Source organism: Pseudomonas sp. Irchel 3E20 (genome assembly GCF_900187645.1).
GTDB lineage: Bacteria > Pseudomonadota > Gammaproteobacteria > Pseudomonadales > Pseudomonadaceae > Aquipseudomonas.
On sequence record NZ_FYEE01000009.1, the window covers coordinates 57,672 to 115,342 of the forward strand.

At 63.6% G+C, this 57,671-nt stretch carries 44 protein-coding genes and 1 pseudogene (2 of these 45 cut by a window edge); 24 read left to right on the forward strand and 21 right to left on the reverse strand.

The window, feature by feature from the left end; translation table 11 throughout:
• A protein-coding gene (locus CKW13_RS16935; protein WP_095109744.1) for a YgdI/YgdR family lipoprotein crosses the window boundary here: on the forward strand, positions 1-48 show its final stretch. Its footprint begins 171 nt before the window's first position; the window shows 48 of its 219 coding nt (coding positions 172-219); the start codon falls outside the window, past its left edge; its stop codon occupies positions 46-48.
• Positions 49-303: 255 nt separating this feature from the next.
• Positions 304-579 carry a DUF1652 domain-containing protein gene (locus tag CKW13_RS16940; protein ID WP_095109745.1) on the forward strand — a complete coding sequence of 92 codons (276 nt, stop codon included), beginning with the start codon at positions 304-306 and terminating at the stop codon, positions 577-579.
• Between the two features lie 157 nt (positions 580-736).
• Here CKW13_RS16940 and CKW13_RS16945 read toward each other — a convergent pair whose 3' ends face one another.
• The gene (locus CKW13_RS16945) at positions 737-3,199 is read right to left on the reverse strand and encodes a UvrD-helicase domain-containing protein (RefSeq protein WP_095109746.1); all 2,463 of its coding nucleotides are present in this window, start codon (positions 3,197-3,199) and stop codon (positions 737-739) included.
• A 251-nt stretch (positions 3,200-3,450) separates the two neighbouring features.
• Here CKW13_RS16945 and CKW13_RS16950 point away from each other — a divergent pair, with 251 nt between their 5' ends.
• Positions 3,451-4,146, forward strand: coding sequence for a pirin family protein (locus CKW13_RS16950; protein WP_095109747.1), 696 nt, complete (start codon positions 3,451-3,453; stop codon positions 4,144-4,146).
• Positions 4,147-4,271: 125 nt separating this feature from the next.
• Here CKW13_RS16950 and pgm read toward each other — a convergent pair whose 3' ends face one another.
• From pgm to CKW13_RS16970, 4 genes are all read right to left on the reverse strand, one after another.
• On the reverse strand, positions 4,272-5,915 hold the full coding sequence (gene pgm / locus CKW13_RS16955; RefSeq protein WP_095109748.1) for a phosphoglucomutase (alpha-D-glucose-1,6-bisphosphate-dependent): 1,644 nt from the start codon (positions 5,913-5,915) through the stop codon (positions 4,272-4,274).
• Positions 5,916-6,032: 117 nt separating this feature from the next.
• Positions 6,033-7,433, reverse strand: coding sequence for a PLP-dependent aminotransferase family protein (locus CKW13_RS16960; RefSeq protein WP_095109749.1), 1,401 nt, complete (start codon positions 7,431-7,433; stop codon positions 6,033-6,035).
• A gap of 85 nt (positions 7,434-7,518) precedes the next feature.
• Positions 7,519-8,973, reverse strand: coding sequence for a hypothetical protein (locus CKW13_RS16965; protein WP_141233986.1), 1,455 nt, complete (start codon positions 8,971-8,973; stop codon positions 7,519-7,521).
• Positions 8,974-9,633: 660 nt separating this feature from the next.
• On the reverse strand, positions 9,634-10,656 hold the full coding sequence (locus tag CKW13_RS16970; protein WP_095109751.1) for a zinc-dependent alcohol dehydrogenase family protein: 1,023 nt from the start codon (positions 10,654-10,656) through the stop codon (positions 9,634-9,636).
• A gap of 269 nt (positions 10,657-10,925) precedes the next feature.
• Between CKW13_RS16970 and CKW13_RS16975 the strand changes: the two genes are divergently transcribed.
• Positions 10,926-11,840 (forward strand): LysR family transcriptional regulator, encoded by a 915-nt coding sequence (locus CKW13_RS16975; protein ID WP_095109752.1) that lies wholly within the window; start codon positions 10,926-10,928, stop codon positions 11,838-11,840.
• A gap of 77 nt (positions 11,841-11,917) precedes the next feature.
• Here the strand turns inward: CKW13_RS16975 and CKW13_RS16980 are convergent, their stop codons facing one another.
• Positions 11,918-13,168, reverse strand: coding sequence for an MFS transporter (locus CKW13_RS16980; RefSeq protein WP_095109753.1), 1,251 nt, complete (start codon positions 13,166-13,168; stop codon positions 11,918-11,920).
• 102 nt (positions 13,169-13,270) lie between these two features.
• Between CKW13_RS16980 and CKW13_RS16985 the strand changes: the two genes are divergently transcribed.
• Positions 13,271-14,239: an AraC family transcriptional regulator gene (locus tag CKW13_RS16985; RefSeq protein WP_095109754.1), complete on the forward strand. Its 969-nt coding sequence runs from the start codon at positions 13,271-13,273 to the stop codon at positions 14,237-14,239.
• A 110-nt stretch (positions 14,240-14,349) separates the two neighbouring features.
• On the opposite strand, the gene CKW13_RS16990 is transcribed toward CKW13_RS16985, so the two are convergent.
• Together CKW13_RS16990 and CKW13_RS16995 are read right to left on the reverse strand one after the other, a co-directional pair.
• Positions 14,350-15,744 (reverse strand): ATP-binding protein, encoded by a 1,395-nt coding sequence (locus tag CKW13_RS16990; RefSeq protein WP_095109755.1) that lies wholly within the window; start codon positions 15,742-15,744, stop codon positions 14,350-14,352.
• Positions 15,741-16,400 (reverse strand): response regulator transcription factor, encoded by a 660-nt coding sequence (locus tag CKW13_RS16995; protein WP_095109756.1) that lies wholly within the window; start codon positions 16,398-16,400, stop codon positions 15,741-15,743. Before CKW13_RS16995 ends, CKW13_RS16990 begins: the two co-directional genes overlap by 4 nt.
• A 132-nt stretch (positions 16,401-16,532) precedes the next feature.
• On the opposite strand from CKW13_RS16995, the gene CKW13_RS17000 reads away from it, so the two are divergent.
• From CKW13_RS17000 to CKW13_RS17015, 4 genes are all read left to right on the forward strand, one after another.
• A complete protein-coding gene (locus CKW13_RS17000; protein WP_095109757.1) occupies positions 16,533-16,856 on the forward strand; it encodes a PepSY domain-containing protein in 324 nt (107 codons plus the stop codon).
• A 93-nt stretch (positions 16,857-16,949) separates the two neighbouring features.
• The gene (locus CKW13_RS17005; protein ID WP_095109758.1) at positions 16,950-17,420 is read left to right on the forward strand and encodes a DUF2271 domain-containing protein; all 471 of its coding nucleotides are present in this window, start codon (positions 16,950-16,952) and stop codon (positions 17,418-17,420) included.
• Between the two features lie 25 nt (positions 17,421-17,445).
• Positions 17,446-19,626 (forward strand): PepSY domain-containing protein, encoded by a 2,181-nt coding sequence (locus CKW13_RS17010; protein WP_095109759.1) that lies wholly within the window; start codon positions 17,446-17,448, stop codon positions 19,624-19,626.
• Positions 19,610-20,581: an FAD:protein FMN transferase gene (locus CKW13_RS17015; RefSeq protein WP_256576609.1), complete on the forward strand. Its 972-nt coding sequence runs from the start codon at positions 19,610-19,612 to the stop codon at positions 20,579-20,581. Before CKW13_RS17010 ends, CKW13_RS17015 begins: the two co-directional genes overlap by 17 nt.
• A 105-nt stretch (positions 20,582-20,686) precedes the next feature.
• Here CKW13_RS17015 and CKW13_RS17020 read toward each other — a convergent pair.
• Positions 20,687-20,902 (reverse strand): annotated as a pseudogene (locus CKW13_RS17020) (aldehyde dehydrogenase family protein); the annotation flags it as partial.
• A gap of 260 nt (positions 20,903-21,162) precedes the next feature.
• Here CKW13_RS17020 and CKW13_RS17025 point away from each other — a divergent pair.
• From CKW13_RS17025 to CKW13_RS17070, 10 genes are all read left to right on the forward strand, one after another.
• Positions 21,163-23,211 (forward strand): mechanosensitive ion channel family protein, encoded by a 2,049-nt coding sequence (locus CKW13_RS17025; protein ID WP_095109760.1) that lies wholly within the window; start codon positions 21,163-21,165, stop codon positions 23,209-23,211.
• 289 nt (positions 23,212-23,500) lie between these two features.
• Positions 23,501-24,460 carry a MoxR family ATPase gene (locus CKW13_RS17030; RefSeq protein ID WP_003218556.1) on the forward strand — a complete coding sequence of 320 codons (960 nt, stop codon included), beginning with the start codon at positions 23,501-23,503 and terminating at the stop codon, positions 24,458-24,460.
• Positions 24,461-24,465: 5 nt separating this feature from the next.
• Positions 24,466-25,404: a DUF58 domain-containing protein gene (locus CKW13_RS17035; RefSeq protein ID WP_095109761.1), complete on the forward strand. Its 939-nt coding sequence runs from the start codon at positions 24,466-24,468 to the stop codon at positions 25,402-25,404.
• Positions 25,401-25,895, forward strand: coding sequence for a DUF4381 domain-containing protein (locus CKW13_RS17040; protein ID WP_095109762.1), 495 nt, complete (start codon positions 25,401-25,403; stop codon positions 25,893-25,895). The genes CKW13_RS17035 and CKW13_RS17040 overlap by 4 nt, the downstream gene beginning before the upstream one ends.
• Positions 25,888-26,964 (forward strand): VWA domain-containing protein, encoded by a 1,077-nt coding sequence (locus CKW13_RS17045; protein WP_095109763.1) that lies wholly within the window; start codon positions 25,888-25,890, stop codon positions 26,962-26,964. The genes CKW13_RS17040 and CKW13_RS17045 overlap by 8 nt, the downstream gene beginning before the upstream one ends.
• Positions 26,961-28,685, forward strand: a complete 1,725-nt coding sequence (locus CKW13_RS17050; RefSeq protein ID WP_095109764.1) for a VWA domain-containing protein — start codon at positions 26,961-26,963, stop codon at positions 28,683-28,685. The genes CKW13_RS17045 and CKW13_RS17050 overlap by 4 nt, the downstream gene beginning before the upstream one ends.
• Complete coding sequence (locus CKW13_RS17055) at positions 28,682-30,310, forward strand: protein BatD (RefSeq protein WP_095109765.1); 1,629 nt, start codon at positions 28,682-28,684, stop codon at positions 30,308-30,310. Before CKW13_RS17050 ends, CKW13_RS17055 begins: the two co-directional genes overlap by 4 nt.
• Before the next feature lie 118 nt (positions 30,311-30,428).
• Positions 30,429-31,673 carry an exonuclease SbcCD subunit D C-terminal domain-containing protein gene (locus CKW13_RS17060; protein ID WP_095109766.1) on the forward strand — a complete coding sequence of 415 codons (1,245 nt, stop codon included), beginning with the start codon at positions 30,429-30,431 and terminating at the stop codon, positions 31,671-31,673.
• Positions 31,670-35,311 (forward strand): AAA family ATPase, encoded by a 3,642-nt coding sequence (locus tag CKW13_RS17065; protein ID WP_095109767.1) that lies wholly within the window; start codon positions 31,670-31,672, stop codon positions 35,309-35,311. Before CKW13_RS17060 ends, CKW13_RS17065 begins: the two co-directional genes overlap by 4 nt.
• Entirely contained in the window at positions 35,308-35,910 is a 603-nt protein-coding gene (locus CKW13_RS17070) for a glutathione S-transferase (protein ID WP_095109768.1), read from the forward strand. Before CKW13_RS17065 ends, CKW13_RS17070 begins: the two co-directional genes overlap by 4 nt.
• 15 nt (positions 35,911-35,925) lie before the next feature.
• Here the strand turns inward: CKW13_RS17070 and CKW13_RS24470 are convergent, their stop codons facing one another.
• Positions 35,926-36,099, reverse strand: coding sequence for a hypothetical protein (locus tag CKW13_RS24470; protein WP_176465129.1), 174 nt, complete (start codon positions 36,097-36,099; stop codon positions 35,926-35,928).
• Positions 36,100-36,275: 176 nt separating this feature from the next.
• A complete protein-coding gene (locus CKW13_RS17075) occupies positions 36,276-36,578 on the reverse strand; it encodes a DUF5629 family protein (protein WP_095109769.1) in 303 nt (100 codons plus the stop codon).
• Positions 36,579-36,750: 172 nt separating this feature from the next.
• On the opposite strand from CKW13_RS17075, the gene CKW13_RS17080 reads away from it, so the two are divergent.
• On the forward strand, positions 36,751-41,565 hold the full coding sequence (locus CKW13_RS17080; RefSeq protein WP_095109770.1) for a hypothetical protein: 4,815 nt from the start codon (positions 36,751-36,753) through the stop codon (positions 41,563-41,565).
• Positions 41,566-41,625: 60 nt separating this feature from the next.
• Here the strand turns inward: CKW13_RS17080 and CKW13_RS17085 are convergent, their stop codons facing one another.
• The 8 genes from CKW13_RS17085 to CKW13_RS17120 form a co-directional block, all read right to left on the reverse strand.
• On the reverse strand, positions 41,626-44,001 hold the full coding sequence (locus CKW13_RS17085; protein ID WP_095109771.1) for an RND family transporter: 2,376 nt from the start codon (positions 43,999-44,001) through the stop codon (positions 41,626-41,628).
• Positions 44,002-44,036: 35 nt separating this feature from the next.
• A complete protein-coding gene (locus tag CKW13_RS17090) occupies positions 44,037-45,089 on the reverse strand; it encodes a YCF48-related protein (RefSeq protein ID WP_095109772.1) in 1,053 nt (350 codons plus the stop codon).
• A 369-nt stretch (positions 45,090-45,458) separates the two neighbouring features.
• Positions 45,459-48,116 carry an aminopeptidase N gene (gene pepN / locus CKW13_RS17095; protein ID WP_095109773.1) on the reverse strand — a complete coding sequence of 886 codons (2,658 nt, stop codon included), beginning with the start codon at positions 48,114-48,116 and terminating at the stop codon, positions 45,459-45,461.
• Positions 48,117-48,128: 12 nt separating this feature from the next.
• Positions 48,129-48,959 carry a DUF2797 domain-containing protein gene (locus CKW13_RS17100; protein ID WP_095109774.1) on the reverse strand — a complete coding sequence of 277 codons (831 nt, stop codon included), beginning with the start codon at positions 48,957-48,959 and terminating at the stop codon, positions 48,129-48,131.
• Complete coding sequence (locus tag CKW13_RS17105; RefSeq protein WP_095109775.1) at positions 48,956-49,216, reverse strand: YeaC family protein; 261 nt, start codon at positions 49,214-49,216, stop codon at positions 48,956-48,958. The genes CKW13_RS17100 and CKW13_RS17105 overlap by 4 nt, the downstream gene beginning before the upstream one ends.
• Before the next feature lie 34 nt (positions 49,217-49,250).
• Positions 49,251-50,123 carry a rhomboid family intramembrane serine protease gene (locus tag CKW13_RS17110; RefSeq protein WP_095109776.1) on the reverse strand — a complete coding sequence of 291 codons (873 nt, stop codon included), beginning with the start codon at positions 50,121-50,123 and terminating at the stop codon, positions 49,251-49,253.
• Complete coding sequence (locus CKW13_RS17115) at positions 50,120-51,094, reverse strand: metallophosphoesterase (RefSeq protein WP_176465132.1); 975 nt, start codon at positions 51,092-51,094, stop codon at positions 50,120-50,122. The genes CKW13_RS17110 and CKW13_RS17115 overlap by 4 nt, the downstream gene beginning before the upstream one ends.
• Positions 51,091-51,981 carry an NAD(+) kinase gene (locus tag CKW13_RS17120; protein WP_095109778.1) on the reverse strand — a complete coding sequence of 297 codons (891 nt, stop codon included), beginning with the start codon at positions 51,979-51,981 and terminating at the stop codon, positions 51,091-51,093. The genes CKW13_RS17115 and CKW13_RS17120 overlap by 4 nt, the downstream gene beginning before the upstream one ends.
• Positions 51,982-52,082: 101 nt before the next feature.
• Between CKW13_RS17120 and CKW13_RS17125 the strand changes: the two genes are divergently transcribed.
• Both CKW13_RS17125 and CKW13_RS17130 read left to right on the forward strand, forming a co-directional pair.
• Complete coding sequence (locus tag CKW13_RS17125) at positions 52,083-53,018, forward strand: DUF1853 family protein (RefSeq protein ID WP_095109779.1); 936 nt, start codon at positions 52,083-52,085, stop codon at positions 53,016-53,018.
• 58 nt (positions 53,019-53,076) lie between these two features.
• On the forward strand, positions 53,077-53,295 hold the full coding sequence (locus tag CKW13_RS17130) for a DUF2970 domain-containing protein (protein ID WP_095109780.1): 219 nt from the start codon (positions 53,077-53,079) through the stop codon (positions 53,293-53,295).
• Between the two features lie 6 nt (positions 53,296-53,301).
• Here CKW13_RS17130 and CKW13_RS17135 read toward each other — a convergent pair whose 3' ends face one another.
• Positions 53,302-54,384 carry an ABC transporter substrate-binding protein gene (locus tag CKW13_RS17135; protein ID WP_095109781.1) on the reverse strand — a complete coding sequence of 361 codons (1,083 nt, stop codon included), beginning with the start codon at positions 54,382-54,384 and terminating at the stop codon, positions 53,302-53,304.
• 478 nt (positions 54,385-54,862) lie between these two features.
• Between CKW13_RS17135 and CKW13_RS17140 the strand changes: the two genes are divergently transcribed.
• Both CKW13_RS17140 and CKW13_RS17145 read left to right on the forward strand, forming a co-directional pair.
• Positions 54,863-56,521, forward strand: coding sequence for a nitrite/sulfite reductase (locus CKW13_RS17140; protein WP_095109782.1), 1,659 nt, complete (start codon positions 54,863-54,865; stop codon positions 56,519-56,521).
• A complete protein-coding gene (locus tag CKW13_RS17145) occupies positions 56,505-56,999 on the forward strand; it encodes a DUF934 domain-containing protein (protein ID WP_095109783.1) in 495 nt (164 codons plus the stop codon). Before CKW13_RS17140 ends, CKW13_RS17145 begins: the two co-directional genes overlap by 17 nt.
• Positions 57,000-57,062: 63 nt before the next feature.
• Here CKW13_RS17145 and sohB read toward each other — a convergent pair whose 3' ends face one another.
• Positions 57,063-57,671, reverse strand: the 3' portion of a protein-coding gene (gene sohB / locus CKW13_RS17150; protein ID WP_095109784.1) for a protease SohB. Its footprint extends 414 nt past the window's final position; the window shows 609 of its 1,023 coding nt (coding positions 415-1,023); the start codon falls outside the window, past its right edge — the gene reads right to left on this strand; its stop codon occupies positions 57,063-57,065.

Genomic DNA, 57,671 nt, shown 5'->3' on the forward strand with positions numbered 1-57,671 from the left:
GTGCGGGTCAAGGCCGACGAAGTGGCCACCGTGCGCAAGGCTGATTGACAGCACCCACGGGGTGCTCCATTTGAACGGTCGAACGTGACATTCCCAAGGCTGGAAACCTTATTCCAGCCACCTGCCTGACAAATACATGACACGCGTCATACTTTTGCCAGGCAATTGCTAAAGGGTTTAAAAAAACCGATTAAATAGCGGCAATCTGATGCTAGGGTTAGCACTCAACGGGCACGGCCAAGCAGGCCCTGTCGTTCCTACCGCGAGCTAAAGGAAGCGCTCAATGACACAGGTGGGCACCCCATGAACAAGACGTTTTCCAACAAGGTGACCTTTCCCAACGCTTGCCAGCTGATGCGATGGCATTTTCACCCCGTGGGTTTCGAAGCCAGCATGGACGCACCCGGCAGCCTGATTGCGCGGTTGTTCGACCGCCAGAGCGGCGAAACCATGATCGCCATTGCCGGCATCCCCTGCGCGACGGTGATGAACGCCACCGATGTGGAACGGATCATCGAAGCCATCGAGGCTGAGCTTGAGTGCTTTGTACCTCCATCGAGCCTTAAGAGTTTTGGCTAAGCCACTGATTTAAAACAATACTTATCACATTGCAGGACGGCGTCGTTGTGGGGGCGGGCTCGCCCGCGATGGGCTTTCCGGTCGATAGGTATGTCGAATCAGACATCGCCATCGCGGGCAAGCCCGCTCCCACAGGGTGAGCTATCAGCCTGCCCCATCAGCCCTTTGCACCCCGCAGGTCATTGAAGAACGGCTTATCCCCCGCCACCCGGTCCGAGGCCTTGGGCTGGTGAGCAGCTCGCCCGTCAGGCCCATCGACATACCAGTAGCAGTGCTTCACCGCCCGGGTAATGCCCACGTAGGCCAGGCGCAGGGTTTCGTCCTGCTGGGCGCTGTCATAGGGCTCGGCGTCGCCGTCACGGCCCAGGCCGGCCAAGGGGTACACCTGGTTCTTGTAGGGCGAACGGGTCAAGTGCTGGCAATCGCCCAGCAGAAAAACCGCATCCGCCTGTAGGCCCTTGGCGCTGTGATAGGTCAGCTGTTTAAGGCGGCGCTGCTCGGGAGGCAAGCTAGAATCCACATTAACTACAGACTGAATATGCTCTTCAATCAATAGCTTATCGCTCACTCCTCGATACAACATCAAGATCGAATCGCCTTGGCGATAATGCTCGATCAAACGCTGGGCCAGGGCCGGGCCATCGCGCTCCAGCACGGTGACCGGCACCAAGGCCTTGGGTTCGCCGCAAGCCTTGGCCTTTTTCCCAGGGATGGTCGCAGCCGCTCGTACGATGTGCTCTGCCGCATCGATGATGTGCTGGTGGCTGCGGTAGTTGTCGCTGAGCATCACCCGGGTGGTAGCAGGCGACGGGAACTCTTTGTTGAACGCCATGAAGTACTGGGGCGAACTGCCGCGCCAACCATAGATCGACTGCCAGTCGTCCCCCACGCACAGCAGCGACGAACGTTGTGCGCCGCGCCCCACGTGCATGGCCGGGCCGCGGCTGCGGATTTCCCGCAGGCTGGCCCGCAGCCACGAGACGATCTGCGGCGAGACGTCCTGGAATTCGTCGATCATCAGGTGCGACAACGGCCGCAGGGTGGCGTCGCCGAGCAGTTTGAAGTTCTGCGGCGAATGTTCGCTAAACAGCGCGAACATGCGGTTATAGGACATGATCGGCGGCGACTGGTCGAGTAAGTGGTCTTCCAGGGCCCGCCAGTACAGGCTCAGGGCCTCGAAGAAGAAACGGTCCGGGTCGTCCTGGGCGAAGCGCATGCGGCCCACGGCCATGGGCACGTCCAGCCCCAGGTTTTCGATAAAACTGGCGGCGGCTACGAAGCAGTCGAGCAAAGGCGCGGAACTGAGCTCACCCTTGACCTTGTAGTCGAAACCCGGCCCGGCGCTGGCATCACCGCCCAGGGTGGCTAAGACACGTTTTCCTGATTGGTAGTTATCCAACCAAATCAAAGGTTTATCGCAGAAAGCTTGAAACAGGGTGCGTTTAACCGCCCACTCCGCGCGCACCGACAGACGGGCGCCGGGGCGCGTCAGTTGGGCGCTTTCCCCCGGATCGAAGCCGAGCATCACCCAGGCCTCCAACTCGCGGCAGTAGCCGTGGCAATGAAAAGTAGCGCCGTTGATCTGGAAGGTTTGGCGCTTGGCTTCGATGCCCTTGATCGGCCAGGCCTTGGCCTGGCGCCAGAGGTTTTCCACGCTGTCACACAGCTCCACATCGCGCTGGGCCGCCAGTTCGGTCACCGCCACGCGTTTTTGCACGTCCGGGTGGTCACGCTCCAGTTCCTTGAGCTGCAAGGCGTGGCGCGACAGCGGCTTGATGAGGTCGCGAAAACGCGCCTCGCTCTGGAACAGGCGATGGTAGGCGCCATTGAGGTACTGGCGCTGGGTGTCGTTGAGGCGCAGGTCGAACGGGTTGCTGTCGGCCTCCTCCTCGCCGCCGCGGGCGTTGAGGTTCTCGAACGCCTGCAAGCGCTCGAACCCCGGCAGGCTGCGCACCATGGGCAGGATGCGCGAGTGAAAGGTGCGCACCAGGTCGCGCCCCTGGGCCGGGCTCAGGGCCAGGCCCCAGAGGGCGAAGGTGGCCATCAGTTTGCGAATGAAGTCCTTGCGCGACTCACGGGTGAAGGTCACCACGGTCAGAGAATCGAGCTCGAAACCCAGGTAGTGGTGCAGCACCAGCACCCGCAGCACCAGAGACGTTGATTTGCCCGCCCCCGCGCCGGCCACTACCGAGGTGGACGGCGTGTCGCTGAAGATCATTTTCCACTGCGCGGCGCTGGGCTGGCTGTGCTCGGGCAACCGCCGCGCCACATCGGCCTTGATGCGTTTTTTCAGCTCCGCCCCCAGGGGCAGGCGCCAGTCGTCGAACAGGTGATCGTCCACGCCAGGAGCCGGGTGCTCTGTGCAGCGCGAATCGCGGATCAACAACACCTGGCGCCCCGCTTCCAGCCCTTCCTGGTGCCCCTCGCGGTAACCGTATTCCACGCCTGCGCTGTGGCCGCTGCGAAAGCCGTCCGCCTGGCCGTGCAGCCACGAAGCGCGGTGCTGGGCGTGCAAGCGGCTCAGGCCATGGCCAAAAAACCGCGCCATCAGGCGTTTGAACAGGGGCATTTGCGCCAGGGGCACGAGTTCGGGAGGAAGTTGGGGGTTGTGCTGCGACACGCTGACTCCTGGGTGTGAGGCGGTGGGGCGCTATGGTCGCGCCATTCGCTGGTGAGTTCTAGTCAAATGCTTGTGGTTCATTGGCTTAGGCGATTCATTGAAGGTGGCGACTGAGTGTTTGGCCAAAAAAAACATCGACAAACCAGATTGATTCAGCGGATTTTTTGCGCTTTTTATCGATGCTTGGCTGATGGAAGATGCCTCCCATCAACCGCGGACAGCCCTTTGGCACGCCGCTACAGGAGACGCTCATGCTGCAACTTCGACCCTTCACTTCCCTGGGCGGCGCCCACCACGGCTGGTTGGATGCCCATCATCACTTTTCGTTCGCCGAGTACTACGACCCCCAACGCATGAACTGGGGCAACCTGCGGGTGTGGAACGACGACGTGATCGCCCCTGGTAGCGGCTTCCCGACCCACCCCCACCGGGACATGGAAATCATCACCTATGTGCGTGAAGGCGCCATCAGCCACGCCGACAACCTGGGTAACAAGGGCCGCACCGAGGCTGGTGATGTGCAGGTGATGAGCGCCGGCACTGGCATCGCCCACAGCGAATACAACCTGGAAACCACGCCCACGCGGATTTTCCAGATCTGGATTGTGCCCAGCGAAGCCGGCTCGCCGCCGTCGTGGGGCGCCAAGCCTTTCCCCAAAGGCTTGCGCGAAGGGTTTGTGACCCTGGCCAGCGGCAAGGACGGCGATGACCAGAGCCTGCGCATCCGTGCCGACGCACGGCTGGTGGCCGCCAACCTCAAGGCCGGGGAAAGCGCCGAGTACAGCCTCGACGCCGGGCGCCGGGCGTACCTGGTGCCCGCCACCGGGGTAATCGAGGTCAATGGGTTACGGGCTCAAGCCCGGGATGGGGTGGCGATCGAAGACGAGCGGGTGTTGCGCGTCACCGCGCTGCAAGACAGCGAGGTCGTACTGGTCGACCTCGCCTAGCCACCGTTGTTGTAGCAAGCGGGCTTGCCCGCGCGGGGGCGCAAAGCGCCCCTCGCGTGTAGCACCTGGCCGGTTTTTTACGGCCGCTGTGCGCCCGAGCGCAAGCATGCAGAGGTGCCCTGCCCCTACGCGCTGATCGCGCCATCGACCAGGGCCTGGGCTTCTTGCACCAGTTGCTGGAGGTGGGCGTCGCCGAGGAAGCTTTCGGCGTAGATCTTGTAGATGTCTTCGGTGCCCGAGGGGCGTGCGGCAAACCAGCCGTTTTCGGTCATCACCTTCAAACCGCCAATGGCCTGATCGTTGCCCGGGGCGTGGCTGAGGATGCTTTGAATCGGCTCCCCCGCCAGTTCGGTGGACGTGACCTGCTGCGGCGACAGCTTGCCCAGCAGGGCTTTTTGCTGCGGGTTGGCCTTGGCATCGACGCGCACGGCGAAGGGCTCGCCCAACTCGTCGGTGAGGGCGCGGTAGGCCTGGCTCGGGTCGCGGCCGGTGCGGGCGGTCATTTCGGCGGCCAACAGGGCCGGGATCAAGCCATCCTTGTCGGTGCTCCAGACCCCGCCATCACGGCGCAGGAACGAGGCGCCGGCGCTTTCTTCGCCGCCAAAGCCCAGGGAGCCGTCGAACAGGCCTTCGGCAAACCACTTGAACCCCACCGGCACTTCGTAGAGGCGACGCCCCAGGCGCCGAGCCACGCGGTCGATCAAGCCGCTGCTGACCACGGTCTTGCCCACGGCCGCATCGGCGCGCCAATGCGGGCGGTTCTGGAACAGGTAGTCGATGGACACCGCCAGGTAGTTATTGGGGGCCAAGAGGCCACCACTGGGAGTGACGATGCCGTGGCGGTCGTGGTCCGGGTCACAGGCGAACGCCACGTCGTAGCGGTCCTTGAGGCCGATCAGGCCCTGCATGGCATGGCTGGAGGACGGGTCCATGCGGATCTGCCCGTCCCAGTCCACGCACATGAAGCGGAACGTCGGGTCGACGCTGGTGTTGACCACGTCCAGGTCCAGGCGATAGTGCTCGGCAATCGCCGACCAGTAGCGCACCCCGGCGCCGCCCAGCGGATCGACGCCCAGACGCAGGCCGGCGTTGCGGATGGCCTCCAGGTCGATGACGTTGGCCAGGTCTGCCACGTAGGTGTTGAGGTAGTCGTGGCGGTGCGTGGTGTCGGCCTTGAGGGCCTGGGCGTAGCTGATGCGCTTGACCCCGGCCAGCCGCGCGGCCAGCAGTTCGTTGGCCTTGGCCTCGATCCACTTGGTGATATGGGTGTCGGCCGGGCCGCCGTTGGTGGGGTTGTACTTGTAGCCACCGCTCTGCGGCGGGTTGTGGGACGGCGTGATGACGATGCCATCGGCCAGGCCCGAGACGCGGCCACGGTTGTAGCACAGGATGGCGTGGGAGACGGCCGGTGTGGGCGTGTACTCGTCGCCCTCGGCGATCATCACCGTGACGCCGTTGGCAGCGAACACTTCCAGGGCACTGGTGCCGGCCGGCGTGGACAAGGCGTGGGTGTCGATGCCGACGAACAGCGGCCCGTCGATGCCTTGGGCCTGGCGGTACAGGCAGATCGCCTGGCTGATGGCCAGCACATGCCATTCGTTGAAGCTCAGTTCAAAGGAGGTGCCGCGATGGCCGGAGGTGCCAAAGGCCACGCGTTGGGTTGGCACACTGGCATCCGGTTGGCCGGTGTAATAAGCCGTCACCAGTCGCGGGATATCGACCAACAAATGTGCTGGTGCCGGTTTGCCCGCCAAAGGACTGACTGTCATGCAAAACCTCGGGAAAAGGAGAGATCGGGGGAAAGTCGTGCAGTTTACTGGCACTTTGACCACCCGGCGACCGTATCTATCCCCTGCCCTGCAAGTTGTTTTGCCGCACCCGGCGGTTCAGTCCAGCCATTCCAGGCGCAGGGCGTCGGCCAGGCTGCCCAACGCCGCTTCCAAGTTGTGGGGGCCGCTGTAGGTGTGGCTCAGGCGCAAGCTCTGGGTGTGGAAACCGCAGATGCTGAACAACTCCCCCGGCGCCACGACAATGCGCTGTTTGAGGAGGCGCTGGAACACCCGGCGCACGTCCACCGGGCGCACCGAGCGCACCCACAGCGTGGCGCCACCGGCCGGCAGCGACCATTGCAGCGAATCGGCGAAGCGCTCTTGCAGCAGTTGCACCATTTGCTGCATACGTTCCTTGAGCATGCGCCGCAGGATCGACAGGTGCTGGTCGAGGCGGCCATTGGCGTACAGGCGGGCGATCGCCTTTTGGCGGATCGGCGACAGGCGAAAGGCCCGCAACAGGAAGTGGCGCTGCAGCTCGACGCTCAACTGGCGCGACAGCAGGTAGCCGTAAGGCGCCTCCGGGCCGATGGTTTTCTCGAAAGTGGAGAACACGATCAGGCGATCGGCGCTGACCAGGTCGCGCAGGCGCCACTGCGCCGGCTGGAAGGCCAGTTCGCCGTAGGTGTCGTTTTCCAGCACCCAGCAGCCACTGACCTCCAGCAGGTGGGCCAGGCGCCGCCGCTCGTTGACCGGCATGCGGGCGCCGGTGGGCATGTTGATGTCCGAGGACAAGAGCACCAGGCGTACGTCCTGGATGTCGAACAGGTGCACCAGGTTCGCCAGGTCGAGGCAGCCGTCGTCCTTGAGGGGCAATTCGATCACCTGCACCCCGGCGCTTTGCAGCAGGCGCAGGATCGCCCAGTCACAGGGCGACTCCACCAACACGGTGGCGCCCTTGAGGGCCAGCACGTTGATAAGGATTTCCAGTACCCCGCGCAGGTCCGCGCCGATGTAGACGTCGTCGGCGTGCCAGCAACGCAGGGGCGATGTGGTGTAACGCGCCGCCAGGGCGGTGCGCAGTTCCAGTTCGCCGCACGGTTGGGACAGGCTTTGCGACTGGCGCGGGTATTGGCGCACCAGTTCGCGCTCGAGCAGCAGCAAGGGGCTGTCCAGCGATTGCAGCAGGGCCGGTTCGTCGTTGCACAGCACCAGCATGTCGGGGCGGCGTGTGCTGACGTAGAGAATTTCCAATAAGTCGGCGCCGCTGCTGTAGGCGCTGTAGGTGGAGACGGGGAGCGCGTAATAGCCGGACTTGGCCACCGAATACACCCGCCCTTCCTTTTCCAATAGCGAATAGGCGTACTGGATCGTTGAGATCGAGACATTCAGGCGATCAGCCAAATGGCGCAGGGAAGGCAACTTGACCCGCGCATCGGTGCCAACTTCGCTGATGAGGTTGGTCAGGTAACGGTAGACCGCCTGATAGGCGAAGTCCGTCTGGCGCACGCCTCTCATGGGCAACCACCGCCAGCCCAGGGAGCACAGGTGCAAAACCATCCCTGACGAAGCCGGGCCGGTTTGCAGGCATTACACATGGGTTTCAACGCCCGATCGGCTCTTCAAGCGCCACGTCGCTACGCTCACCCAGGTGCCGGGCCACGCCAGTTTCCGGCAGCGGCGGGAGGTTGCTGTCGTGGGCAGGCAAGGTGTACAGCTTGCCCAACAACGGCAGTGGCAAACCGCTGACGTCTCCCAGCCACTGGACCACTTGGTCCATCGCCGGCTCGCCGCGCAACGCCTTATGCACCTCTGCCAGGCCCACCAACATCTGCGGGTGGCAGGCGCGCATGAACCGCTCCAGGCCCGCCGCGCCATTGACGAACGGCGCGAACAGCAGGCACACCAGTTGCACCTCGCTCAAGCCCAGGCTTTGGCTGAGTAGCAGGTCGGCCTGCAAGCGCCGATCTTCGATGCGCTCGGGAGTGCTGTAGTCGCTCAAGGTCAACTGGATCAGGTTCTCGCAGAGGTTTTTCTTGCGCATCAGCACCGTGGTCAACTGCAGGTACTGGCGCACCCCTTCTTCATAGCTCAAGCCATTGACGTAGCGCGCCTGCAAGCCATAGGCATGGGTCATCAACAGCGGGCTGGCGTAGAGGTTTTCGCAGGGGGTGTCCCAGTGCATGCCGAGGAACTCGCATAGCAGGGATTCACGCGCCCCTTCGCTCTCGCTGACCAAGTCGTGCAGGCCCAGGTAGGACACCGGGCGGCGTACCTCGAAGTGCCCAGGGGCGTGGTCGCAGGTTTCGCTCAGTTGTGGGCAGAGCTGGCGATAGTAGTCCTGGCCAAAGTCATTCAGGACCCGGAACAGGTCACCGAAGTCCAGCACTGCGCGGCTCTCGCCGCGCTGGCCAAGCTGTCGCGCCGCCACCACAAAGGCTTGCAAGTACTGGCGCTGCTCACGGGGGCTGTGGCTGCTGACCAGGGTATCGACGGCCTTGTTCCAGTACGCCACTTTGCCCAGAAAATTACCCGAGGCCAGGCGATGGCTGTCCCCCATTTCCAAGTGCCGGTCACTGGCTGCCAGGTGGCCGCTCATCAATACATTGCGCCGGTACAACTCACGGCCTTGGGGCGACAGCGGGGCCTGATGGTTGAACGCCAGTACCTCGGCGCCATCAAGCATCAGCACTTCCACCCGCGGATCGTCGTAGACGAACAATGCGCTGAAGCTGCGATGGATATTGTTCAGCGTCGCCTGCTCCTGGCCGGGATGACGCAGGGTGGCCACCCGCAGGTTGAAGGTCGCGGGCGCGCGCCCGGCGATGCTCAACTGGGCGGCCCGCAGGAAGGCCAGGGTGTAGCTGCTTTCGCGGGTGCCGGAGTGGGTCACCAGCACCTTGTGCCCACCAATGTGCTCCATCCCGCCGGCCTCGACCACCAGGCGCTGGATAAACAGCTGCAACGCGGTGCGCTCACCACGGGAGAAGAAGCCCAGCAAGCGATGCAGCACCTGCTGGTACACATAGTTCATGGCTTGATCGTGAATAGTAGTCATGGTCGATGTACCTGAATTTGCAAAATATCAGTGGCAAGCGAACAACCTCGATTTGAGTCGTGGGTTGCCGCTAAAGTTAAAGTGTGCGCCCAGGTGGAGGGCATTCAGTTACCAAATATTAACACTGCACCAAACTAGCAGCCTTACCAGGAAGGAACTAAAGTTGCCTAAGAATATTCCTACAACAACCTACAACCAATGATTACATTGTTTTTTAGACAGCACTTATACCGCACACTCAAGCCAACTAACCGGCCCACCATGATTTCCTTAAACCTCGGCCGCAACCCTTGCCCTGCAGGCTCTTCACGAACTAGAGCAGTGCTGCGCCGATATAAAACAAGCTCGTCAGTCATGACTCATTCCTTGAGATGAAAGTGATAATTCAATTATCAAGGCTTACTTAATGAATGGAAGATACAGATTTACGCGAAAAACCAGTTCAGATACTCAGACCAGCATATCTGCATGAAAAAGTTGTCGTTAATAGATCGTCAAAGGCCCGCCCACTCGTTCGCCCTTCAAGACTAACGACAATGCGCGGATGCGCGGATCAAATAATAAGGATGGGGCGCAACGTCAGCTAACTACGCGGCCCCAAACTGCGAGCAAAAAAAACGCCAGCGCCGCAGGTTCGGGCGCTGGCGCTGGGAACCACCTTCAGCGTGCGACGATGTGCAGCGCCACCCGTTCGCGGCAAGGGCACTCGTCCATGTAGCGGTGGGCCTTCACGAACTCGTCGAAGGCGAACACGGTGGTCTTGAGCGGCACCAGCACGCGGTCGGCGGTGAGCTGGTTGATGTCGCGTAAGGCTCGTTGCAGCGCCACCTGGTCCTGGGCAATGCCCAGTTCCGGCTTGCCGGTAAAGTTACCGATGCAGTGCACAAAAAACTGGATGTTCTTCTGGAACGCCGCGCAGGCCGGGAACGGTGTCTGGTTACCGCCCTGCAACCCATAGAGCACCAGGCTGCCACGGGGCGCCAAGACGTCGCCCAACATCGACATCTGCGGCCCGCCGAGGCCATCGAACACAACGTCGACGCCGCGGTTGTCGGTGAACTTGTTGACCTGCATGAGCAGGTCCTGCTCTTCGGTGACGATGACCTTCTCGGCCCCCAGGCTCAGCAGGTATTCGCGCTCTTCGGCGGTCTTGGTCGCGGCAATCACCCGCACGCCCAGGGCCTTGCCCAGTTGTACGAAGGAGGGCCCGGCACAGTGGCTGGCGTCGGTGACCAGGGCGAACTGCCCCGGTTTGACCCGCGCCAGGTCAACGTAGGCAAAGTAAGCGATCAACAGCGGCGTGTAGTGCACGCTGGCTTGGATGGGGCTCAACACATCGGGGTAACGGGTCAAGGCGCTGCGCGGCAGCACGATCACTTCGCCGTACACCGGGTAATCATTGGGGCTTTCGGCCGGAAAACTGGCGACCTTGTCACCCACCGCCAAGTCCTCGACGCCCTCGCCGACCGCCGTCACCACCCCGGCCATTTCATGGCCCAGGCCCGAAGGCAAACGGGCGTGGGAAGACGCCAGGTTCTGCCGCCAGAGAACGTCGTACCAACTGATGCCGATCGCTTCGACACGCACCTGCACTTCACCCGGTGCGGGCAACGCGGGCGCATGCTCTTCGCATTTGAGCACGTCGGCTGCGCCAAACTTGTGAAAACGGATCGTGCGGGACATCGCAAACCTCGTCAAAAGTAACCTCTAATGCCCTGAACTTTATCCGGGCTTTCTGGCCAAGACTACCCGTGGCTATTAATAGTCGACATGTCTGTCATCGATTCCGCGACGCATACAGACCAGAAAACAGAACCATCAACGTAGGAAAAATGAATTAGCCGGTGCAGAGTAGCAGCCTTTGCCCGTAAGATTCACGCCGACCGTTGTTCTCAACGGGCAGCTCTCGTCAAGCGTACCGCCACGCTTGGCCGATTTTGCCAGGACACCCGATGAACCGTAACGACCTGCGTCGAGTCGACCTTAACCTGTTGATTGTGTTCGAAACACTGATGCACGAGCGCAGTGTGACCCGAGCTGCGGAAAAACTGTTCCTCGGCCAACCGGCCATCAGCGCGGCCCTCTCGCGCCTGCGCGGGCTGTTCGACGACCCGCTGTTCGTGCGCACTGGGCGCAGCATGGAACCCACCGCCCGAGCAGTGGAAATCTTCGCCCTGCTCTCCCCGGCCCTGGACTCGATTTCCACCGCTGTCAGCCGCGCCGCCGAGTTCGACCCGGCCACCAGCACCGCGGTATTTCGCATTGGCCTATCGGACGATGTGGAGTTCGCCCTGCTGCCCATGCTGCTCAAGCGCCTGCGCGCCGAAGCGCCGGGCATCGTGTTGGTCGTGCGCCGGGTCAACTACATCCTGATGCCCGGCTTATTGGCCTCAGGGGAAATTTCCATCGGCGTGAGCTACACCACCGACCTGCCGGCCAACGCCAAGCGCAAGATCCTGCGCCGCAGCCTGCCCAAGATGCTGCGTGCCGACAGCGTGCCCGGCGCCCTGAGCCTGGACGACTTCTGCGCCCGCCCTCACGCCTTGGTGTCATTCGCCGGCGACCTGAGCGGGTTCATCGATGAAGAACTGGAAAAACTCGGCCGCAAGCGCCATGTCGTACTCGCCGTACCGCAGTTCAACGGCTTGGGCACCCTGCTGGCCGGCACCGACATACTCGCCACCGTGCCCGACTACACCGCACAAGCCCTCACCGCCGCCGGCGGCCTGCGCGCCGACGACCCGCCCCTGCCGGTACGCAGCTTCGAGCTGCACATGGCCTGGCGCGGTTCCCAGGACAACGACCCCGGTGAGCGCTGGCTGCGTTCGCGGATTCAGATGTTTTTTGGCGATCCTGAGAGTCTTTAGGCGTCGTCGGGCAGGCGCAGAACTCGTCCAGTTTCAGTCCTGATTACGGACGAATCGCGGCGCTGTGGCAAACCGGATCAAAGGTGCAACGCGGGCTTGGGCTGGCGAACGTCATAGGCTGAAGGGACGCGGACGCGCAACGCAATCAGCAACGCGGCGAGCAGCATCAGCACGGCCGCCGCTACGAATACGCCTGCGCTGCCACTGAGGCTGAACATTGCACCGCCAGCGGCCGCGCCGGTGGCAATGGCTGACTGCACAGAGGCCACTACCATGCCTCCGGCGCTTTCCGCCTGATCGGGTACCGAGCTGGCGACCCAGTTCGACCACGCCACCGGCACACCACCAAAGGCCAAGCCCCAGACCGCCAGCAGTGCCGCCTGCCCCGGCACCGAGGCCGGCAACAGCACCAACGCCAGTGCTGCAACGCCGACCAGCGCGGGCATCAGTACCAAAGTGGCCAGCGGGTGGCGCTCCAGCAGCCTGCCGGCCAACAGCGTGCCGACGAAGTTCGCCGCACCAAAACCCAGCAGCATCAGTGACAGCCCTTGCGGGCCGATGCCGGTAGTCCCTTCAAGGAACGGCCGAACATAAGTGAACATCGCGAAGTGGCCGCTGTGCACCAGCACACAACCGAACATGCCGATGGCGATGCCTGGGCGCTGTAACACCTCAAGCACGGTGCGCAGACGTGCCGGCCGGCGCGGCGCGAGGCGCGGCAGAGTGAGCGACTGGAAAGCCAGGGTCACCATGCCGACCGCCGCTGCTGCAAAAAACGCGCTGCGCCAGCCATATAGCCCGCCCAGATAGCTGCCCAGCGGCACAGCAACAACCGTGCCGACGGCAATACCGCTGAAAATGATCGACAGCGCCCGGGGCAACAAAGCACTGGGCACCAAGCGCATCGCTACCGCTGCCGCCATGCTCCAGAACCCGCCAAGGGCAATGCCCAGCAAGATGCGCATCAGCAACAGCACCGCGAAGCTGGAGGAAACGGCGACCAACAGATTGGAGGCGACCATCAGCGTGGAAAAACCCAGCAACACCCAACGGCGGTCGATGCCGCGGGTCAGGCCTGGCACCAACAAGCCAGCGAACAGCGCCACCACGGCGGTCACGGTTACCGCCTGGCCAGCCAGCGATTCGGACACTCCCAGGTCGGTCGCCATCAGCGTTAATAAACTGGCCGGAAGGTACTCAGCGGTCAGTAATCCGAACACACCCATTGCCAACGAGAAGACGGCCATCCACGCGGGCGTCGCAGGCTCTACGTCCGCGCCGACGCCAGGATGGCGGTCGGACACGGCGTTACATACACAGTCAGTCATTGCACGGATCTCCCAATATTCATTGCCAGCCGAAGTCTAGGCGCCGAAAACTGGATGATCTATGATCCAAAGTCTCTACTTTTTGACTAAAACACCTGAACGATGCCTGCAGATCAGTTTGCGCTTTCCTCGGACCTCATCAACGAGCTGTTGCGTGGCATGCGCCTGCGTGGCGTTGAATACCGGCGTATCCAAACGGGCCCAACCTTTGGTTTGGGTTTCGCGGAAAAACCTGGGCATGCCTGGTTCCACTTCATGGCCGTCGGCAATGCGCTAATGCGAATGGAGGACGGCAGCACCTACGCGCTGTCTGCCGGCAACGCCGTGTTCATCTCCCACGGCGCAGCCCATCAACTGTCTTCCCATTCCCACGTGCCTGTTCAAGACATCGACCGTCTAAACGGCGCGCCCTTAGGTGACACCGTCAGCGCGGTGGATACCGGAACCGATGCCAGCCCCACGCCGAGCACCCTTGTGTTCAGTGGTTGCATGGAGTTTGAACTGGGCAGTATCCATGGCCTTGGCCGGCTGATGCCGGGCCTCATGCTGATTGATGCCGGCGGCCAGCGTTACCCCGGGCTGGTGCCAATCCTGACCACCATGGAACGCGAGGTCAGTGCCGCCCGTGTCGGGTTCGCCGGTATCCTCGCGCGGTTGGCCGACGTGGTGGCCGCCATGGTCGTTCGCGGTTGGGTGGAGTGCGCCTGCGGGAATGCTTCTGGCCTGGTCGCTGCCTTGCGCGATCCACGCTTGGCCGGTGCACTGCTGGCGCTCCATCAACAACCGGGCCGCGACTGGACCGTCGCGCAGTTGGCAGAGCAATGCAATACCTCGCGTTCGGTCTTCGCGGACCGCTTTCAAGTGACGATTGGCATGACCCCGCTGCGCTATGTCACCGAACTGCGAATGCGGCTTGCAAGCCAGTGGCTGACCCTCGAAAGGCTGCCGATTGAAGAGGTGGCGCAGCGCTTGGGCTATACCTCCCAGGCCGCTTTCAGTCGCGCATTCAAGCGCATTACGGGTAAGACACCGGGTGTGAGTCGCAAGGTGAGGCAGCACGCGGTTACTTGAAACCGAGCGCAAGCAGTGGATGATCCGTGCCTGTGATTCATTTACCGCCCGTGACGTCGAGGAATGTACCGGTACGCCAGCCATAGGGTCGCCCGTGCCACGCCACGAATTCAACGCTCGGGGGGTGTTCTCGACGCGCAGGGAGCGCCAAGCGCAGCCTGGCGACCGGCTGGGATTTTGGCGAGCGGTAACCAGACGCAGACCTCGAACCCCTCCTGTCGCCCTGTTGCAGGGGAGACCAATTTCATTCTCGCGTTGACACCCTGCACAACGGCTTTGGCAATCGCCAACCCCAGCCCTGAACCGCTGATTTCACTGTGACCGCGCACAAAACGCTCGGTGAGTTGCTGCAACACCGGCGCGGGCACCGGCGGACCACCATTGACCACCCGCAGCAGCGCCTGATGGGTGAGGCTGACTTCGACTGGTTGATCCGCAGCGCCATACTTGAGTGCGTTCTCGATCAGGTTGCGCAACAGAATGGCGAAGGCGTCCGGGTCTATCGTCGAGTACACACTCGTCTGGGTTGGCAGGTGCAGCTCGATCCGGTGCCCACTGCTGTGGTACCACTCATCGACCACATGGGCCAGCAGCGGGATGAGGTCCTGGGGCGTTTCGGACAACAGCCCGCCCCCCTCGGCCTTGGCCAACTGCATGAGTTTTTCCGAGAGCCGAGCCAGTTCGCGCAACGCGCTTTCGATTTTAGCCGCGCGTAACCGCAACGGGCCCTCGGGCGCTTCGTATTGCAAACGCTGAATCTGCGCCAAGGTCGCGGCCAGTGGCGTGCGCAGTTCATGGGCACTGTTGGCCGTAAAGCTGCGCTCGGCCTCCAACGCCTTGCGCAAACGTTCCAGTAGATGATTGACCGCCTCGGCCAGTGGCGCGATTTCCGCCGGCAATCGCGCTCCGCTGATCGGCGACAGATCACCCACGCCCCGCGCTTCCACGGCACGACGGTAAGCCAATACGCTGCGCAGGCTGATGCGCACAAACATCCAGGTGCCTAACAGGCTGATGGGAATCAGCACCAGTAAAGGCAACAGCAAGGCAAGCGACGCTTCCCACGCTGCTTCACGGCGGTGCTTCAGCGGTTCGGCGACTTCGATGAACACCGTCTCACGCAGCGCACTGGCGCCGTACAAACGGTATTTTTTAGTGGTTGAAAAGCCTTCGACAGGGTGTGGGTTGAAGATCTTCGGGTTGGCGTCGTGGGACTGCATCAGCACCTGGCCCTTAGCATCGCGCACCAGGTACGTCAGGTGTTCCTTGTGCATTTTCAGGGTGGCGACATGCTGCGCCTGCGTGGGGTCTTCCCGGTTGCTGATTTCCAGCACGGCCAGGGGCAGGATGCGCTGTGCAGTCTCTTGCAGCGCGCTGTCGAACACCTCGTTCAATTCATGTTGCACCACCAGCCAGGCACCGACGGTCGCCGCCAGCCACAGCAAGGTCGTGCCCAACGTCAAACCCAGGCCGAGACGTTTTTGCAGGCTTGACGACGGCTTCATACGGACATCAACCGGTAGCCCATGCCCCGCACGGTTTCAATCAGCTCGCGGCCGAGTTTTTTACGCAGCCGGCTGATGTAGACCTCGATGGTATTGCTCTCGATTTCGGCGCCGAAGGCATACAGCCGGTCCTCCAACTGCGACTTGGACAGCAACGCGCTGGGGCGTTGCACAAAAGCCTCGAACAGCGCCCACTCCCGCGCCGTCAGGTCCACCGTCGCGCCGGCCCGTTGCACTGTGCGGGCGCTCATGTCGACCTGCACATCACCGAGCTTGATCTGCGGATTGGGGTTGCCGCTATAACGTCGGGCCACCGCTGCCACACGGGCCGAGAGTTCAAACAAGTCGAACGGTTTGACCAGGTAGTCGTCGGCGCCAGCATTGAGGCCGGCAATACGATCGGAAATCTGATCCTGTGCAGTCAGGATAATCACCGGGGTCACGTTCCCTGCCGAGCGTTGCTGACGTAAAAAGTCCAGCCCCCGGCCATCCGGGAGCATCAGATCCAGAAGGATCAAGTCGTACACCGTGGTGCGCACGCTGTTGCGCGCATGCTCCAGGCGCTGCACCCAATCGACGGCGTGGCCATCATCGGCAATCTGTTCGCGCACTGCCTCCCCCAACCCCGCTGCGTCCTCGACCAATAAAACCCGCATCTGGCATCTCCTGGGATGGTTGTCGTGCAGCAGCTTAATTGCCTTACCTGACGTGAATCTGAAGATTCAGCTGGTTGTCAGGAATGCACCTTAAGGTACGCCCCTGACGCCGACCTCGGCAGGAGACAGATCATGAAATCAGGTTTTATTGCCAACACCACGCTGCTGAGCCTGCTGCTCAGTGGTTACGCCCTGGCGGATGACCATTGCAGCGACCCGGTGAGCGACTGGCAACCGCGCGAAACCCTGCGTCAGCAGGTAGAGCGGCAATACGGCTGGAGCGTGCAACGCATCAAGGTCGACGACGGTTGTTACGAGCTCAAGGGGTTGGACCGCAAAGGCAATGCCATCGAAGCCAGCTATTCGCCGGCCTCACTGCGCCTGCGCACGTTCGAGATCCATTTCCTCGACGACGGCGATGCCAGGGATTACCTCGGCACCCCGCTCACCGAGTGATGCCTTACCTGCCGATGAGTTTTTCCTGCGCTTCAGGTTGCTGTCAGCAAGCAGGTCCAGGCTCTTGGCCTAACGATCAAAAAGGACACCCCCATGAAAAAGATCATCGCAGCCACTTGCCTTGCCGGCGCCATTGCCCTGCCGGGCCTGGCCCAGGCCCGTGAAGTGACCTTGACCACCCAGCTCAAGAACTACAGCGGCAATGAAGCTTACCTGGCGATCTACGTGACCGACGCCAACGGCCAATACCAGAAAACCCTTTGGGTGGCCGGTAAGAAGGCCAAGTACTACAAGCATCTGGGCGACTGGGCCCGGGGCAGCGCAATGAACCCAAGCGAGTTCGACGGGGTCAGCGGCGCCAGTGTCGGCAGCGGGCGCACGCTCAAAGTCAGCGTCGAACTGGCCGACACCCTGATTGATGCCGGGTATCAGATCCGCATCGACAGCGCCGTCGAAGACAAACGCGATGCCCGCGCTGATGTCAGCGTGCCCTTGACGTCTGAGGGCGCAGGCAAGCCGGCGCCCGGCAATACCTACGTCAGTTCCTTTACTTACGACCTGTAGCACCCGCCATTTCTGGAGGCTGAACATGCTTCGCCAGTTCCATTCCCTACCTGGCCTGATCGCCGCCCTGTTGGTCATGCTGTTGGCCATCAGCGGCGCGATCCTGTCCGTCGAGCCGGCCCTGGAGCACCTGCAAAGCACGCCCACTTCTACTGGGCAGCTCAATGTCGGCCAACTGGCCGGGCGCATTGCCAGCCACTTTCCGGGCGTGGAGCAGATCCAGCGCACAGCGTCCGGCACGGTGCTCGTCTACTACAACCAGAACGGCCAGGCCGGGGCGCAAACGGTCAACCCACTGACCGGCCAAGGCCTCGCCCCATACGAGCCCTCCCCATTCTCCCGTTGGGTGAAAGAACTGCACCGCTCACTGTTTCTTGGCACGCCGGGCCACGGCGTATCGGGAGCCGGCGCGCTGTTCATGCTGATGCTGTCGGTGTCGGGTGCGCTATTGCTGGCCCGGCGCCTGGGCGGCTGGCGCAACCTGCTGCGGCCACTGCGGGGCACCTTCAGCCAGCACTGGCATGCTGAAGTCGGGCGCCTGGCACTGCTCGGGCTGCTGCTGTCGGCATTGAGCGGGCTTTACATGTCCGCCACCGGCTTCGGTTTTATCGCCGACGGCAGTCAACCAGAGCCTGCCTTCCCCGCCCACGTCAGCACCGGCCCGGCCTTGCCAGTAGGGAAGCAGCAAGCGTTGCAGGCCACCGACCTGAACGACCTGCGCGAGCTGGTCTTCCCCAGCCCTGGCAACCCGCGCGATGTGTTTTCCCTGCGCACGGCCCAAGGTGAAGGCTACGTGGATCAGACCAGCGGCGCCTTGTTGTCGTATCAAGCCTACGACCCGATGCACAACCTCTACGAGTTGATCTTTCGGTTGCACACCGGCGAAGGCCTCTGGTGGCTGGGCCTGCTGCTTGGGCTCTGCGCCCTCTGCGTGCCGCTGATGAGCGTGACCGGCATCCTGTTGTGGTGGCGCCGCCGCAAGGCTGGCCCGACTATCCGCCACAACACCCCGGCCCACTGCGCCGACAGCGTGATTCTGGTGGGCAGTGAAAACAACAGCACCTGGGGCTTTGCCAACACCTTGCACGACGCACTGCGCCGCAGTGGCCATCAGGTGCATAGCGCGCCGATGAATGAATGGACGGGCGACTACCCCACTGCCCAACGGGTGTTGATCCTCACCGCGACCCACGGAGACGGCAATGCACCGGCCTCGGCTTCGCAGTTCCTGGCGCGGTTGGCCAAGACCGGCCTCAAGCCCGGCCTGCCCTTTGCCGTGCTGGGCCTGGGCGATCGCCAGTTTACGCAGTTCTGTCAGTACGCCCATCAGGTCCAGGAGGCAATGTCCCAGGCCGGTGGCTCGCCCTTGCTGGGGCTGGAAACCGTCAACCGCCAGTCCTCTCAGGAGTTTGCGCGCTGGGGCCACGCGCTGGGCGAAGCGTTGGGCCAGGAACTGCTGCTGGTTCACACCCCGCAGCCGCCGCGTACACATCAATTGCAACTGACAGAGCGGGTTGTCTATGGCGAACAGGTGAACGCGCCGACCCACATACTGCGCTTCAAAGCCCGCGGCAAATTGCCAGGCTTTCTGGCCGGCGACCTGGTGGGGATTGTGCCCCCCGGCAGCCCGATCCCGCGTTTTTACTCGTTGGCCAGCGGCTCCCAGGACGGCGTGTTGGAGATCTGCGTGCGTAAACACAGCGGTGGCCTGTGCTCGGAGTTCCTTCATGGCCTGGGCATCGGCGCGCATATTGAGGCGTTTATCCAGCCCAACCCGCAATTTCGCCCGGCATCGGGCGCCCACCCGGTGATCCTCATCGGCGCCGGCACCGGCATCGGTCCTCTGGCCGGTTTTATCCGTAACAACAAGGCCCGGCACCCCATGCACTTGTATTGGGGTGGGCGCAACCCGGCCTCGGACTTTCTCTACGAGCCGCAGCTTAACCAATACTTGTCGGACCAGCGCCTCACGGCACTGCGCGCCGCCTTCTCTCAGAGCCAGGACCACAGCTATGTGCAAGACCGGCTGATCGGCGATGCGCCGGCCTTGCGCCGACTGATTGAAAAAGGCGCCCAGGTGCTGGTGTGTGGCAGCCGCGAAATGGCCAAAGGCGTGATGCAGGCCCTCGATGAGGTGTTGGCGCCTCTGAACCTGAATGTGCTGACCCTCAAGGCACAAGGACGCTACCGTGAAGACGTCTACTGAGTTGCCGCGCCACAGCCTGAGCGGTGAAACCATGGGCACTCGCTACACCGCCCTGTTTTATGCCGACGCCGGGATCGATGTCGACGATGTTGGCCGTCGCCTAGCCCACGCCGTGGCTCGGGTGGACCAACAAATGTCCACCTGGAAACCCGGCTCGGACCTCAACCGCCTCAACGCCGCCCCCGCTCACGAATGGGTGCCCGTTCCCAAGGAACTGGCCACGGTGCTGGCTGCTGCACTGCGCGTCAGTCAGCAATCCGGCGGCGCCTTCGACATCGCGGTGGGTGATCTGGTCAACGCCTGGGGGTTCGGCCCTGGGGAGCAGACGGGCCCGGAGCAAGCGCTCGGTACCCTGGCGCCGACCCCCCGCGTGTTGGCCAGCGCCGCGCTAGTGGTCGACTCGCAACGCAATCAGGTGCGCAAGCGCTCGGCGCTGAACCTGGATTTGAGTGGCATCGCTAAAGGTTTTGGCGTGGATGAGCTGGGCCGTTGCCTGGAGGGTTTGGGTATCACCCGCTACCTGGTCGGCATCGATGGCGAGATGCGCGCCCGGGGCATGAAACCTGACGGCCGGCGCTGGGCCGTGGCCCTGGAAAAGCCCACCCGCGGCGTGCGTGAAGTGATGGGTGTGATGGAACTCAGCGATGCCGCTATCGCGACCTCCGGGGACTATCGACATTGGGTGGACGTGGCCGGTCAGTCCTATGCCCACACCATGAACCCGGCTACCGGCGCACCGCTGCGCAATCGGCTCGCCGCCGTCACCGTGGTGGCGGCCTCGTGCATGCTCGCCGATGCCTGGGCCACGGCGCTGATGGTCTTGGGCGAAACCCAGGGCCCACGCCTGGCCCAGGCACGCGGGATGGATGCGTTGTTCGTGCTGCGCGAGGGTCAGCAGTACAAAGAAATCTCGATTGTTGGCGGCCAGTTGCAGGCGCAGATTGAAAGCCGCTGACACCGAAAACTGGAAGGTGGGCATCACAAACAGGTCCGCTAGCAGCGGCCAGGCCTCTAAACGGCTATTCAGGGCGACAACTAAACTGTCGCCCTTTAGGCTCCCCTAGAGCGGCAAGTACCCGAACAGCGACTTGCTCTCCAGGTACTGGTCAAATCCCGCCTCACCCCACTCGCGCCCGTTACCCGACTGTTTATAGCCGCCAAAGGGCGCGGCTTGGTCGGCTCGGGCGCCGTTGAGCTGGACCATGCCGGTGCGCAGGTGGCGCGCAACTGCGCGGCTGCGCTCAAGGCTTGCCGAAGTGACGTAGCCCGACAAGCCAGTCAACCTGATGCCCGCCCGCTCTGATGACTTCGACTGGCATAAAGACCCCGGCCTGCGGGTGCTAAACCTCCCCTTCGCCCTACAGGCCGATCGCTGACCATTGTTTGGCTACCTGTGCTTCTGGTGGTCGTGGGCTGGTTACGCGTTGGGCGCCTGGCCCAAGCCTGAAGCCAGGGCCGCCGCAGGCAGATAAAACCGAACTCCCAGGGCTAAAACCGATCAGTTCCTTACAGACCCTGGCGTAAGGAGCCTGCATTTTGTTCACGTCCCGTACCGCCCGACTGCTCGGCGCCTGGCTGTTGTGCGCCAGCGCCGCGCTGCATGCAGCCCCTGAACCCACCCCGGCCGCCGAGCCTGAGCCGGCCAAGGCCGAACTGTTGGTCGAGGGCGGTTTGCTCGGCGCCATCAGCTCCAGCATCGAACAAGTGCAAGACAAACTGGACCTCAACGAGCACCTGATCGACGCCTGGCGCTTACGGGCCGACCGCGCTGCGGATGAGGTGGGGCGCTTGGTCAACCAGCCGTCGCAGCGCTCGCCGTGGAGCGTGGCCGGGGATTTTGTGCTGTTGTCGGCCCTGTGGGTCGGTACCTTCGCCACCCTGAACCTGCTCGGGCGCTGGGCGGTGGCGCGTTTGCAGCGTCGCGGTTTTGTAAAGGCCCGCCCACGCCTGCTGGCGGTGTTGGGCTATGCCCTGCCCTGGACGTTGCCCGCGCTCATCTGCCTGCCCCTGACGCTGTACGTCAGCCACTGGCTGCCCACGTCGGTGGGCCGCGCCCTGGCTTTGTGTTTTGCCTATGCCACCAGCAGCGGGATTGTCTCCACCTCGGTGCTGCTGGGCGTGATCGTGATGTTCAACCTGGGGCACAAGCGCCCGGCGGTACGGATCATCCGCCACTACTGCCCGCAGCCGTTGTTCTTGATCGGCTTTCTCGCCGCTCTCAGCGATGCCCTGACCAGCCCGCAGATCGCCCGGCAATTGGGCTCCAACATCACCAGCAGCGTCGCGGTGCTCACCGGCCTGCTGGCCTCGGTGGTGTTCGGCCTGCTGGTGATCCGCCTGCGCCGCCCGGTGGCGCACCTGATCCGCAACCGCTCCCTGGCCCAGCGCTTGAAGCAACCGGCGCTACAGGAGTCGCTGCGGATTTTTTCCGGGTTGTGGTACTGGCCCATCCTCCTGATGGTGCTGGTGTCGGCAATCAACCTGATCGGCGCCGGCGAAGACAGCCAGAAAGCCCTGCGCTGCGCCCTGTTCACCACCGTGCTGCTGATTGCCACGGTGTTCCTCAGCACCCTGTTGCAGCACCTGTTCAGGTCCCGCAGCGCGGTGGCGGTGCAACGCAGCAGCGCCTATAAGGAACGCTTCCTCAGCCTGTTGCATGCGCTGTTGCGCATCGTCATGGCGGTTGCCTTTATCGAGATCCTGGGGCGCATCTGGGGTGTGTCGCTGTTCGAGTTTGCCCAGCGCAACGCCGTGGGCCGGGCCATCAGCGACTCGTTGAGCAGCATCGGCTTGATCCTGCTGGTCACCTGGCTGTTCTGGGTGGTGCTGGACACCGCCATTCAGGAAGCCCTCAAGCCACCGGCCAACAAGCGCTCCAGCCGCCAGCCCAGCACCCGGATCAAGACCATCCTGCCGCTGCTGCGCAACGCGGTGAAAATCATCCTGGTGGTGATCTGCGCCATCACCACCATGGCCAACCTGGGCATCAACGTCGCGCCGCTGTTGGCCGGTGCCGGGGTGGTGGGCCTGGCCATCGGTTTTGGTTCGCAGCAACTGGTGCAGGACGTGATTACCGGCCTGTTCATCATCATCGAAGACACCCTGTCCATCGGCGACTGGGTGGTGCTCGACTCCGGCCACGCCGGCACCGTCGAAGGCCTGACCATCCGCACCCTGCGCCTGCGCGACGGCAAGGGCTTCGTGCATTCGGTGCCGTTCGGCCAGATCAAAGCCGTCACCAACCAGTCGCGGCAGTTTGCCTATGCGTTCTTCTCGGTGCAGTTCACCTACGACACAGACGTGGACAAGGCCTTGGAGCTGATCCGCGAAACCGGCCATTCGATCCGCGAAGACAGCTTCCTCAAGTACAACCTGCAAGGCCCGCTGGAGGTATTCGGCGTCGACAAGATGGACCTCAACGGCGTGACCCTCACGGCGCAGTTCCGCACCGTGTCCGGCGGCCAGTACGCGGTGAGCCGGGCGTTCAACCAGCGGCTGAAGAAATTGGTGGATGGCGCGCCGCAGGTGCAGTTTGCACAGACGTTTGGCAATGCCGCTGCCGGGGCGCTTGCGCTGAGAGGCTGATGCAACGCCTGTGGGAGCGCAGTATTCCCACCGCGATAAATGCTTGCCTGTACCGGCCTCATTGCGGGCAAGGCCCGCTTGTGGCGGGCGGGAACACCCCCAGCTCGACAACCGGCAAGTACCCCTGGGAGCGAGCCTGCTCGCGATGGTGGCGCCCATCCGGCCTCTGTAGTGACGGCTAGCGGCGAAAAAGCCGTTAGTCGCCACCCCCCGCGATGGATTAAAGTAGCCACCCCAGCCCGCGGGTTATTTCGACGCCTCGGGCCACCCCTTCCAGGAACCGTCATCGATGGAACATCGTGAAGCGCTGCTCGCGCTGCGAACCTTTCTTTCAACGCAGATTCTCGGCCAGGAAAAACTCATCGAGCGCCTGCTCATCGCCTTGCTCGCCGACGGCCACATGCTGGTCGAGGGCGCGCCGGGGCTGGCCAAGACCAAGGCCATCAAAGAGTTGGCCGAAGGCATTGAAGCGCAGTTCCATCGCATCCAGTTCACTCCCGACCTGCTGCCCGCCGACATCACCGGCACCGAGATCTATCGCCCGGAAACCGGCAGCTTCGTGTTCCAGCAAGGGCCGATCTTCCACAATCTGGTGCTGGCCGACGAAATCAACCGCGCCCCGGCCAAGGTCCAGTCGGCGTTGCTCGAAGCCATGGCCGAGCGCCAGGTCAGCGTCGGGCGTAGCACCTACGAGTTGTCACCGCTGTTTCTGGTGATGGCCACTCAGAACCCCATCGAGCAGGAAGGCACCTACCCGCTGCCCGAAGCCCAGCTCGACCGCTTCCTGATGCACGTGAAAATCGGCTTCCCCGATGCCGCCGTCGAGCGGCGCATCCTGCAACAGGCCCGTGGCGAAGCCCTCAACGGCGAAACCAAGCCCGAGCGGCGGGTCAGCCAGCAGGCGATTTTTGCCGCACGCAAGGAAATCCTCGGCCTGTACATGGCCGACGCCGTGGAGGAATACCTGGTGCAACTGGTGATGGCCACGCGCACACCGGCCAAATTCGACCCGGAAATGGCCGAGTGGATCGCCTATGGCGCCAGCCCGCGCGGCTCCATTGCCCTGGACCGCTGCGCCCGCGCCCACGCCTGGCTGGCGGGGCGCGACTTCGTCAGCCCCGAAGACATCCAGGCTGTGCTGTTCGACGTGCTGCGCCACCGCATCATCCTGTCCTTCGAGGCCGAGGCCGCGGGCATCGACCAGGACCGCGTGGTGCAACGCATCCTCGACGTCGTAGCCGTCGCTTGAGCCCCATGGCCGCCAGCGAACCGGGAATCCGCGTCAGCCTGGGTGAGTTGATCCAGATGCGCCACCGCGTGCGCGAAGTGCAGCTGTTTTCCACCCCCAGCCAGCGCAGCCCGCTGATCGGCCTGCACCACTCCAAGCTGCGCGGGCGCGGCGTGGACTTCGACCAGGTGCGGGTCTACCAGGCCGGCGACGACGTGCGCACCATCGACTGGCGCGTCACCGCCCGCACCCAGGAACCCCACACCAAGCTGTTCCACGAAGAGCGCGAGCGGCCGATTTTTATCATGGTCGAACAAAGCCGCCGGTTGTTCTTCGGCTCCGGGCTGATGTTCAAATCGGTGCTCGCCGCCCAGGCCGCCAGCCTCATCGGTTGGGCCGCACTGGGCCACAACGACCGGGTCGGCGGCCTGGTGTTCGGCGACAACCAGCACTACGAAGTCAAGCCGCGGCGCAGCAAGCAGAGCCTGCTGCAACTGCTCAACCGCCTCGTGCGGGTCAACCAGGGCCTGGGCACCGACAGCGAACCAGACCGCGACGCCCTGGGCATGGCCCTGCGCCGCGCCCGCGAGGTGCTGCGCCCCGGTAGCCTGGTGATCGTGATCTGCGACGAACGCGCCTTGTCCGACGGCGCCGAACAGCAATTGAGCCTGCTGTCGCGCCATTGCGACCTGCTGTTGCTGCCGCTGTCCGACCCGCTGGACCACGCCCTGCCCGCCGCCGGCCTGTTGCGTTTCGCCGAACGCGGCGCGCAACTGGAACTGGACACCCTCAACTACGACTTGCGCCAGGCCTACCGCGCCCAGAGCGAAGCGCGCATCGCCCGTTGGGAACTGCTGGCGCAAAAACTGCGGGTGCTGCTGATGCCCCTGAGTACCCAAAGCGAGATGGTCGAGCAACTGCGCGAATACCTGAACCCGCAGCAGCGCCCGGGGAAAACCCCATGAACGAACTGGCGCAGTTGCAACCGCTGATCGCCCCGCCGCCCGTGGCGTTCTGGCCGCCCGCGCCGGGCTGGTGGCTGCTGGCATTGCTGCTGCCGGCACTGGGGTTCGGCCTGTGGCAACTGCGGCGCTTCCTGCCACGCCGGGCACCGCTGGCCCGCACCGAACAACCCCTGGACCCAGTGCGCCTCGCCGCCCTGGCCGAACTGGCGCTGCTGCCCAAACCCTACGACGGCGCACCGGCCGGCGCCTGGCTGCAACAGCTCAATGGCCTGCTCAAGCGCCTGTGCCGCAACCACTACCCCTATAGCCAGAGCCACACCCTCAATGGCCGCAAATGGCTGGCGTTCCTCGACAACCGCTGCCCGGCCGCTGGCCTGACACGCTGGATGGTGTTGGTCGAAGGCGCCTACAAGCCCGAATGCAAGCTCGACGACAAGGCCATCGCCGGCCTGACCCAAGCGGTCGAAACCTGGATCCGCAAACATGTTTGAGTTCGCCTGGCCCTGGCTCTTCGCCCTGCTGCCGCTGCCCTGGCTGCTGCGCATCCTGCTGCCGGTGGCCGACAGCGGCGAGCCGGCCCTGAGCGTCAGCTTCCTCGCCGACCTCGAAGGCCTGGCCCGGCGCCGCGCCCGGGCCAACCTGCCCACTTGGCGCCAGCAGGCCCCGTTTATCCTGTTGTGGCTGTTGCTGCTGGGCGCCGCCGCCCGCCCGCAATGGCTCGGCGAGCCGCTACCGATTGCCGCCAGTGGCCGCGACCTGCTGGTGGCGGTGGACGTCTCCGGTTCGATGGACTTCCCCGACATGCAATGGCAAGACGAAGACGTCAGCCGCCTGACCCTGGTCAAGCACCTGCTGGGCGACTTCCTGGAGCAGCGCGAAGGCGATCGCGTAGGCCTGATCCTGTTCGGCAGCCAGGCCTACTTGCAGGCTCCGCTGACCTTCGACCGCCACACCGTGCGCACCTGGCTCGACGAAGCCCGCATCGGCATCGCTGGCAAGAACACCGCCATCGGCGACGCCATCGGCCTGGGCCTCAAGCGCCTGCGCCAACGCCCGGCCCAGAGCCGGGTGCTGATCCTGGTCACGGACGGTGCCAACAACGGCGGCGAAATCGACCCACTCACCGCCGCACGGCTGGCGGCTGAAGAAGGCGTAACCATCTACCCCATCGGCATCGGCGCCGACCCACAGCAAAGCGGCACCCTGAGCGTACTGGGGGTCAACCCGAGCCTGGACCTGGACGAACCGACCCTAGAAGACATCGCCCGGGTCACCGGCGGGCGCTACTTCCGCGCCCGCGATGCCGAGCAATTGCAGGCTATCCGCAACACCCTCGACCAACTCGAACCCGTCACCCAGCAACCGACCCAGGCCCGCCCCGCCCAGGGCCTTTACCACTGGCCCCTGGCGCTGGCCCTGTTGCTGAGCATGCTGCTGGTGGTGCGCGAGCGCTGGCCGGATAACCCGGTGCAACGCCTGCTCAACAAAAAGCACTTCCTGCAACCGCTGCCAGACTGGCGCCAACGGCTTAAACGCCTGCGGCTGCGGAGGCGCCGATGATTGCCCTCTGGCCGCAATGGCTGCGCCCCGGCTGGCTACTGGTGCTGCCCCTGCTGGGGTGGTTGCTGTGGCACCTGTGGCACCGGCAAAAACGCGCCGGGCGCTGGCAGATGATTCTGCCGCCCGCCTTCCACCGCGTGCTGCTCACCGGCGGCAATGGCCGCGAAAGCCGCTTACCGTGGATCGTGCTGGGGCTGGCGTGGCTGTTGGCCGTGCTGGCGCTGCTCGGCCCCAGTTGGGAACGCGTGGAGCAAACCAGCCAGAAACCCGCCGACCCGCTGGTGGTGGTACTGGAATTGACCCCGCAAATGCTCGCCAGCGACGTCACGCCCAATCGCCTGGAACAAGCGCGGCGCAAACTGCTGGACCTACTGCACTACCGCAGCGACGCGCAGACCGCCATCGTCGTCTACGCCGGCAGCGCCCACACCCTGGTGCCGCTGTCCGATGACCTGGCCACCAGCCGCAACCTGCTGGAAACCCTCAAGCCCTCGATCATGCCCCAACCCGGGCAACGCGCCGACCTGGCGGTGGAAAAGGCCCTGACCCTGCTCCAACGCGGCGCCCTCGGCCAGGGCCGCATCCTGCTGATCGGCTCGACCCTGTCGGAGCAGGAACGCCAAGGCATCCGCCAGGCCCTGGGCAGCCACGGCCCGCAGTGGCTGATGCTCGGCATCGGCAGCCGCGAAGGCGCGCCCGTGACCCAGGAGGACGGCAGCCTGCTCAAGGACGAACAAGGGGCGATTCTCGTCTCTCGCCTGGACAGCCCCAGCCTCAGGGCCTTTGCCAATGACTTGGGCGGGCGCTACCGCCAGGCGCGCCTGGACGACAACGACCTGCGCGGCCTCGGCCTGTTGGACGGCCCCCGCGCCTTGCGCAGCGACGGCCAGACCCTGCGCCTGGACACCTGGGCCGACCAGGGCCATTGGCTGCTACTGCCATTGTTGCTGCTGGCCGCGTGCGCCGGGCGCCGGGGCTGGCTGTTTTGCCTGCCGCTGCTGTTCATGCTGCCGCAGCCCAGCCAGGCCCTGGACTTCAACGACCTGTGGCTGCGCCCAGACCAACAGGGCCAGCGCCTGCTGGAGCAACAGCGCCCACTGGAGGCCGCCCGGCACTTCCAGGACCCGCAGTGGCAAGGCGTGGCCCTGTATGAAGCCGGCGACTACGCCACTGCCGCCGAGCGCTTCGCCCAGGGCAACGACGCCCGCGCCCACTACAATCGCGGTAACGCCCTGGCCCGCAGCGGCGAACTGGAGGCCGCGCTGGACGCTTACGAACAGGCCCTTGAGCGGCAACCCGAGTTGCAACCGGCCCTGCGCAACAAAGCCCTGATCGAACGCTTGCTCCAGCAACAGCCGCCCGCCGCGCAAGCCACCCAGCCGCCGACCGACAACAACGGCGAACCGGCGCAGTCCAACCCCGGCGCCACGCCCCAGGCCGGCGACAGCGACCAGCCGTCCACCGAACAACCTTCGGCCGCAGGTGAAGGGCAACCCCAGGAGCCACGGCAACCGGGCCATACTGACAACCCGCCCGGCGAGCCGAGTGATGACGCCACCACCACCCCGCCCCTGCGCGGCGCCGTGGCGGGCAGCGACGAAGAACACCGCCAGGCACTGGAACAGTGGCTGCGCCAGATCCCCGACGACCCGGGCGAGCTGCTCAAGCGCAAGTTCTGGTACGAACAGCAACACCAACAGGATCAGGGAAAAACTCGATGACCCGCTGCGCCCTTCTCTTGCTTGCCCTGACGCTCTGCGCCACCCAGGCCCAGGCCGCGCAACTGCTCGCCAGTGTCGACCGCAGCCGCCTGAACGCGGGCGAAACCGTGGAACTGACCCTCGAATCCAACGACGTCACCCTGTTCGGCAAACCCGACCTGACGCCCCTGGATAACCTGTTCGAGGTACGCGGCACACGCCAGGTCAACCAGCTCACCACCCTGGGCGACGACAGCCGCGCCACCACGCGCTGGATCATCACCCTGCTGCCGCGGCGCACCGGCAGCGTAGAAATCCCATCGCTGCAACTGGGCCAGGCCCAAAGCCCGGCCATCGCCCTGCAAGTGCTGGAAAGCGCCACCAACGAGCGCGTCGACAACCTGCAAGCGGTGTTCATCGACGCCAGCCTCGACCAGGCCAGCGTCTATGTACAGGCCCAGGCCATCCTGACCCTGCGCATCTACCACTCGGTGTCGCTGTACGACGACAGCAGCCTGACCCCACTGCACATCCCCGACGCGCGTATCGAACAATTGGGGGAATCGCGCACCTACGAAAAGCTCATCAACGGCCTGCGCCACGGCGTGATCGAGTTGCGCTACGCGATCTACCCGCAACACAGCGGCGAACTGCTGATCCCCGCCCAAGTGTTCAGCGCCACGCTGGTGGACACCGAGAACGGCCAGCCCCCACGGCAGGGCAAGTTGATGCGCGTCAGCTCGGCGCAAATACCCCTGGAGGTCAAGGCCAAACCCGCCGCCTACCCGGCCGACACGCCCTGGTTGCCGGCCCGCAGCCTAAGCCTGAGCGAAAGCTGGAACCCCGATCCGGCGCACAGCCAGGTCGGCGACTCCTTGACCCGCAGCCTGACCCTCAAGGCCGAAGGCCTGTCCAGCGCCCAGTTGCCACCGCTGCCGGCCACCGTCGTCAACGGCTTGCGCCGCTACCCGGACCAACCAGTGCTGAGCAACCAGAACACCGAACGCGGCCTGATCGGCAGCCGCGAAGACCGCGAGGCCCTGGTGCCCAGCCGCAGCGGCACCTTCGAGCTGCCGGCCGTGGAGGTGGTGTGGTGGAACACCCATGAAGATCATCTGGAGCGCAGCAGCCTGCCGGCGCGCACCCTGCAAGTGGCGGTCAACCCCAGCCTGGTGGTCGATACCCCGGCCAGCGCCACGCCAGGCACCGCGCCCGCCGACAACCGCGCGCTGTGGCCATGGCAACTGAGCACCCTGGTGCTGGCCATCACCACCCTGCTGGGTTTCGGCCTGTGGTGGCGCGCACGCTGGCAACCCGCGATCCTGCGCGCCACGCAAACCGGCCCGAGCCCGCGCACCCTGCTGGACGACCTCAAGCGCGCCAGCCTGGCCAACGACCCGCAAGCCACGCGCCAGGCCCTGGACGCCTGGGCCCGGCAGCAGGCAGAAACCCTGGCCGACATGGCGGCGCGCTTCGTGCCCTTGTCCGATGCCCTGGACGGTCTCAACGGCGCGCTCTACAGCGAAACCGGCCAGCACTGGCAAGGCGAAGACCTGTGGCGCGCGATCCGCACCCTGCCCCAAAGCGAACGCGTGCAAGACCCAGTCAGCGACAACGGCAGCCTGCCGCCGCTTTATCCCAAATGATTTTTTGTCTGTTGCCAGGTAGCAAGCGCGCTCGCCCGCGCTGGGGGGCGCAGCGCCCCTGGGCGGGCGAGCGCGCTTGCTACAACAACAACCCTCGCTGAATTTCACGGAGTCTGCCTTGCGTCTGTTTCACACTTCCGACTGGCACCTTGGGCAAAACCTGCACGGCCAGGATCGCGATTTCGAGCACAGCTGCTTCCTCGCATGGCTGTTGCGCCAACTGGCGGCAGAACAGCCCGATGCGCTGCTGATCGCCGGCGATATCTTCGACACCGTCAACCCGCCGGTCACCGCCCAGGAGCGGCTCTACGACTTCATCGTCAGTGCCCATGAGCAACAGCCGACGCTGACCATCGTGATGATCGCCGGCAACCATGACTCTGGTTCACGCATCGAACTGCCCGCGCCGCTGATGCGCCGTTTGCGCACCCACGCCATTGGCCGCGTGCTGTGGCTCGACGATGGCCAGCTAGACGCCGAACGCCTGCTCATTGCGTTGCCACGGGCCGACGGCACCCTCGGCGCCTGGTGCCTGGCGCTGCCCTTCCTGCGCCCGGCCGAAGTCACCGGTACGCACCTGGGCGACGACTACCTGCGCGGTATCGGCCAGGTGCACGAAGGGCTGATCGCTGCCGCCAACGCTCGACGCGAGCCGGGCCAGGCCCTGATCGCCATCAGCCACGCCCACATGGCCGGCGGTTCGGTGTCCGAAGACTCCGAGCGCAGCCTGATTATTGGCAACGCCCAGGCCCTGCCCGCCAGCCTGTTCGGCCCCAGCATCAGCTACGTCGCCCTCGGCCACCTGCACAAGCCGCAGAAGGTCAACGGCGAAGCGCGTATCCGCTACTGCGGCTCACCCATCCCGCTGTCGTTCTCGGAAATCGGCTACCAGCACCAGATCCTCGACGTGCGCCTGCGCGGCGAAACCCTGGTCAGCGTCGAGCCACGGCTGATTCCCCGCGCCGTCAACCTGCAACGCCTGGGTCCGGCACCCTTGGCCGACATCCTCGTGCAACTGGCCGACCTGCCCGACATCGACCTGCTCGCCGACACCCAGCGCCAACCCTGGCTGGAGGTGCGGGTGCGCCTCGACGAGCCGCAACCGGACCTGCGCCAACAGGTGGAAACCGCCCTGCAAGGCAAAGCCGTGCGCCTGGTGCGCATCGCCGCCGAGTACGCCGGCACCGGCAGCCGCGAGGGCGAGGCCGACGGCGCGCGCCTGATCGAGTTGGACCAACTCACGCCCCAGGAGCTGTTCAGCCGCGCCTGGCACGACAGCTATGGCAGTGCGGTCGATGAACAGACCCTGAGCGACTTTGCCCAACTGCTGCAAGACGTGCAGATGCAGAGCGAACAACCATGAAAATCCTTGCCATCCGCCTGAAAAACCTCGCCTCCCTGGCCGGCCCCATTGAGATCGACTTCACCGCCGAACCCCTGGCCAGTACCGGCCTGTTCGCCATTACCGGGCCCACCGGCGCCGGTAAAAGTACCTTGCTCGACGCCTTGTGCCTGGCCCTGTTCGGCAGCGTGCCACGGCTGAACAACACCGGCCGCGACGCCAAGGTGCCGGACGCCGACGGCGAAATCGCCACCAGCGACCCGCGCACCCTGCTGCGCCGGGGCACCGGCGAAGGCTACGCCGAGGTGGATTTCGTCGGCATCGACGGCCGCCGCTACCGCGCCCGCTGGGAAGCCAACCGCGCCCGGGACAAGGCCAGCGGCAAACTGCAAGCCAGCCGCCAGAGCCTGCGCGACATCGACCAGGATCGCTTGCTGGCCAGCCAGAAAGGCGAATACAAAACCCAGCTCGAAGCCGCCCTGGGTCTCAACTTCGAGCAGTTCACCCGCGCCGTGCTGCTGGCGCAGAGCGAGTTCAGCGCCTTCCTCAAGGCCGACGATAACGACCGCAGCGAACTGCTGGAAAAACTCACCGACACCGCCCTCTATACGCGCCTGGGCAAGCGCGCCTTCGACAAGGCCAAGGAGGCCCGCGAAACCCACAAACTGCTGCAGGATCAGGTCAGCGGCGTCACCCCCCTGGCGCCCGAGGAGCGCGCGGCCCTGGATGTGCGCTTTAACGAAGCGCAGCAGCAGCTCAAGGCGCGCCAGGCCAGCCTCAAGCAGTTGGAAGCCCAACACGGCTGGCTCAAGGAACTGCGCCAGTGGCAAGCGCAGCAACACAGCGCCGCCGAGCAACTGCACCAGGCCCAGCAGCACTGGGACAGCCTTGCCGGGCAGCGCTTGCAGGTCGCGCGCTTGGAGCAACTGGCACCGCAACGCCATGAATTCGCTCGCCAGGCCCACCTCGCCCAGCAGCTCACGCCCCTGGCGGCGTCTATCGAACAGCACCTGAGCCAACAAAGCGCCCTGCAAGCGCAACAGGCCCAACTCGAACGGGGCCAGGCGCAGGCACAACAGGCCCTGGCCGAGGCCGAACAAGGCCAACATCGCGCCGCGCCCCTGCTGCGCCAGGCCTTCGCCGAACAACTGACCCAGGCCCGCTTGGCCAAAGACTGCGCCCACAGCGCCGAGCTCAAGCAGCAAGCCGAACAGGCCTGCGCCGAAGGCCAAGCCACCCTCGACGCTTTGCGCGAACGGCAAACGGCCGTCGCTGCGCGCTTGGACAACATCGCCACGCAACTGGCCCAAAGCACGCCACTCGCGCCCCTGGCCGACGCCTGGAACGCTTACCGCGATCGCTTGCAGAACCTGGTGCTGGTGGGCAATCGCCTCAACCAAGGGCAAGCGGAGCTGCCGGAACTGGCCCGCAGCGCGGCCGTCGCCGCCGAGCAACTGACCCAGCAGCGCCAACAGCTGGAGCTGCTGTACCAAGAGGCCGGGGCCGAGCCTCAGGCCGTGGCCGAGCAGATCCAGTTGCTCGGCACCCTGTTGCAGGACAACCGCAAGCACCTGCGGGCTCTCGAAGAACTGACCCGTGTGTGGCGCCAACAGCAAGAGCTGGGCAGCCGCAGCCTCGACCTGCAGCAGCGCCAACAACAAGCCCTGCAACACCGCGAACGCCTGACGGGTGAAGGTGTACAGGCCAAGCAGCAACTGAGCGTCGCCGAACAGGCCCTCAACGTCACCCGCGAACTGCTGGAGCGCCAACGCCTGGCCCGCAGCGCCAGTGTCGAAGAACTGCGCGAGCAATTGCAGGACGACCAACCCTGCCCCGTCTGCGGTAGCGCCGAGCATCCCTACCATCAACCCGAAGCCCTGCTCCAGAGCCTGGGCAAGCACGACGAAGGCGAGCTGACTCGCGCCCAACACGCCGTCGAACACCTCAAGGAAACCCTCATCGAGCTACGCGCCCAGGTCGGCGGCGTGATCGCCCAGCAAAAAGAGCTGCTGCAACAACAGGAGCAACTGGCCAACCAGCAGCAGGCCCTGGCGCCCCTGCTCGACGCCCACCCCCACGCGCCGGTGTTGCTTGCCCAGGAAGCCGCCGCCCGCGACGCCTGGCTGGCCCAACAAAGCAGCCAGTTGGAGCAGCGCATCAGCCAGGACGAACAGCGCCAAACCGCGCTGCAAGCCCTGCAACAGGACGCCACGCGCTTGCAGCAGCAACTGCGCGCCGCCGAAACCGCCGCCCAGCAGAGCGCGCAAGCCCTGGAAAAACAGCAACAAGCCCTGGACAGCGACCGCCAGCGCCAGGAGGAAGAGTGTGGGGTGTTCGCCAGCCTGTTGCCCGCCACCACCCTCGCCGCCCTAGGCGAAGCACCGGCCGCCACGTTCATGCAGTTGGACCAGCAGATCGCCCAACGCCTGGAGCAGTTGGAGCAGCAACGGGACGAGCGCGAGGAAGAACAGCGGTGCCAACAAACCCTGGAGCTGGAGCAAGAACGCCAGCAGGCCCGCCAGCTTCAGCAACAAGCCGCCGAACAACAGTTCAGCACCCTCGCCGCCCAGCAACTGGCCAGCCAACAAGCGCTCACTGCGCTGCTGGGCGAGCAGCCCGGTGCCGAACAGTGGCAACACACCCTGCACGAACACGTCGAGCAGGCCCGCAGCGCCGAAGCCGCCGCCCGCCAGGCGCGCCAGGACAACAGCGATCGCCTGCTGCAACTGAGCGCCGAACTCAACGCCGCGCAACAACGCCAACAAGCGCTCCAGGGCGAGGCGGCAGAACTTGAGGTGCGCCTGGTGCAGTGGCGCGCGCGCCATCCGCAACTGGACGACGCCGGCCTGGTGCAATTGCTCGACATCGACGAAGTGCAGTTCAACCAGATGCGCCAAGGTCTGCAGCACAGTGAAAAAGCGCTCGAACAGGCCAAGGTGCTGTTGCACGAGCGCGACCAGCGTTTGCAGGAGCATCAGGCTCAGCACAATGACTACCTCGACGCCGAACCCCTGGCCCAGGCCTTGGCCGAGGTGCAAGGGCAACTGGCCGCCAGCGAAGAACACAGCGCCCAGTTGCGCGCCGAGCAGGCCGAAGACCAGCGCCGGCAAGCGGCCAACCAGGCCCTGGCGCAGCAGATCGCCCAGGCCTATGACGAGTATCAGCGCTGGGCGCGGCTCAATGCGTTGATCGGCTCGGCCACCGGCGACACCTTCCGCAAGATCGCCCAGGCCTACAACCTCGACCTGCTGGTGCACCACGCCAACGTACAACTGCGCCAACTGGTGCGCCGCTACCGCCTCAAGCGCGGCGGCAGCATGCTGGGGCTGTTGGTGATGGACACGGAAATGGGCGACGAACTGCGTTCGGTGCATTCGCTGTCGGGGGGCGAAACCTTTTTGGTGTCCCTGGCCCTGGCGCTCGGTTTAGCGTCCATGGCCTCCAGTACCCTGAAGATCGAGTCGCTGTTTATCGACGAAGGCTTTGGCAGCCTTGACCCCGAATCCCTGCAACTGGCCATGGACGCCCTTGATGGCTTGCAGGCCCAGGGGCGCAAGGTGGCGGTGATTTCCCACGTGCAGGAAATGCACGAGCGTATCGCGGTGCAGATCCAGGTGCGCCGCCAGGGCAATGGCCTGAGCACCGTGGAGGTGAAATGAGTGAGGTGACGCTGTATTCCTTCCGCCGCTGCCCTTATGCCATGCGCGCGCGCATGGCTTTGCGCTACAGCGCGGTGGCGCTGCGTATCGTGCAAGTGAGCCTCAAGGCCAAGCCCGCCGAAATGCTCGCCCTGTCGAGCAAGGGCACGGTGCCGGTGCTGGACACGGGTGCGGGGGTAATCGACGAAAGCCTGGAAATCATGCACTGGGCCCTGGCCCAGCACGACCCCGACGATTGGCGGCTACAGGGCAACCTACCCGCGCAACAGGACAGCGCCGCGCTGATCGAGGCCAACGACCGGGTGTTCAAGGTGCACTTGAACCACTACAAGTACGCCGAGCGCTATCCCGCGCACTCCATGGCGTTTTATCGCAGCCAGGGCGAAGTGTTCCTCACCGACCTGGAGCAACGCCTGCAAGGGCGCGACGCGTTGGTGGCCGGGCACCTGAGCCTGGCCGACTTTGCCCTGGCGCCGTTCGTGCGCCAGTTCGCCCATGTCGACCGCGACTGGTTCGAGCAGGCACCGTACCCGCGTGTACGCGGGTGGCTGGGGTCGATTCTGGCGGCGCCGTTGTTTGTCGCGATCATGGCCAGGTAAACCTGGCCACGTACCTCAGCGCGGGGTCTTGTGATCCAGTGCGGCGTAGAAGTTGGCGCTCTGTTGCAGGTATTTGTGGGTGTAGGTGGCGGATTTCTTGTCGCTGATTTCCACACTGGCACTGGCCGGCAGGACCACGCTGGCAGAGATGGCGGATGCGGCAATAACGGAGAAGAGATTGAAATTCATCGCGTAAACCTCGGGGTGTTGGTTGGCTTGCTTGCCCGTTGGGGCCGTGAAGCCAACTTACGCCCGGGGCAACGCCGCGATGAAATTCTTTGTAACACTACTTTCTATCACTGGGATTGATACTAAGACGCAGGCCCCATCAACCGCGGGCTGCGACCGAGTGACGCAGCCTCCCCTCAAACCCCCTCAGATTCGTTGTCGCCCTCATCGCCGTCGTCGCTGGGGCTGAATGCACTCATGCACACCAGCAAGTGCTCGCCAGAGTCGCTGCTGATGTTCCAGCGATTGAGTACCGCGTCAAACCGGGCCTGGGCCACTTGTTGGGCATTAAAGCGCCAGCGCCGGGTGTCCCGGCCATCCATGCACTCGACCTGCAACAGGTCGTTGTCGAACGAAAATTCAAAACAGAACAACCCATCGATTTCCAGCATGTTGCTGTCTTTGAGGGCGCTGCTCAGGGTTTGGCTTGCATCAGTCATTGGAGGCGATCAGTCGTGGAAGAGGCGACATCATAGGCCAAAACCCTCCAGCGGGCCCCAGCCAAGTGCGGTCCAAGGCAGTTTCTGTCGGTAGCCGGTTACCGCATGCGGTTATTTTTTGCGTTTTACCCTTGGGCCAGATTCCCCTCAATCACACGCAAAGGACTGCTTCATGCCCGACTCCGATACCTCATTGCCCTACCGCGCCACGGCGACCCTGGCCGATATCGTGCGAGCCCGCTTCGCCGACCGCCCAACCTTGCGATCGGTCGTCACCCAGATGCTGCGCACAGCCATCACGGAAAAATACTTTGACCTGGATATCGACCGCCTGCGGCTTGCCCGGCGCGGCCAACAGGACGCCCCGCTGCTGGTGGACATTGCCCTGGACTACCTGGGCACCTCGGCTGGCCTGGCTGTCTTCAGCGCCGAGGACGCCTACCTCGAACTGGACGCCGTGCCCCTTACCTACGCCACCGATGCCACCTACGAAGGCGAGAACAAGACGCTTGACCTGGAGGTCATCGCCCAACTGATCCGCGAGCTGCCGCTGACCCTGCATATCGTGTTCCAGGAGCGGCTTGCCGCTTACTGGAACCAGGAGGCCGAACCCGGCTTTAGCCGCTGGCAGTGGCTGGCCGACCTGTTGCAGGGTGCCTTGCGCACGGCGTCGGCGCGCACCGCCGGGCTGAACGCCGAGCAATTACACCTGCTGGCGGCGATCTGCGACTTTCCCGATCGCCGTGACCGCGCCAAACAGGCCCTGGTCGCCCATGCCTATACCCTCGAAACCCGGGTCACCCGCGCCGGCCTTAGCGTGGATATCCAGGCCCCGGACCTGTTGTTGGTAAACGGCCAGACAGCCTTGCTGTTCCGGGTATCCGGCACCTTGGAGCGCTACCCGAACCTGGACGCATTCGGCATCGCCTGGGGGCAACGCCTGGAGCAACAATTCCTGGCCGACACGCTGACCTGGTGCCGCTACGAGCCGGACGGCGATATCTTCGATATCCAGGCAGCGTTGATTCTCAATCAGCAACTTGAAGACCTTGCCACCCTCAAGCTGCCCACCCGGGGCGGGGTCGAGCGCCTGGAGCAACGCTTCGCCAACCTCACCAACCCTGCTGTGCACTTTCTGGGCAGCCCCAGCCCCGCACCGGCCACCCTGGAGCCACTGGCCCGCGCCCTACCTGGCTGGCTGCGCCAAGCCTCGGCCGAAGACAGCTTCGCCTACCGCCAGCGCCTGCTAGCGCAAGTAGGCCTGCACCAGGCGAACCAGGGCCGCTCGTACCTGGACGGTATCGAAGACATCCGCCGTTTCGCGGCCAAGCGTTTGCGCGAGCAGATGCGCCTCGACCAGCCCCAGGCTCCAGGCTACGATCCCGACCAATTGGAACTAACCTTCGCAGTACCGGTCGGCACCCTGGGCAGCGGCTATCTGGAGCCGGTGACCATGAGCCTGACCGACCTGGCCCTGAAAAACCTGACGGGTAAGCCCAAGGGCAGCATGACCATCCGCCACACCGGCGACCAATTGATCCAGGACTGGACCACGCCCCAGTACCTGGAAGATCTGGTCGGCCGGATTGACATCGGCAAGCACTACCCGCAACTGATCGCCAGCCTGTTGATCGATGACAGCACGCAGGCTCGCGAACGCGAGGCATTGTTCCGCCAGCAACGACCCGCCGAACTGGCGCAGTTGGCTCTGGAGCTGCAAATCAAAGGGCAGTTCGGCCTGACCCGGCGGGGCTGCCGCTATGTCGATGCGGTCATGCAGCCGACCACGGCCCGACGCATGATCGACGACAATGAAATCGTCATGCGCCCCTTGGCCCTGTTGCGCAGGCCGGGGGCAATGGCAGACGTGGTCAGCCACATGTTCATCATCGAGCCGTTGAACCCGGATATTGGCCCGCATTTGCTCTATCGGCCTCTGTATGCCGAACAACTGCACGAGTACCCGAGCCGCGCCGCGCTGCTCCAAGCTATCGCCCAACCGGGAGCGTTGCAGGACAGCGTGCTGACCTGGCTGAGCAATGGCGCGCGGGCAGTCTATGACCACGGTGGTTTTATCGAGCCACACTATGTGCGCTTTGGTGTGGGCTCCGAGTTCGCCCCTCTGGAGCGCCCGAAACCCGCAACCCTGGCCGCACCCGACGACGACAGCGCGTTGGAGTGGCTGGCGGCGTTGCGCAGCGGGCAACTGCTGGCACAACTTTACGGCAGTGAGGCCCGGGCCCTGGTGGATCAGGCAGAACAGCAATCGGTCTCGACCGCCGAAAGCCGCTGGGCCGTATTTCTGGAAGGCTCGGGCCTGTTGTTCAACACCCTATTGATGGCCGTGCGCGGCCCACTGGCGGCTGTGGGTTGGCTGTGGCAACTGACCGCCAGCCTGCAGCAAGACATTCCGGCCCTGGCCGACAATGACCCGGCCACACGGGAGCCGGCCCTGATTGACCTGTTACTCAACATCGCTCAGGTCCTGTTGCACGCCGGGTTGCCGAGCGAGCCTGCCCCCTCCCTGGCTGGCGACGCCATACGGGACACCCAACTGGCCCTCGAACGCGTGCGCCGCCCCACGCCCTACGACACGCCGGGCCACCGCGCGATCTTGCAACAAGGCACCGTCGGCATTCCCGCCGAGCCACCGGCGGGCGGGCGAACCTTGGTGGACTTCCCCCGTTCGGCTAGCCGCGACTCGGCACTGGCCCACTTGCTGGAGCAATTGCTCGGCTTCAATGTGCCTTGGCCCTCACCTCTGCCAGAACCTTACGAGTACCCACCGTTAAAAGGCTTGTATCGCATTGACGGCAAGTTCTATGTATCGGTCGCTGGCCTGCTATTCCGCGCCTCAGTGGTGCCAGGATTCAACGAGGTGTTCATCATCGATGAAAAGCGCCCCGACCACCGGGGCCTCAAGCTTAAAACCGATGGCCACGGGCGCTGGACACTGGACCGCGGGTTGACGCTCGAAGGCGGCGGCCCCGGGCCTCGTATCCAGGCGCTGCTGCTGCAACAGCGCCAGCAGGCCGAACGCCTGGCCACGCGCAAACTGCAGATACAGCAAGACCTCAACCCCTTGATCGACACCCAGAACGACGCCCTGATCCGGCTTAGGGCGACGCGCACGGAGCAAGAGGTCCAGCACCGCAAACTGCAACTGGTGTGGAGGCTGCTCAATAGCGCCGACGACGCCCAACTGCCCGGGTTGCAGGCGCGCCATACTCAGGAAATGGAAACCGCCCACGCCCTCAGGACCCAGGTCAAGATCCTGCTTGAGACCTACCAGCAGCGCCTCCAGGACACCATGGCACTGCGCCAGGAACTGATCGACGTGCTGCGCAAAATCGAAGATATCGACCGCAAGCCCGTCCATGCCGCCGAGCGATATCAGGCCTACACGACCATTTGGCGGCTGCAACTGGCGGCCAACCTGATGATTCGCGAACTGGGCAGAGACCTGATGTTCAGCAGTCGTGGCGAACCGCTTTATGAGCTGCGCAAACGGACGCCGGAATACCTGAGCCAGGGCATTCCTGTGGCGTACTACGAGTTCATTGCCAACTACACGGAAAACCTGGCCATCACCGACCAGTTGATCGCCGCCACCGAAGACACGGAGCAGACCCTGGCCCAACTGGCCCTGGACTCGCCGGCCGGCGCCGCCACCCGCGATACCTTGCTCGCCAGCGTGACCCAACCGGAAGTGTTTTTCGCCATGAACCTCAAGCTCAACAGCCTGGAACTGCTGCGCGAGCTAAGCCTGAACCTGACCGCCGCGGAAGGCAATCCGATGGAGACCTATTACAGCAACCAGCTCCAGGCCTCCGAATTGCGCAAGGTGATTACCGCCCACATTGAGATGCGTTGCAGCAGTGGCTACAGCCTCCAGGAGCGCCGCAGCGTGTTCGAAACCATCCTGGTGCAATACAAGCAGTTCCATACCTCCAGCTCGGCACTGGCGGACCTTAATTCGGCTTACTTGCGCCAACCCTTCCAGGCCCGGTTCGTCGAACGCCTGCACGAAGCGCTGAACAGCGTAGAAAGCGAACTCGAAGCCCTGGCCCGCGAAGAAGAGCAACTGCAGGTCAACTTACCGGTGTCCGTGCCATTTCGCCCCAAAGCCGCGAGTAAGCGAGTGTTCAAGGTGCGCAACAAAGGCTCCCTCATCGGCGACGTCACCCCCCGCACGGCGGACCAACCCCTGCCACAGATCGACGTGGTCGACGTAATGACCCACCAAGCGATATCCAGCTTCAGCGAGCACGAAGATGGTTGGGTGGAAGTCATCACCCAGACGCCCCAACGAGTTGCCCCGGTGACACCGCCGCGCGCCCTACCCGCCCTGCGCGAGGCTGGGCAAAAACTCATGGCACAACGCGCCGGCATCGAAGGCACCATCAGGTTCCAGCAGAACAAACTAAAAGACCCGCAACGCCGACAGGGGATCAACCCCCTGGACTGGGACACTATGCTCAACACCCAGGCCGACCAGTTGGACCGCGTCGCCGATGAAATTCGCGCGACGCACCTGGACAAACCCCAGGCGCAGGCGCTGCTCGACGAGTTCCAAGGTGCCGCCCGAGACATGCGCCAGCAAGCTCGGCAGTTCTGCATTGACGGCTATAAACAGCAGTTACCGTCCCCGGAACATATCGACTACCTGTGGATCAACGGCGCCGTGGACATCAACCTGGTGCATCGGGCCAAGCCAACGGCAGCCGGTGATTTTCTTGCCGAATACGCGATCCGCGAAAAAGGCGCCCCGGCAGACAAGGTGCTGTGGTACGCACACTTTCACTACGCCAGCGCCGACGCCGCCAAGGTTGACTACAGCCGCGCCCATCTGAAGCTGCCGCACCAACGCTTCCTGACGCAAAAGGATTTGCTACTGCGCCAGCAGCCGGGCCAGGAAAAAATAGCCGACGTCGTGTATGTGCGGATCTATCCGCCGCTGGATCGGAAGCTGTTCCTCAACCTCTGACCGGCGCCCAATAAAAAAGCCGCGATCTGAGGGTCGCGGCTTTTTCAGTTTTCAGCCCAGTCAGTGGGCAAACAGCGAGTTGCCCTTCTGCCCGGCCAGTTTCTCCGGTTTGATGAGGAACCGCGCCAGCGCTGGCAACAGCCACAGGGCGCCGAACATGTTCCACAGCAGCATGAAAGTCAGCATCAGTCCCATATCGGCCTGGAACTTGATGGCCGAGAAAATCCAGGTAGCCACGCCAATGGCCAGACACAGGCCGGTGAACAATACCGCCTTACCCGTGGACTTGAGCGTCTGGTAGTACGCCTCCTGCAACGGCAGGCCCGCTCGTAGGAAACTCTCTAGGCGACTGTAGATGTAGATGCCGTAATCGACACCGATGCCCACACCCAGCGCTACCACCGGCAGGGTCGCCACTTTTACGCCAATCCCCATGAAGGCCATCAGGGCGTTGCCCAGCACCGAGGTCAGCACCAGCGGCAGAACGATGCACAGGGTTGCCGCCCAGGAGCGGAAGGTAATCATGCACATGGTCGCCACGCAGATGTACACCAGGATCAGGATGATGAACTCAGATTCCTTGATGACTTCGTTGGTGGCAGCCTCGATGCCGGCATTACCCGCGGCCAGGATGAATTCCAGGCCTTCCTTATTGTTTTCCTTGGCGAATTCCTGCACCGCATGGACGGCACGGTCCAGGGTCTCGGCCTTGTGGTCGTTGAGGAACACCAGCACCGGCGCCAGGGAGCAGTTGTTGTTGTACAGGCCGTCGGCACGGGCAATGGAGTTGTTCAGTACATCGGGGTTACGCGACAGGGTTTCCCATTTCAGGTTGCCCTCGTTCATGCCCTTAATCATCTGCTTGGACACGGTGACCATCGACACCGCCGACTGCACGCCCTCGGTGTTCTGCATCTTCCACATCAACTCGTCCACCGGGGCCATGGCCTCGTGGCGCGAGCACCCTTCGGGCGGCGTCTTGACCATCACCACCAGCACATCGGAACTGGTGGAGTAGTTGTTGATGATGAAGCTGTTGTCCTTGTTGTAGCGCGAATCCGGGCGCAGTTCAGGGGCCCCCTGGTCGAGGTCGCCGATTTTCAGGTTCTGGCTGTACCAGAGGCCGCCACCAAAGGCCACCAGGGCCAGGGCGATGGACACCGGGGCGACTTTCGGGCTGGCGAAATTGGACAGCAGGCGCCAGAACGGGTGTTCGCGGGTCGCGTCCTTCTTGCTGCGCTCGATGGCACGCTTGCTGATGCCCACATAGGAAATGGCCACCGGCAACAGGATCAGGTTGGTGAACACGATCACCGCCACACCGATGGACGCGCCAATGGCCAGCTCACGGATCACGCCGATGTCGATAATCAGCAGGGTGATGAAACCCACCGCGTCAGCCAGGATGGCGATCATCCCCGGCAGGAACAATTGACGGAAGGTGCGCCGCGCCGCGGTCAGGGCGTTGTCGGCCTCGCTGGACTGCAAGGCGATACCGTTGATTTTCTGCACACCGTGGGAAATACCGATGGCGAAAATCAGGAACGGCACCAGCATCGAGTATGGGTCCAGCCCGAAGCCGAAGGCGTGCATCAGCCCCAGTTGCCAGACCACCGCCACCAGGGTGGTAATCAGTACCGCGATGGTGCTGCGGATACACCAGGTGAACCAGTACAGCAGCACCAGGGTGATGACGAAGGCCACGCCGAAGAACAGCACGACCATGATGAGCCCGTCGATCAGGTCGCCGACCTTCTTGGCGAAACCGACGATGTGGATCTTCACATTGGGGTTTTGCGCCTCGAACTTGTCGCGGATTTTCTCTTCCAGTTCATGGGAGAACTTCTGGTAGTCCAACGCCAGCAGCTTGCCCTGGTCCTGCGGGTCCGGGTAAGACTCCAGCAGCGGGATATCGATGATGCTCGACTTGAAATCGTTGGCCACCAGGCGCCCGACCTGGCCGGACTTGAGCACGTTGTTACGCAGCAGGTCGAGGCTGTCAGCCGAGCCGTTGTAGCTCTGCGGGATCACCTCGCCACCGGCGAAGCCTTCCTCGGTCACTTCGGTCCAGCGCACGCTGGGGCTCCACAGCGACTTGAGGCCGGAACGGTCGACGCCGGAAATGTAGAACACCTCGTCGTTGATCTGGCGCAGGGTCTCCATGTACTCCTGGGTGAAGATGTCGCCCTCTTTGGCTTCTACCGAGATCCGCACGGTGTTACCCAGGTTCGCCAGGTCGTTGCGGTGCTCCATCATCTTCTCGATGAAGGGATGTTTGAGGGGGATCATTTTTTCGAAACTGGTGGACGGCCGGATCAGCGTGGCCTGCCAGAACAGAAAGGCGCTGACCAGCAGGCAGATGAAGATCACTGCCGGGCGGTTGTTGAAAATCAGGCGTTCGAGAAACGTCGCCTTGTCGTTGTGATGACTGCTCATGGAGATTCCCGCCTTCTTATTATTTGCCCGGCTGCTTATTTGCCCAGATCGGCGCCCGAGGACGTCGCGACGTGTACGCCGCCCTGGCCCACCAGAATCAGGTTGCCATTGCCCGCCGCCGTGACCGCCGACAGCGAGATGCGGTCGGGGCGGTTGAACACGCTGAAGGTTGCGCCGTGGTCATCGCTGCGCGCCACGCTACCGCCGTGGCCGACAATCACCAGCGAACCGTTGTCGAGCAAGGTGGCGCCCGCCAGGCCGAACTCCAGGGCACCGCGGCCGGCCTTGAGCTGGACCAGCTCCCAAGTGGTGCCGAAATCCGTGGAGCGGAACAGGTTGCCGCGCAAGCCGTAGGCCAGCAAGGTACCTGGCTGCCCCGTCCCGATCACGCCGAACAGCGAACCCTGGTATGGGCCTTCGACCCGTTCCCAGGTTTGCCCGTCATCGGCGGAGCGGAACATGCTGCCCTGCTCGCCCACGATGAACAGGCCCGAATCCTTGACCTGCGCGATGGCATTGAGGTGGTACTGGTCTTCGTTGTCCAGGCGATCACTGACGTCTTCCCAGTGCTGGCCACCGTCGGTGGTTTCCAGCACAGCGCCATAGGCACCGACGGCAAAGCCATGGTGGGTGTCCTTGAACCAGACGTCGAGCAGGGGTGATTCACGCTTGACGTCTTCAAATTGCCGGGTCCAGGTGGCGCCGCCATCCTGAGTGGCAAGCACCTGTGCATCATGGCCGACGGCCCAGCCATTCTTGTCATCGACAAAGAACAGCGCCGTCAGCAACTGCCGGGTCGGCACCTTGGCCTGCACCCAGGTGGTGCCCTGGTCATCGGAATAAAGGATATGGCCACGGTCGCCGGTCGCCACCAGGCGTGGGCCGGCGTGGGCGACATCGACCACCAGGCTTTTCGCAGCCTTGGCCGACTCGATGGCATAGACAGTGTCGGCGGCAGGCGTTGCCGCCGCCAGGACGGGCGCTGACAGCGCAGCAGCACCCAACAGCGAGAGCGCTGTGGCCAGCAACGCGAATCTGCGTAATGCCGGCGGGCGGCAGGAAACCACACCCATGACAGGCTCACTCATAGACCTTTCCCCCATTATTATTGTTAGGTCATTCAACCTTTCAGGGCGCCGTCGAGGGCGTTTTGTCTGATGCTGAAAGCGGACCGATGTCCGCAAACCTGCAATCTAGAGCCCCTTCTGAAGCCGGCCTATCCTATCGGGCTTTAGAATCGTATGACAATCGCCGGGACGTTATGTTTTGTTAACCTTTCGGGTCGGCCCGGGTCATGAATGGCTTGGCATTGAGGGAAGTGATCGAAGATGCCCTGTAGCAAGCGGGCTTGCTCGCGCTGGGGTGCGTAGCGCCCCTAAAACGGTGGTGTGCCTGAAACCGTTTTTACGGCCGCCACGCGACCGAGCGCGGGCAAGCCCGCTTGCTGCAACAGCCCGTTACGCCAGGCTTTTGCTGACCACCTCGAACACGTCGCTGGACAGCTCGCCGCAAGCGCGGATGCGCTCCAGTTCGGCTTTCATCAACGCCTGGCGGGCGCTGTCGTATTTGCGCCAGCGTGTCAGCGGCGCCAGTTGCCGCGAGGCGATCTGCGGGTTGAAACCGTTGAGCTGGATCACCAGGTCCGCCAGGAAGCGGTAGCCCGAGCCATCGGCGGCGTGAAAATTGATGAGGTTCTGCCCGGCGAAGGCGCCCACCAGTGCCCGCACCTTGTTCGGGTTCTTGAGGTTGAACGCCGGGTGGCTCATCAAGGCCTTGACCCGTTCCAGGGCGCCCGGCTGGCTGCTGCCGGCCTGCACGCTGAACCATTGGTCCATGACCAGCGGGTTGTCCTTGAAGTTTTCGGCAAACACCCCCAGGGCCTTGGCTTTCTCTTCAGCGAACGGCGAGTTGACCAGCACCGCCAACGCAGTGAGGCGTTCGGTCATGTTGTCGCTGGCGTCGAACTGCTCCAGGGCCGCTGCCAGCACCTGGGGTTTGCCGCTGAGCATCAGGTAAGACAGCGCGATGTTCTGCAGGCTGCGGCGGGCAAAGTGCTCGGCGGCGGCGATGTACGGCGTGCGCTTGGACAGCTCGCGGTTGGCCTGGTAGCGCGCCCACAGGGCGTCGAACAGGCTGTCGGCCAACTGCTGGCGGGTGAATTCGCGGGCAGCGTGGATGGCGTCGATGTCCGCCACTTCGCTGATTTCGGTGAGGTAGGCCTCGCTGGGCAACGAGAGCATTTCCGCGACCATGGCTTGATCCAGTCGTTCGTCTGCCAGCACGGTGCCCAGGGCCGTGACCAGGCGTTGGTCGAGCACCAAGGCCTGGCCCTGACGGTGCTGAACGATCAGTTCCTGCAGGACCTGCACCGCCAGTTGCTGCCCCGCCTCCCAGCGGTTGAAGCCGTCGCTGTCGTGCTGCATGAGGAACATCAACTGGTCGCGGCTGTAGGGGAAGCTCAGCTTCACCGGCGCCGAGAAGCCACGCAGCAAGGACGGCAGCGGTTGCAGGGCCACGTCGACGAAGGTAAAGGTTTGTTCGGCTTCGGTCACCGACAGCACGCGGGAGGTGCCGCCCGCCGCCGCTTCACCCGCCAGACGCAGGGCAATGTCGGTGCCTTGGGCATCCAGCAGGCCCAGTTCGACCGGAATCACGAACGGCAGTTTTTCAACCTTGTCCGGGGTGGCCGGGCAGCTTTGGCGCAACGTCAGGCTGTAGGTCTGGGCCGCGGCGTCATAGTGTTCGCTGACCTCCAGGCGCGGCGTGCCGGCCTGGCTGTACCAGCGTTTGAACTGGGTCAGGTCGGCGCCGTTGGCGTCTTCCATAGCCTTGATGAAGTCGTCGCAGGTCACGGCTTGGCCGTCATGGCGCTCGAAATACAGGTCGCTGCCCTTGCGGAACCCCGCCTCGCCCAGCAGGGTGCGGAGCATGCGCACCACTTCCGAGCCCTTCTCGTACACAGTCAGGGTGTAGAAGTTGGAGATTTCGATAAAGCTGTCCGGGCGTACGGCGTGGGCCATGGGGCCAGCGTCTTCGGCGAACTGGTGGGTGCGCAGGTAGGCCACGTCCTCGATGCGCTTGACCGTGCGCGAGTTCATGTCCGCCGAGAACTCGGCGTCGCGGAACACCGTGAAACCTTCCTTGAGGGAGAGCTGGAACCAGTCGCGGCAGGTCACGCGGTTACCCGACCAGTTGTGGAAGTATTCGTGGGCAACCACCGCCTCGACCCGCTGGTGCGCGGCGTCGGTGGCGGTTTCGGCGCGGGCCAGCACGCAACTGGAGTTGAAGATGTTCAGGCCCTTGTTTTCCATCGCGCCCATGTTGAAGTCGTTGACCGCGACGATCATGAAGATGTCCAGGTCGTACTCACGGCCGTAGACCTCTTCGTCCCAGCGCATGGACTTCTTCAGGCTGTTCATGGCGTGCTGGCACTTGTCGATGTTTTCCGGCTCGACGTAGATGCGCAGCGCCACGTCGCGCCCGCTCAGGGTGCTGAAGCTGTCCTCGACGCACCACAGGTCGCCCGCCACCAGGGCGAACAGGTACGCCGGCTTCATGAACGGGTCTTCCCAGGTTGCCCAGTGCCGGCCATCGTCCTGCGGGCCGTTGCCTACAGGGTTGCCGTTGGACAGCAGCACCGGGTAGCGATGCTGTTCGGCGATCACGGTGGTGGTGAAGACGCTCATCACGTCCGGGCGGTCGAGGTAGTAGGTGATCTTGCGAAAGCCTTCGGCCTCGCATTGGGTGCAGAACATGCCGCCAGATTTGTACAGGCCTTCGAGCGCGGTGTTGGTCTCGGGGTGGATGCGTACGCTGGTGTCCACCGTGAAGCGCTCGCTGGCCGGGTGCAGGGTCAGGTGGCTGTCGCTCAACTGGTAGTCGGTGGCGCCCAGGTCCTGGTCCGCCAGTTTCACCGACAGCAGTTCCAGTTGCTGCCCGTCCAGCACCAGCGGCGGCAGGCCGGCGCCACGGGCCGGGTTGCGGCGCATCAGCAGTTGCGCATGGACCAGGCTGTGGTCCTCGAACAGCTCGAAGGTCAGGTGCGTCTCGTCGATCAGGTACTCGGGCGCCTGATAGTCCTTCAGGTAGATCATCTTCGGTTGTTCGGTGCGCATGGGGCAGTCCTTCTACTGATGCACGGCGAGCTGATAGGCCGTGTATTTACGGATATTGATGACGCCGGTGTCGAAGATCAGGTACTGGCCCTTGATCCCCATCAGCGTGCCTTCGGCAATCGGGTTCTTGTCCAGGTTGAAGCTGACGATCTTGGCCGGGTATTGCTCCACCGGGTAGCGGATTTCAAGGGGTTCGACCCCCGTCACCGGCTGAATTGCCTGTAGGCCGAAACGCGCCTGCAACGCCTGGATGCCTTCGGCGCAGGAGGCGAACAACTGCTCGCGCACCGCGGCAAGGTCCACTGGCGCCGCATCGCCCTTGAGCAGTGCGCGCCAGTTGGTCTTGTCCGCCACCTGGCTGCGCAGCAGGTCTTCGACAAAGCCCGATTGCTGGCGGGTAGCGACGCGCATGATCGGTAACGCCTGGCTTGCGCCCTGGTCGAGCCAACGGGTCGGCAACTGGGTGGCACGGGTGATGCCCACCTTGACCCCCGAGGAGTTGGCCAGGTAGACGACGTGGTCGGTCATGCAGAACTGCTCGCCCCAGGACGGCTCGCGGCAGGTGCCGGCGTCGTAGTGGCAGCGCTCGGGGCTCATGATGCACAGGTCGCACTGGGCCAGTTTGGTCATGCACGGGTAGCAGTAGCCCTGGCTGAAACTGGTCTTGGTCTTGCGCCCGCAATGGGTGCAATGGATCGCCCCCAGGTATTCCAGGCGCACGGTGGTGCCAATCATGGGGTTGACCGGCACCTCGGCGTCGCCCAGGCGAAAGGCGTATTGCACGGCCGGCCCGTCAAGGCGCGCCGACATCTTGCTGATTGCACCGCGGCCAATCTCGATCAATGGATGGCGTCCGACTTGAACAGCAGGTTGGGCACCGGCTCGGCCTTGGAGGCGCATTCCTGGGTGCCCATGTAGCCGGTGTGCTGGTCTTCGGGCAGGTTCTGGATTTCCCAGGCGATCATGGCTTGCAGCGACAGCTCTTTCTGCTCGGGGGTCAACTTGCCGCCGTCGGACCATTTGCCGATCTCCACCGCGGTTTTCAGGCTGAGGTAGATTTGCGGGGTGATGTTTTTAATCATTTCGTTGAAAGAGGACATCAGGTTCTCCGTGCTCTTGATTGAAATAGAGGGTTCAAGCGGCCTGTCTGCGGCGGTTGAAGGCACCGCCCACCAGGCCGGTCAGGCAACCGATCAGCAACCCGCCAACGTGGGCAGCGTTGGCGATCGCGCCGAAGCCGATCATCGAGACCAATCCCGACAGGCACAGCAGCAGCCACACCAGCATCATCGCCAACACGCCGCGCGGCAGGCGATACGCCGGGTTCGGCGCCAGCAACTGGTAGATCCAGCAATGCCCAAGCAAGCCGTAAAGCACGCCGGAAAGGCCACCGAACAGGCTCGGGCCACCAAACAGGTATTGCGCGTAATTGGACACCAGGCTGAACAACAGGGTCAGGCCCAGCAGGTTGATCGCGCCCTGACGGGCTTCGATACGACGCCCCAACTCCCAGTACCACATGCCGTTCATGGCCAGGTGCAGGATGCCAAAGTGGATCAGCATCGGTGTCACCAGGCGCCACCACTGCCCCGCCGCCAGGCTCTCAGCGAGGGGCGTGAACAGGATGTAGTCACCCTCGATACGGTAGTCGAGGAAGGTCAGCCAGCTCATGGTGTGCAGGTTGTCGCCCAGCAGGGTGACGCCCGCGACGATCAGGCTCAGCAACAGCACCAGCGCGGTCACCGGGCTGTGGCGCAGTTGCGCGATAAACCCTGGGCGCCGGGCCGCGGGGGCCGCCACAGGGATGTCCAATTGCTGTTCGGGGTCGCCCGCCGGAAAGCGCTCATACAAAGAACGCACGTCCTCGCTGATCTCCACCGGCGCCCACAGCACTTGTTCGCCGCCCTCCTCGCTGACCCGGTGCGGCACGCCCATGCGTTGCAGCAGCTTGACGAAACCGCCCAAGTCCACCGCCAGGGGCAGGCGCAGCACGGCCACGGCAGTCATTGCAGTACCTCGGGACGTTCGACATCGACCCAGACGAACTTGCGTGGGTCGAGGCGGGTTTCCTGGTCCAGGCGATAGGCCACAAGCTTGCCGTAGAGCACCGCGCTGTAGTCCAGGCAGGCCAGGTTCGGGCGGATCGGTGCCGGCTTGCCGCTGCGCCAGTAGTGGCCGACGAACAACAACGGTTCGTCGATGCCGTAGCGCAACAGGGTGTCTTTCTGGGTCGGCGACAGGGGCGTCTGGGCCACGGGGTCGGGTAGCGCGTCGGGTTGGAACACGATGTCTCCGTAGGTTTGCGGGTCGTCTTCCCAAAATTTGGTGCGGAAGAACGCCCGGGTCAGGCCATCGCCACTGGTCATGGTCAGGCCATGGGGCAGGCGCATGTCGGTGCCGCGCAACAGGCGATCGAACACCGTGCAGGCAAAACTGCCAGGCACGGCGGCGGCCTGGAGGAAATGCTCATCGATACAGCCGTCAGGGTGCTGAGCGCGCAGCGGCGCGATCAAGCCGGCGTCCCAACAGGCATGCACCACGCGAAAGCGCCCGGCATCGACGAATAGCGGCATCTGGTAGAACCAGCCGAGGAAGTCGTGCCAGTCGCCAGGGTGATGGGCAAATTGGTTCAGGGTCTCAGCGATCAGGCGTGCGTGCCGCGGGGTGTGTTCGCGCACGAACCGTTTGCCGCTGCCCGGCGGCGCCGGCGTGCTCCAGCCCAGGGCGTTGAACTCGTGGTTGCCCATGATGCACAGCGCCTGGCCGGCCTCGACCATGTCGTGAACCAGGTGCAACGCCTCGCGGATACGCGGGCCACGGTCGATCACATCACCCAAGAACACCGCCATGCGCGAGGGGTGGCGCCAGATCCCGCCCAGTTTGTGATAACCGAGGCGGTCGAGCAGGTGCTCCAGGGTGTGGGCGCAACCGTGTACATCACCGATCAGGTCATAACTGCGCGCGGGATCGAGCATCAGTCGCCTCCACCACCCAGCCGGCTGCCCCAGCCGAGCTTGGTCCGGCACACTTCGTAGTAGTTGTGGTCCAGCGGGTGGATCAGGCGCAGCTTCTGGGATTTCTTGCTGACGGTGATGGTGTCGCCCGGCGCGCAGGTGAAATGGTTCTGGCCGTCGCAGGACACCTGCGGGTAGATCTGCATGTCCTTGGACACGACGATTTTCAACTCGCTGTTGCCATCAACCACAATCGGCCGCCCAGACAGAGTGTGGGGGTACATCGGCACGATCACGATGGCGTCGAGCTTGGGGTGCATGATCGGTCCGCCCGCCGACAGGGCATAGGCCGTGGAGCCAGTGGGCGTAGCGACGATCAGGCCGTCGGCCTTTTGACTGCAGACGAACTGGCCGTCTATATAAAGCTCGAATTCGATCATGCGCGTCGATTTGCCGGGGTGCAGCACCACGTCGTTCAGCGCATCGCCCTGGCCGATGGCTTCGCCGTGGCGGCGCACTTCGGCTTGCAGCAGGAAGCGGTTTTCCACCAGGTAGTGGCCGTCGAGCACTTCGGCGACCTTGATTTCCAGCTCATCGGGGCGGATATCGGTCAAGAAGCCCAGGCTGCCACGGTTGATCCCCAGCACCGGCACGTTATGCCGCGCCAGCGCCCGGGCGGCGCCCAGCAGGCTGCCATCGCCGCCGACCACAATAACCATGTCGCAGACTTCGCCCAGCATCTTGCGCGAGGAGGTTTGCAGGCCATGGCCGGGCAGGACTTCGGCAATGGTGTCCTCGAGGATCACGTGCATGTGCCGTTCGAGCAGAAAGCGTTTGAGCCGGCGTACCGTGTCGAGAACCTGAGAACTGCCCAGGCGACCGATAATGCCGATATTGCGAAATTGCTCCATGGGGCTCCTGCAGGGTTCGGGGCAGCAAAAAGAAGGGATTATGGGCGAAAGCGCGCCGCAGACAAAACTCTTTCCCCGGCATAAAAGACTATGCTCGCACAATGATCCTGTTTCCCGACTTGCTCAACCTCCCCCGACAGTTGCGCCACCCCCGGGTCCGCGACCTGGCCTGGGTCATCCTCGCACCGCCGATGCTGGCGCAAACCCCATGGCCCCAACGCCATCCCCTGGCGGGCAGCGACTGGGTGCACACACCCGGCCAATTGGCCGATTGGCTGCACAGCCTCGATGCAGAGCCAGCGGCGTTGCTGCATTGGCTCGACCTGCACCCTACGCGACGCCTGGGGGTGTACTACGAACGGCTCTGGCAATTTGCGGTGCAGCAGGCGCCCGGCATTGAACTGATCGCCGCCAACCTACCGATCCGCCGCGAAGGCCACACCTTGGGCGAGCTGGACATGCTGCTGCGCGACCGCGACGGCGTGCATCACCTGGAGCTGGCGATCAAGCTGTATCTGGGCCCACAACAGGGCGACGGCCAGGATGCCGCGCAATGGCTGGGGCCGGGCTGCCACGACCGACTGGACCGCAAACTGGCGCACCTGTGTCAGCACCAACTGCCCATCTCATCGCGGGCGGAAAGCCGCGAGGTGCTGGCGGCCCTGGACATCCAGCCTCTCGCTGCGCATCTGTGGCTGGGCGGTTATCTCTTGTATCCGTGGCCCGGCGTCGCTCAGCCCCCCAGCGGCGCCCATCCCCTGCATCTACAAGGCCGCTGGCTGCACCAACGCGACTGGCCCGCATTCGCGCGCCAGAGCCCTCCCGGCCGCTGGCAACCCCTGCCCCGCCACGCCTGGCTGGCGCCCGCCCACTACAGTGCCGAAGAGGTCTGGGACAGCGAGCAACTCCACGCATGGCTGCTTGAACTGGCCCCACAGGCACCCGCGCAACTGCTGGTGCGCCTGAGCGAGACCGCGACAAACCAGTGGGAAGAAGCCGAACGCCTGTTCCTCGTCGCCGACCAGTGGCCGGCCTGAAGCCGCCACGCAGGGCTGGTCTATGCTTGGGGGCACCCACCCGACAGACGAGGGATGTATGGACGACCCCATCGACAATAAGCCGCCCAGTTTCTGGCAGATGCTGCACAGCGTCATGGCGGCGGCGTTCGGCGTACAAAGCGGCAAAAACCGCACGCGGGACTTCACCCATGGCAAACCCAGCCACTTCGTGGTGCTGGGCATTCTCTTTACCGCCGTGTTCGCCCTGACCCTGTTCGGCATTGTCAAACTGGTGCTGCACCTGGCCGGGCTTTGATTCGGTTCAGTGCATCAGGGTTTGCAGGCTGAACGGGTAGCGATAGGACAGCGGCCGCCCCTTCGCGGAGAAACTGCGGAAATCCACACCGTATTGGGGGCTGCTGCCCAGCGCCAACAAACGTTGCGCCAGTGGGCGACTAATCAATTGCAACAACCGCGCCTGGCGATCGCGGCCCCCGTAGCGGCGGAAATCCACCCCCTGGTCATAGTCATACAACTGCACCAGGGCCCAGCCACCGAGGCTGAAGTGCCCGCCCACCAACACACTCAGGCGCCCATCCAGCAACGCCTGTAACGCGGGCGGTGACGTATTGACCGCACTGAACAGCGCGCCCTGCCCGGGCTTGCCGCCCGTCTCGGCGTACGCCTGCATCGCACCGAAGGCCATCTCATCATTGGCCGACCACACCAGCGAAACCCCCGGATAGCGCTTGAACAACATCCGCGCCTGCTCATAGGCGCGCTCGTGGGTCCAGGCGCCATACACCAACTGGCGCAAACGCACCTCAGGGTGCTCGGCCAGGGCCCGCATCATGCCCTTCTCACGCAATTGCGCCGACGGGGTGATCTTCAACCCGGAAAACGCCAGCAACTCGATGGTCTGGCCCTTGGCGACGCGGGGATGTTTGCGGATCAGTTCCTTGAGCATCAGGTAACCGCCCTCCTCGTCGTTGGACACCAGGCTACCGAGCCAATCGGGGTATTTGCTCTCCAGGTCGCCCAGCAAGCGTGTCTGGTCGGCGGTCAGCGAGTTATTGACGATAAACAGCTTCACCCCGCTGCCCTGGGACAGGCGCAGGATTTCCGGGGCCACATACTGTTCATTGACGAACACCAGGTAATCCGGACGGTCCGGGCCTTGCAGCGCCTCGCGGGCCTGCTGCAGGTTGAGTTGGGGTTGGCGCTCGGAGTAGAGGATCTTGAGGTCCATGCCCAGATCCTTGGCGGCCGCCTGCATGAATTGCGAGTAACTGACCCAGAAAATCTCCTTGCTCGTCCCCGGATTGAGGAACAGCACGGAAGCCGCCTGCGCACAGGGCATCCAGGCGCCCAGCGCCAGCAGCACAACGCAATACAACTTGGACATGGTGATGCGAGCCCCGGAAATTAGCCGTGCATGATAGCAAGCCAATAGCCAACCACTTGCACAATAATTGCCGTTTTTGTCCGACAATCGTCGGGAAAGGGCCCGTAGATAGGGAGTTACTGGTGGCTGACCCAAAAAATCGCGGTCGAAACCACCAGGATTATCAGGAAGAGAATGGCCCATGCATCGACACTGCTATCGCTTTTCCTGGCCTTGGTAGGGTTGCTCATTGCATCGCCTCTTGTCGGTTTTATCGGTGAGTGCATAAACACGCCACCACAGTTAAGCCGACGATTGCCCCCACCACAAATACGGGTATGGCAATAATCAGTCTCATTAGGCGATTTGGTTCTTTACATATACTAAAACATCACTTTTACGCATAACCATGAACTGTTATCTTGCGCCGGCTCCGTTGGGAGTGCGCGGCCGTGCGCGCAGATGTGCTGTAGCTAAGCAGCCTGAGAACAGGACTTATATGTACGTATACGACGAGTACGATCAGCGGATCATCGAGGACCGCGTCAAGCAGTTCCGGGATCAGACCCGACGCTATCTGGCAGGCGAGCTGAGCGAAGAAGAATTCCGCCCCCTGCGTTTACAGAATGGCCTCTACATTCAGCGTTTCGCCCCGATGCTGCGGGTAGCGGTGCCTTACGGCCAACTGACTTCGCGCCAGACGCGGATGATGGCCAAGATCGCTCGCGACTACGACAAGGGCTACGCCCACATCAGTACCCGGCAGAACGTGCAGTTCAACTGGCCTGCCCTGGAAGACATCCCCGACATCCTCGCCGAACTGGCCACCGTGCAAATGCACGCTATCCAGACCAGCGGCAACTGCCTGCGCAACGTCACCACCGATCAGTTCGCCGGCGTGGCCGCCGATGAGCTGGTGGACCCGCGCCCCTGGTGCGAGATCGTGCGCCAGTGGACGACCTTCCACCCCGAGTTCGCCTACCTACCGCGCAAGTTCAAGATCGCCATCAACGGCTCGACCTCGGACCGCGCCGCCATCGAAGTGCATGACATTGGCCTGGAGCCGGTGCACAACGCTGCGGGCGAACTGGGTTTTCGCGTGTTGGTCGGCGGCGGCCTGGGCCGTACCCCGGTCGTCGGCGCGTTCATCAATGAGTTCCTGCCCTGGCAAGACCTGCTCAGCTACCTCGACGCCATCCTGCGGGTCTACAACCGCTACGGGCGTCGCGACAATAAGTACAAGGCGCGCATCAAGATTCTGGTCAAGGCCCTGACACCTGAAGTCTTCGCCCAGAAAGTCGACGCCGAGATGGAACACCTGCGCGGTGGCCAGACCACCTTGACCGACGCCGAAGTGCACCGTGTTGCCCGCCACTTCGTTGACCCGCAGTACAAGGCCCTGGCTGACCACAGCGGCGAACTGGCCGAATTGGACAAGCAGCACCCAGGCTTTGCCCGTTGGCGCGTACGCAACACCCTGGCCCACAAAAAACCGGGCTATGTGGCCGTAACCCTGTCGCTCAAGCCCACCGGTGTCGCGCCGGGCGACGTCACCGACAAGCAACTGGACGGCATCGCCGACCTGGCCGAGCGCTACAGCTTCGGCCAACTGCGCACTTCCCACGAACAGAACATCATTCTAGCGGACGTCGAGCAGAACCAATTGTTCAGCCTGTGGACCGAACTGCGCGAGCAGGGCTTCGCCACGCCGAACATCGGCCTGCTGACCGACATCATCTGCTGCCCGGGTGGCGACTTCTGCTCCCTGGCCAACGCCAAGTCGATCCCCATCGCCGAATCCATCCAGCGCCGTTTCGATGACCTGGACTACCTGTTCGATATCGGCGAATTGGACTTGAACATCTCCGGCTGCATGAATGCCTGCGGCCACCACCATGTCGGCCATATCGGCATTCTCGGCGTGGATAAGAAAGGCGAAGAGTTCTACCAGGTGTCCCTGGGTGGCAGTGCCAGCCGTGACGCCAGCCTGGGCAAGATCCTCGGCCCGTCTTTTGCTCAGGATGCGATGCCCGACGTGATTTCCAAGCTGATCGACGTCTACGTGGAACAACGTACCGAAGACGAACGCTTCATCGACACCTATCAACGTATCGGCATTGACCTCTTCAAGGAGCGCGTCTATGCAGCGAATCATTAAGAACAACGAAGTCGTCGACGAAACCTGGCACTTGCTGCCCAAGGACGCGAGCTTCGACGGCATCTCCAACTGCGACGACCTGATCGTGCCGTTGGCCCTGTGGCGTGAGCACGGCCACGCCCTCAAGGCCCGCGATGGCGGCCTGGGCGTGTGGCTGGACGCCGACGAGGAAGCCGAGGAAATCGGCGAGGACGTGGGCCATTTCCAGGTCATTGCCCTGAACTTCCCCGCCTTCACCGATGGCCGCAACTACTCCAACGCCCGTCTGTTGCGTGACCGCTACGGCTATAAAGGCGAGTTGCGGGCCATTGGCGACGTGTTGCGTGACCAACTGTTCTACCTGCACCGTTGCGGTTTCGATGCCTACGCCCTGCGCGCCGACAAAGACCCCTACGAAGCCCTTGAAAGCCTCAAGGACTTCTCGGTGACCTACCAGGCCGCCACCGACGAACCGCTGCCGCTGTTCCGTCGCCGCTAAGCCTGCGCCCACAAAAAAGCCCTGGACCGCCACCGCGACCCAGGGCTTTTTTACACCCGGCGTTTACCAGAAACGCTGCTGGGTCAACCGGCTCCACCAGCTCAGGAGCACGCGGTCCACCGAGCCGCTGGCCGCCATGCCAATGCGTTCCTGCAGGCTTTTACGCTCGGCGTAATGCAGGTGGAACAGCTCGCAGGTTTTCGCCCGTTGCGCCAGGTATTCGTCACTGGTTTTCAACTCGTCCACCAGTTGCTTGTCGAGGGCCGCGACGCCCAGCCAGACTTCGCCGGTGGCCACTTCATCGATGGCCAGTTGCGGGCGGTAGCGTGAAACGAAGTTCTTGAACAGTTGATGGGTGATATCCAGGTCTTCCTGGAATTTTTCCCGACCCTTTTCGGTGTTTTCGCCGAACACCGTCAGCGTGCGCTTGTATTCACCCGCCGTGAGCACTTCAAAGTCGATGTCGTGTTTTTTCAGCAGACGATTGACGTTGGGCAACTGCGCCACCACGCCGATGGAGCCAAGGATGGCAAAGGGCGCACTGATAATCTTCTGGCCGATGCAGGCCATCATATAGCCGCCACTGGCCGCGACCTTGTCGATACACACGGTCAGTGGAATACCCGCCTCGCGGATGCGCGCCAACTGCGAAGAAGCCAGGCCATAGCTATG

Excerpts from the sequence above, each read along its gene's own strand:
- pepN (WP_095109773.1), bottom strand. The coding sequence starts at position 48,116 with ATGCGCACCGAACAACCGAAGATGATCTACCTGAAGGACTATCAGGCG.
- CKW13_RS17000 (WP_095109757.1), top strand. The coding sequence starts at position 16,533 with ATGAAATCAGGTTTTATTGCCAACACCACGCTGCTGAGCCTGCTGCTC.
- CKW13_RS16950 (WP_095109747.1), top strand. The coding sequence starts at position 3,451 with ATGCTGCAACTTCGACCCTTCACTTCCCTGGGCGGCGCCCACCACGGC.
- CKW13_RS16970 (WP_095109751.1), bottom strand. The coding sequence starts at position 10,656 with ATGTCCCGCACGATCCGTTTTCACAAGTTTGGCGCAGCCGACGTGCTC.
- CKW13_RS17085 (WP_095109771.1), bottom strand. The coding sequence starts at position 44,001 with ATGAGCAGTCATCACAACGACAAGGCGACGTTTCTCGAACGCCTGATT.
- CKW13_RS16985 (WP_095109754.1), top strand. The coding sequence starts at position 13,271 with ATGCCTGCAGATCAGTTTGCGCTTTCCTCGGACCTCATCAACGAGCTG.
- CKW13_RS16990 (WP_095109755.1), bottom strand. The coding sequence starts at position 15,744 with ATGAAGCCGTCGTCAAGCCTGCAAAAACGTCTCGGCCTGGGTTTGACG.
- CKW13_RS17030 (WP_003218556.1), top strand. The coding sequence starts at position 23,501 with ATGGAACATCGTGAAGCGCTGCTCGCGCTGCGAACCTTTCTTTCAACG.
- CKW13_RS17135 (WP_095109781.1), bottom strand. The coding sequence starts at position 54,384 with ATGTCCAAGTTGTATTGCGTTGTGCTGCTGGCGCTGGGCGCCTGGATG.
- CKW13_RS16965 (WP_141233986.1), bottom strand. The coding sequence starts at position 8,973 with ATGACTACTATTCACGATCAAGCCATGAACTATGTGTACCAGCAGGTG.
- CKW13_RS17090 (WP_095109772.1), bottom strand. The coding sequence starts at position 45,089 with ATGAGTGAGCCTGTCATGGGTGTGGTTTCCTGCCGCCCGCCGGCATTA.
- pgm (WP_095109748.1), bottom strand. The coding sequence starts at position 5,915 with ATGACAGTCAGTCCTTTGGCGGGCAAACCGGCACCAGCACATTTGTTG.
- CKW13_RS17040 (WP_095109762.1), top strand. The coding sequence starts at position 25,401 with ATGAACGAACTGGCGCAGTTGCAACCGCTGATCGCCCCGCCGCCCGTG.
- CKW13_RS16940 (WP_095109745.1), top strand. The coding sequence starts at position 304 with ATGAACAAGACGTTTTCCAACAAGGTGACCTTTCCCAACGCTTGCCAG.
- CKW13_RS17130 (WP_095109780.1), top strand. The coding sequence starts at position 53,077 with ATGGACGACCCCATCGACAATAAGCCGCCCAGTTTCTGGCAGATGCTG.
- CKW13_RS17080 (WP_095109770.1), top strand. The coding sequence starts at position 36,751 with ATGCCCGACTCCGATACCTCATTGCCCTACCGCGCCACGGCGACCCTG.
- CKW13_RS16995 (WP_095109756.1), bottom strand. The coding sequence starts at position 16,400 with ATGCGGGTTTTATTGGTCGAGGACGCAGCGGGGTTGGGGGAGGCAGTG.
- CKW13_RS17140 (WP_095109782.1), top strand. The coding sequence starts at position 54,863 with ATGTACGTATACGACGAGTACGATCAGCGGATCATCGAGGACCGCGTC.
- CKW13_RS17035 (WP_095109761.1), top strand. The coding sequence starts at position 24,466 with ATGGCCGCCAGCGAACCGGGAATCCGCGTCAGCCTGGGTGAGTTGATC.
- CKW13_RS16975 (WP_095109752.1), top strand. The coding sequence starts at position 10,926 with ATGAACCGTAACGACCTGCGTCGAGTCGACCTTAACCTGTTGATTGTG.
- CKW13_RS17005 (WP_095109758.1), top strand. The coding sequence starts at position 16,950 with ATGAAAAAGATCATCGCAGCCACTTGCCTTGCCGGCGCCATTGCCCTG.
- CKW13_RS17145 (WP_095109783.1), top strand. The coding sequence starts at position 56,505 with ATGCAGCGAATCATTAAGAACAACGAAGTCGTCGACGAAACCTGGCAC.
- CKW13_RS17105 (WP_095109775.1), bottom strand. The coding sequence starts at position 49,216 with ATGTCCTCTTTCAACGAAATGATTAAAAACATCACCCCGCAAATCTAC.
- CKW13_RS17010 (WP_095109759.1), top strand. The coding sequence starts at position 17,446 with ATGCTTCGCCAGTTCCATTCCCTACCTGGCCTGATCGCCGCCCTGTTG.
- CKW13_RS17120 (WP_095109778.1), bottom strand. The coding sequence starts at position 51,981 with ATGGAGCAATTTCGCAATATCGGCATTATCGGTCGCCTGGGCAGTTCT.
- CKW13_RS24470 (WP_176465129.1), bottom strand. The coding sequence starts at position 36,099 with ATGAATTTCAATCTCTTCTCCGTTATTGCCGCATCCGCCATCTCTGCC.
- CKW13_RS16980 (WP_095109753.1), bottom strand. The coding sequence starts at position 13,168 with ATGACTGACTGTGTATGTAACGCCGTGTCCGACCGCCATCCTGGCGTC.
- CKW13_RS17125 (WP_095109779.1), top strand. The coding sequence starts at position 52,083 with ATGATCCTGTTTCCCGACTTGCTCAACCTCCCCCGACAGTTGCGCCAC.
- CKW13_RS17045 (WP_095109763.1), top strand. The coding sequence starts at position 25,888 with ATGTTTGAGTTCGCCTGGCCCTGGCTCTTCGCCCTGCTGCCGCTGCCC.
- CKW13_RS17110 (WP_095109776.1), bottom strand. The coding sequence starts at position 50,123 with ATGACTGCCGTGGCCGTGCTGCGCCTGCCCCTGGCGGTGGACTTGGGC.
- CKW13_RS17055 (WP_095109765.1), top strand. The coding sequence starts at position 28,682 with ATGACCCGCTGCGCCCTTCTCTTGCTTGCCCTGACGCTCTGCGCCACC.
- CKW13_RS17070 (WP_095109768.1), top strand. The coding sequence starts at position 35,308 with ATGAGTGAGGTGACGCTGTATTCCTTCCGCCGCTGCCCTTATGCCATG.
- CKW13_RS17065 (WP_095109767.1), top strand. The coding sequence starts at position 31,670 with ATGAAAATCCTTGCCATCCGCCTGAAAAACCTCGCCTCCCTGGCCGGC.
- CKW13_RS17050 (WP_095109764.1), top strand. The coding sequence starts at position 26,961 with ATGATTGCCCTCTGGCCGCAATGGCTGCGCCCCGGCTGGCTACTGGTG.
- CKW13_RS17075 (WP_095109769.1), bottom strand. The coding sequence starts at position 36,578 with ATGACTGATGCAAGCCAAACCCTGAGCAGCGCCCTCAAAGACAGCAAC.
- CKW13_RS16960 (WP_095109749.1), bottom strand. The coding sequence starts at position 7,433 with ATGAGAGGCGTGCGCCAGACGGACTTCGCCTATCAGGCGGTCTACCGT.